Consider the following 56449-nt stretch of genomic DNA (forward strand, 5'->3'; position numbering starts at 1 on the left):
GCTAGCGGGAGTTTCCTGGATAAGTTGATCTAGGCATGGGTTTTCGCTGGTCGGCACTGGTGTTGATCTTGTGTGGGTGTATTGCCTAACTTGTCGGCGCCCACCGGGCGAGATTGAAGGTGTCGAACAGGTTTTGCTGGAGGTCGGTCTTGTCGGTGATCATGCGGCGGGCTTTGGGCCGGCCGCGTTGGCCGGGGTAGAGCAGCACGGTTTCTTCGATGCCGGCCAGGTGGGCGAGCAGTTCGCGGACGGAGAGGTCCAGGCCGGCTTGGTGGGCGGTGCGGCGCATCAGGTGGGCGATCATCAGCGCGAGCACGCTGTAGAAGGTGTGGACTCGGATGTGGTTGTTGGTCCAGTGGTGCATCGGGGAGAACGAGACGACGTGGGGGTCTTTGAGTTGGCGGAAGCCAAACTCGGCGTCGGATTGGGAGCGGTATCCGGCGATGACCTCGGCGGTGGACCAGTCGGTGTGGTCGGTGATGAGGATCCGTTTGCCGAACAGGCGGTCTTGCAGCGCGGCGCGGGCGTCGGGGTCGAGGGTGTAGTCCAGCCGCAGATCGGGTGGGACCTGGCCGGTGAGCCGCCAGGTGAGCACCTCGTTGACCCAGCGGGATTTGCAGACGGCGGTGATCGCGGCTTCCAGTTTTTCTTTGCTGCGGCGGGCTTTGCCGCGGGCCAGGGTGTCGGCGATCTCGGTGAGGGCTCGGGTGGCCTTGGCCAGGGTCTGGTCGAAGCCGCGGGACTGGGCGTCGTGCAATTCCTGGGAATGGGTCAGCACCGCCCGGTGCGACAGGCCCAGCGCGTCCAGGGTGGTCTCGTGCGCAGTGACCCGGTCGAACTCGGGGACTGGCCGGTAGTCGCTGGCGGGAATGTCCAGCAGTGCGGGATGGTCCGAGGGTGGCAGCGAGCCGACATAGTGCAGTCGGTGGCGTTCGAGCAGCGCGAAGTTGGGTTGGGAGTTCTGTCCGGCGTCGAATACCACGGTCAACTCGGGATCACCGCCGGATAGTTGGCGGTGCCGCTCGGCGAGTTCTTCGATCATCGTTGCGAACTGGGTGACGTCGGGGCGGTCGCCGGGATAGGCGTGGGACAGCAGTGGGATCCCGCCGTCGCGGGTGATGACCAGGCCGAGCCCGACCAGTCGCAGATCGGTGCGTTTCTGCTTGGCCTTACCTCGCTGGGCGATCGGCGCCCGGTCGTTGGTGGAGTCGATGAACGTGGCGAAGTTGGTCATGTCCAACGCCAGTGAGGAGGTATCCAACCCGAATACCTCAATCGCCCGGGCGGCGATCCGCCGCTCGATCTCGATCAGGTCGCCTGGGTTGAGCACATGCATGGCGTCCCAGAACCGGCGGTGATCCAGCGCCGATGACCTGATCTTGACCAGGCGGTCACCCGCGGTGCTGGCCCACCAGTCGGCGAACCGCAGCTTGGAGCACGGATCGACCACCCGATTCGCCGTCGCCAACGCGATATAGGTGCCCACCGAGGCGCCCGCATCCGCCCGGCGGCCGCCGACTACGCCATCGATGATCGCGACCACGCCCAACCGCTCGATCACCGCCCAGGCCGCGGCCAGGTCCCCGAACGCCAGGTGCCGCGTGCGGGAGGGCAGCGCGGTGGCCCCGGACATCGCCGCGTCGATGTCCTCGGCGCTGCCCAAATACTTCTGCTGCACGATGCGCGGCTTGCCGTCCACCCGCGCCGACACCGCGAGGTAGTAGTACGGCTTGCCGTTGATCACCTTGCTGATCACCGACGCCATATAATTTAGGTAATACACTTGATCAAGGAAAGTCAAGCTCCCCGACAAGCGTGTCGTCCCAGATCAACAACCATCCGACAGGCGTCGACCCGCCTCAAGATCAAACTAAGGGGGAAACTCCCGCTAGCGGATCGGGCGGGTGCGTTCGCGGTCGACGATCTGCGTGACCGGCCCTTCCTCGGCCTGCCCGTTGCGGGAGAGCCAGGTGCTCATCTCGCGCGCGACCGCGTTCAGCGTGGGGCGCCGGGCGGGGTCGGACTCCAGCGAGGCGAACAGCAGCGGGCGGTGCGCGCTCTGCCGGGGCACCCGGACCAGCGGCTCGGACTTGGCGGCCGCCATCAGCGCGGCCATCGCGTTCTCCCGCACGCCCCGCGGCGGCGCGCCGGTCAGCGCGAAGCTCACCGTGGCGGCGAGCTGCCAGGCGTCGGACGCCGGGGTGGCGGGCGCGCCGGCGGCGGTCTCCGGGGCGAGGAAGTCGGGCGTGCCGACCATCATCCCGGTCGCGGTCAGGGTCGAGTCACCCTTCGACCGGGCGATGCCGAAGTCGATCAGGTGCGGGCTGCCGTCCGGGTCGACGATCACGTTCGCCGGCTTGATGTCCCGGTGCAGCACGCCCTTGCCGTGCGCGGCGGAGAGCGCCGTGGCCATGGTCATCCACAGCCGGGCCGCGGCCACGTCGCCGATCGGGCCGCTGTCCCCCACCAGCTCGGCGAGCTGCCGCCCCTCGATGTACTCCATGACCAGGCCCAGACCGTCCACATCGGACACGATGTCGTAGACCCGCACGCAGTTGGGGTGGTGCACCGCGGCCAGCGCCCGGGCCTCGCGCAGCATCCGCTCCTCGGTCTCGGCGTCCGGCGCGTGCGCCATCTTCACCGCGACCGTGCGGTCGAGCTGGGTGTCCCGGGCGAGCCAGACGGTACCGAAGCCGCCGTGCCCGAGCGGGCGGATCTTGCGGAACCGGCCGCCGGACTGTGTCCACATCGTCGAGGTGGTGGCGTTGCGCGGGGTGAACGGCAGCGGTCCGGGGTCCGCGGCGAGCTTGGCCAGCGCCGCCCGGTCCGGCTCGGGCTCCCGGACGACCGGGCGGAGCGGCGGGAGCGGCGGGGTGCGCGGCTGGGGCTGGGGCGGCCGGTACGCCGAGGGCGGCGGTGGCTGGGGTGGGGGCTGCGGCCGCTGGTACGCGCGTTCGATCACCGACCAGCTCGGCGGGCCGACGACCAGCACCGGGAGCAGGCCCAGGATGCTCGCCGGCAGGAAGCCCAGCCACAGGTAGATGGCCACCCGCGCGGCCAGCGGCGCGGTGAGCAGGATCAGCATCAGGAACGGGATCCAGACCAGGCGCGCCGGCCACTTCGGTCCGCGCCGCAGCGCCGCCCGGGCCTGCAGCCACACGAACAGCAGGCACAGACCGGGCACGACCACCAGCGCGCCGACGTGCAGCACCAGCTTGGCCGGGCCCTCGAACGGGTGGAACAGCACCTCGTACACCGTCGGCCCGCTGCCGAGGTAGTCGCGCTGCTCGCCGACCCAGCAGTGCTGGTCGTTGAGCGTGCTCAGATCGGTCGCGGTCAGGCCGGTTGGCTGGCCGCGCCACGCCGCCCGGAACACCTCGGACGCGCCCATCATCAGCAGCCACGGCAGCAGGAACGCGAACAGCAGCCCGACCACGCCGAACAGCGTCACGGTGATGGCGTTGTAGGTGTTGCCGGTGCCCTTGCGGGCCAGCGCCACGAACAGCGAGCCGACCACCGGGAGCAGCGCGATGATGCTGCCCATCGTGGCGGTCGCCCACACCCAGTCACCGGGGCAGAACCCGGGGCCGAACACCCGGTGGGCGAGCGAGAGCAGCGAGCCGGCGATCTGCACGAGTGCGTCCACAGGCTCCCCTCCTCTTACGCCCCTTCCCAAGACTAGGCGAATGACGTCACGGCGCGGGTTAAGGTTGCGCCGGCGCGGCATGATCTCCCGTATGGGCAGCTACCCCGACACGTACGCACGGAGCCTGGCCGACCCCGAGGGGTTCTGGCTCGAGGCCGCGGCCGCGATCGACTGGGAGACCCCGCCGACCAGGGCATTGGACGATTCGGCGGCGCCGCTGTACCGGTGGTTCCCGGACGGCCGGCTGAACACCTGCCACAACGCGCTGGACCGGCACGTGGAGTCCGGCCGGGGTGAGCAGGTCGCGTTGATCTACGACTCGCCGGTGACCGGGATGAAGGTCACCTTCACCTACCACGCGCTGCGGGACGAGGTGGCGCGGTTCGCCGGGGTGCTGGCCGGGCTCGGGGTGGCCGCGGGCGACCGGGTGATCATCTACATGCCGATGGTGCCGCGGGCGGTGGTGGCGATGCTGGCCTGCGCGCGGCTGGGGGCGGTGCATTCGGTGGTGTTCGGCGGGTTCGCCCCGCGTGAGCTGGCCACCCGGATCGACGACGCGCGGCCGAAGGTGATCGTGGCGGCGTCCTGCGGGATCGAGCCGGCGCGGATCGTGGAGTATCGCCCGATCATCGCCGAGGCGCTCACCGTCACCACCCATCAGCCCGACCACGTCGTGGTGCTGCAGCGGGAACAGGCACCGGCCGACCTCGCCGAGGGTGACGTCGACTGGGACACCGCGATGAGCACCGCGACCCCGGCGGACTGCGTGCCGGTGGCGGCGACCGACCCGCTGTACATCCTCTACACCTCGGGCACCACCGGGAAGCCGAAGGGCGTGGTGCGGGACAACGGCGGGCACGCGGTCTCGTTGGCCTGGTCATTGCGCAACGTATACGATGTGCAACCCGGCGAGGTGTGGTGGACGGCGTCCGACGTCGGCTGGGTCGTCGGCCACTCGTACATCGTGTACGCCCCGCTCATCGCCGGCGCCACCAGCGTGCTGTACGAAGGAAAGCCGGTCGGCACCCCCGACGCCGGCGCGTTCTGGCGGGTCCTCGCCGAGCACCGGGCGAAGGCGCTGTTCACCGCGCCCACCGCGTTCCGCGCGATCAAGCGCGCCGACCCGGACGCGAAGCTGCTGGCCGGCCACGACCTCAGCGCGTTCCGCACGCTGTTCCTCGCCGGTGAGCGGCTCGACCCGGAGACCTACCACTGGGCCACTGAGAAGCTCGGCGTGCCGGTGGTGGACCACTGGTGGCAGACCGAGACCGGCTGGCCGATCTGCGCCTCGCCGCGCGGCCTCGACCCGATGCCACTCAAACCGGGATCGCCGAGCGTGCCGGTGCCCGGTTACGACGTCCGCGTCCTCGACGCCGCCGGCGCCGACCTGCCGCCCAACCAGGAAGGCGCCATCGCGATCAGGTTGCCGCTGCCGCCCGGCACGCTCCCCACGCTCTGGGGCGACGACGAGCGCTACGTCTCCTCGTACCTGTCCCAGTTCCCCGGCCACTACCTGACCGGCGACGGCGGCTACAAGGACGAGGACGGCTACGTCTACGTCATGGGCCGCACCGACGACGTGATCAACGTGGCCGGCCACCGGCTGTCCACCGGTTCCATGGAGGCCGTTCTCGCCGCGCATCCCGCCGTCGCCGAGTGCGCCGTCATCGGCGTTCGCGACGAGCTGAAGGGCCAACTTCCCCGCGGTTTCGTCGTCCTCAAAGCCGGTGTCACAATCGACGAAATCACCCTCCGCGACGAGCTCGTCGCCGCGGTTCGCCGCGAGATCGGCCCGGTCGCCGCATTTCGCGAGGTGTCCGTTGTCGACGGTCTCCCGAAGACCCGTTCCGGCAAGATACTGCGCAAGACCATGCGGGCCATCGCCGACGGCCGCGACGAACCTGTCCCGTCCACCATCGAGGATCCCGCGGTTCTGGACACCCTCCGTCCGATCCTGCGGGGAACATGACATTGTTAACGCCATGGGATTGGGTTTCGGCGGCGAGGTGGCCAAGTATTACGCCAAATACCGGCGTGGCTATCCGTCCGTGGTCGTCGACGCGATCGCTGACACTTTCGGGCTGACCACCGACGATGTCGTCATCGACCTCGGCTGCGGCACCGGGCAGCTCACCCTGCCGCTGGCCGAACGCGTGCGTTCGGTCGTGGGCGTCGACCCGGAACCCGACATGCTCGTGCTTGCCCGGCTCACCGCCGAGGCACGGGGCATCACCAACATTTCCTGGCTTCTCGGCGCCGACCAGAACGTGCCGAACCTGACCGCGCTCCTGGGCAGCGGAACGGTCGGCGCCGTCACCGCCGCGGTCGCCATTCACTGGATGAACCGTGATGCCTTGTTCGCCGCCACCCGTCCATTGCTGCGGCCCGGCGGCGGCATCGCCGTCGTCACCAACGGCGCACCACTCTGGCTCCAGGACACCGAGTGGTCCCGCATCGTCCGGGCGCGCCTCGAACAATGGCTCGGCCGGTCCCTCACCTCGTCCTGCCAAACCGACGACGAAGGCCGCGCCCCCAACCGCAAGGCTCTGGAGTCAGCCGGCTACCGGTTCACCGAGTCCACAGTGGACTACGATGCTGCCCTGACCATCGACGACCTCATCGGCGGCATATTCTCCGCCGTCTCCACCGACAAACTCCCACCGGTGCCGGAACGGAACCAGTTCGCCGACCAGCTCTACACCGCCCTCGCCCCGAACGACCACGTGACCGAGCACGTCCGCGTCCACCTCCAGTTCGGCCACCTCGACTAGGTGCCGGCGCCGGAGGAGTGATTGATCGACAGCGACCGCGGGAAACCCGTGTGGCCCTGGGTTCTCGCGCTCACCGCTGCCATAGCTGCCCGATACCAGGCGTCCGCGTTCGCCAAGCTCGGCGATCTCAGCGCGGCCCGGTCCGCGCTCACCGCTGCGGCTCCGGCTCTCGCGTCCCCGCGCCCGTTCGCGCATGCCCAGGTCGATCATGCCCGCGCGCTCACTGATGCCGGGCACCTCGACGAAGCCCGCACTCGGGCCGCGGAAGCGCTCCAGATTGGCCGGCGGTACGGTTCGAGCGCATCTGCAGCAGGTGCGTGCCCTCAACCTGGTGGACGTGGACAACAGTTGATGTCAGGATGCGCGGGTGCGTAGCACTCCTACCCGGTCCTGGCGGGGGGTCAGCGCGGAGGAGCGGCGGGCCGAGCGGCGCGCGGCGCTGATCGAGGCCGGGCTCGAGGTCATCGGCACGCAGGGGTGGGCGAGCACCACCGTGCGCGGCGTGTGCCGGCAGGCGGGGCTCACCGAGCGGTACTTCTACGAGAGCTTTCCCGATCACGAGGCGCTGCTGCTCGCGGTCTACGAACACGTTCTCGTGGAGGGGATCCAGGTGGTGCTGGAGGCGGCGACCAAGGCGCCGCGCCATATCCAGCGCACCGCGAGGGCGGGGATCGCGGCGGCGGTCGAGTGGCTGATCGGGGATCCGCGCAAGGGGCGGGTGCTGATCCTGGAGGCGACCGGCAACGAGACGCTGCAGCGACGGCGGCAGGAGGCGGTGCGCGCGCAGGCGGCGCTGCTGTCGCAGTTCGCCCGGGACTTCTTCGGGGACGGGCCGGCGGATCCGACCGACACCTACCTCACCGCGCTCTCGCTGGTGGGGGCGCTGGCCGAGGTGGGCGGGGCGTATCTGGACGGCCAGCTCGACGTCTCGCCGGTGCGGCTGATCGACCATCTGACCGGGCTGTTCGTCGCGGCCACGGAGGTCTCCTCGGCGCGCTGACACGCGCCGACGTACTTTTCTCCGCGGAGGCGCACAACCGATTGTCGGCGGGGCTAAATTGGTCTATACCTAATGGTTTAGACCCTGCCGTCCGGGCTCCACTCGAGGAGGACCCGTGAAGATTTCCCGTAACCGCCGGATGCTCGCCGCGCTGACCGTGGCCGCCGCCACGGCCGCCCCGCTCGCCGTCGCCTCCGGACCCGCCACAGCCACCACGGAGCAGCACATCACCCGCATCACCTCGGTCGTGCCGGCACCGGTATCAGTGCGCTCGGAATCCCGCGACAACTTCGAGATCACCCGGCAGACCGCGATCGTCGCCCGGTCCACCGAGGCCGGCGCGGTCGCGCGCTACCTGGCCGGGGTGCTCCGGCCGTCCACCGGCTTCCCGCTGCCGGTGACCGGGTCGACCGGCACATCCGGCGCGATCTCGCTGCAGCTCGGCGCGGATCAGACCGTCGGTTCCGAGGGTTACGAGCTGACCGTGCGCCGCACCGGCGTCACCCTGCGGGCGAACACCGCGGACGGGCTGTTCGCCGGTGTGCAGACGCTGCGCCAGATGCTGCCGGCCAAGGTGGAAAGCCGCACGCGGCAGGCCGGGCCCTGGACCGTCGCGGGCGGGCGGATCACCGACTTCCCGCGGTTCGCGCACCGCGGCACCATGCTCGACGTCGCCCGGCACTTCTTCACCGTGGACCAGGTGAAGAAGTACATCGACCAGGCGGCGCAGTACAAGATCAACGTCTTCCACCTGCACCTGGCCGACGACCAGGGCTGGCGCATCGAGATCAAGAGCTGGCCGCGGCTGGCGACGTTCGGCGGCAGCACCCAGGTCGGTGGCGGGCCGGGCGGCTTCTACACCCAGGACCAGTACCGCGACATCGTGGCCTACGCCGCGTCCCGGCACATGACGGTCATCCCGGAGATCGACATGCCTGGCCACACCAACGCCGCGCTGGCCTCGTATGCGGAGCTGAACTGCGACGGCGTCGCCCCGCCGCTCTACACCGGCACCGACGTCGGGTTCAGCTCGCTGTGCGTCAACAGCGAGATCACCTACCGGTTCCTCGATGACGTACTGCGCGAACTGGCAGTACTGACTCCGGGAAAGTACCTGCACATCGGCACGGACGAGGCGCACGCCACCACCCCCGAGGACTACCGCACGTTCATCGGCCGGGTGCTGCCGATCGTGGTGAAGTACGGCAAGACCGTCACCGGCTGGCACCAGTTCGTCGTGGCGGACCCGCCGACCTCCGCGGTCCCGCAGTTCTGGGGCACCGAGCCGGTCGACGACGACGTGGCCGCGGCCGCCGCGCGCGGCAACAAGATCGTCATGTCCCCGGCCAACAAGGCCTACCTGGACATGAAGTACACCGACGCCACCCCGCTCGGTCAGGACTGGGCCGGCCTGATCGAGGTCCGCGACGCCTACGACTGGGACCCCGGCAACTACCTGCGCGGCGTCGGCGAAAGCTCGGTCCGCGGCCTGGAAGCTCCACTGTGGACGGAGACGATCGTCACCAGCGACCACATCGAGTTCATGGCGTTCCCCCGGCTCGCCGCCTACGCCGAGCTCGGCTGGTCCCCGGCGGCCACGCACAATTGGCCGAGCTTCCGGGACCGCCTGGCCGCCCAGGGTCCACGATGGACGGTGCAGGGCATCGACTTCTACCGCTCACCCCAGGTCCCCTGGCTCTGATCTGTGAAGTAAGCCAATACGTGCCGGGCCTGAGTGACCACCTCAGGTCCGGCACTGTCATGCCTACAGCGACGAGCTGCGCGCAAAGAGCACGTCAGCAGATCGCAGGACGATCCAGGGCAACTGGACGATCGTATCGGGTCCGTTTTCCTTCGCGGTCGCGACAGCGCTGAGTTGCTCCCGCACATCGTCGTCGCTCATGGGGTCGCTGTCGGCCCGCAAGAATCCGCTGGAGCTATTGATCCCAATAGTAATCTTCTTCACGCTGCGACACCTCGAGTCTTCATCCCGCCGGCAGAACGGCCCGAGAGACACCTAGCGTCCTTCACTGAACGGCGCGCTCGGACGAAGGGCGATAGATACCCTCGAGACAAGTTCAGCTGGAACGTGCTCGCCAAGCGACGGACTCCGGGCCATCGTCACCTCTCCGTCAGTCCTGAGCTCCACGGCCATGGTGACCGAGCACTCGCCCAGTACGAAACCCACCTCCCCGCGCTGCTGCTCCAGTCTCTCACCGGCTATCCTGATCTCCGCGAGAACGAGAGCGACAAGCTGGTTCAGCGGGACAAACTCCTGAGCCACGATGCGCCGCCTAAACGGTCTCGAAGGTCGGAACGATCGTGCAATCGATCTCGAGGCCCCAATGGCTCTTGTAGTCGATCGTCAGCTTCTCCTTGATCGACAGAATCCAGACGTTCAGGCCGATGTCCGTCGCGCTGTTGATCGAGAAGTCGGCGCTAATGTTGACCTTGAACTTGAACTCCCGAACCGTCATTGGGTCAGTTCCGGCCGACAAGATCGCCTGTGCCACGCGAGCCGACGCGGCCATTGCCGTGATGTATCCGGACAACTCAACGGCGTTTGCGACAGCCATGGGTTTACCTCCAAATCGAGTACAGACGCGGCGATCGTAGTCCGGACTGACCCGACGTAACCAGAGTCGAACTACTCTCCGACTCAGGGCAACATATTGACAGATGGAGGACAAGAATCGCGCCGTGCCACATGCCGAGGAGTGCCCTGGTGAGGAACAGTCAAGAATAGAGAATGGATTGTGAATCGACATTCCGCCAGACGGCATGTTGGGTATTGCCCACACAACGGACCGAGCGACAGCGATTACAGGAAAACCCTCTCCACGGTGCCGCGGTGCCGGGCGCGTTCGGCGGCGAACACGGCGAGGTGGGTCTCCAGCGACTCGGCCGGGCCGGACAGGATCGTCGACGGGTCACCCGTTGCTACGGCGGTGGTGAACGCCTCCATCAGGCCGGCGTCGCCGCCGCCGTGGCCGGCCGCCGCGTCCGGGCCCGGCGTGGCCGTGGTGAGCTCCTCGCTGCTCCCGGTGGTGAAGTCGTACACGGTCAGCCGCTCGCCGTCCCCCTCGATCGAGCCGCGGGTGCCGAAGATCTGCGTGCGGCGGTCCAGGTGCGGGGTGAACGCGACCATCTGGAACGTGGCCGTGGCGCCGCCGGCGAACTCGAGCGCCACCACCTGGTGGTCGACGGCGTCGTTGTCGCACGCGTAGACGCACCGCCCGTACGGCCCGTCCCGCAACGCGGCCAGCACACCGGTTTCGGTCACCTCGTCGGTGATCACGCTGACCGGCCAGCCGGTTCGGCCCTCCCGCAGCCGGCCGAGGTAGAGCCGGGGCGCGGAGTACGGGCACTCCGGCTCGACGGCACAGTCGAGGCACCGGTCGGCCGCACCCGGCGGGCGGTTCTCCGGCCGGAAGTGGCGCAGCGAGCCGAAACTGGACACGCGCTCGATCGGCCGCCCGACGATGTGCCGCAACCAGTCGATGTCGTGGCAGGACTTGGCCATCAGCATGAACGACGCCCGGTCGGTCCGCCGCCAGTTCCCGCGCACGAACGAATGCGCGTGGTGCCACCAGCCGACCGGCTCCAGATGCTGCACGCTCAGCACGGTGCCGACCCGCCCACTGTCCACAATGTCCTTGAGCAGCCGGGTGTACGGCCGGTAGCGCAGCACGTGGCAGACCGCGAGCAGCACCCCGGCGTCCCGCACCGCGGCCACCAGCGTGCGGCATTCCTCCTCGGCCGGCGCCAGCGGCTTCTCCACCAGCAGGTGATACCCCTTGCGCGCCAGCGTGATCGCCGGTGCGACGTGCTCGGTGTCCCGGGTGGCCACGATCGCCGCGTCGGCCAGCCTGGGCGCGCCGGCCAGCTCCTGCCAGGACGCGAACGCCCGCTCCGCCGGGATCCCGTGCTCCCGCGCCAGCCGCTCCCGCTGGTAGGCGCGCGGCTCGGCCACTGCCACAACCGTTGCCCGGTCCGGGTTCCGCGCCACCCACCCCGCGTACGCGCTGCCCCGGTCGCCCGCACCGAGGACGGCGAGGGTGACTGTGCTCGATTGGCTCGCTCCGCTCGCAGGCGCGGGCCTTGACGCTGTACCTGTTCCCGCCTTCGCTCCTTCGCGCTGCTCGGTCACTCGCTGGCGCTCGCTCCCTGCGCTGCTCGCAGTGTTTATTTCTGGCTCGATGGCGTAGCGCCAGTCAGGCACCGCCGGCCCGCGCGTGACCATCAGGGCTCCCCGGTCCGCCGGCGGTAGGTGGACACCACGACCGAGGCGGTGACCGGCATCGGCTCCGCCAACTCCCGGACCCGCTCCCGCAGCACCGCCGGGTTGGTGTGCCACGCGCTCGGACCCATCGCCACCACCGCGTCGATGTCCTTGTGCGACAACGACATGGTGAACTCCCAGTCGTCCTCACTGGACAGCTGGCAGTACGGCGCGATGGCCGCCTCGATCTTGTCGCGCTTCTCCGGCTCCACCTTCAGCAGGCTCAGCTTCCAGACCAGCTCGACCAGGTGCCGCGCGGTGGGCGAGACCACGATCAGCACCCCGCCCGGACCCAGCACCCGGTGGATCTCGGCGGGGTTGCGCGGCGCGAAGATGCTCAGCGCCACCGCGACCGAGCCGCTGCGCACCGGCAGCCCGTGCCAGGTGTCGCAGCCGATCGCGCCGGCCCGCGGGTGGGCCCGGGCGGCTCGGCGCAGCGCCGCCTTGGACACGTCGAGGGCGAGCCCGACCCGGCCGGGCAGCGCGTCCAGCACCGGGGCCAGGTAGTGCCCGACGCCCGCGCCGATGTCCACCACGCAGCCCAGCGGCCGGTCCACCGTGGCGCGCTGCGCCGCGGTCACCACCGCCGCCACCACCGGCGCGAAGTGGCCGGCGGACTGGAACCGGGCCCGCGCCTCCACCATCGCCGGGGTGTCCCCGGAGATGCCGGCCGACTTCGCCGAAACCAGGTTCAGGTAGCCCTGCTTGGCGACGTCGAAGGTGTGCGCGCGCGGGCAGTGCACCGCGGCACCGGCCAGCGAGAGGTCCGACCCGCAGGTCGGGCACGTCAGGTAGGGGAGCACGTCGTCGAGCACGGAGCTCACCATCCGGTCAACCGGCACGGGCGGCCAGCCGCTCGATCCGGTGCAGCCGGTCCACATGCGACTGTGCCTCGGGCTTGATCAGGACGCTGCGCAGCACCCGGGCGGCGTCCGCGTCGGCGCGCACACCGGGATGCCGCCGGGCGAACGCCTCCGCCCCGATCCGCAGCGCGCTCACGAAAACCGGGTCGTGCCCGGCCGCCATCCCCTCGGTCATGACCCGCGCCGACGCCGCGTCGATCTCGGAAAGCGTTGCCGCGGTGGGGAAGTACGCGACGATGTCCAGCTCGGGCGGCTGGTACAGGGAAAGGTGCGGCGAGCGGGTGATCTCCTCCGCCCAGGCCAGCGCCGCCCGCCGGCTGGCCGCGAGGAACGCGCCGAGCCCGTCCGGGCGCAGCGGGAACACCTGCAGCGTCAGCCAGAACGCGGCGGCCGCGGCCCCGGCGCGGGAGCACTCCAGGCTGATCTCGCCGAGGTGGAACTCCGCGTCGGTGAAGTAGGTGTACGGCGAGTCGTGCAGGTAGAACCGGGCCACCGACGGGTCGGCGAAGAGCACCGCGCCGCAGCCGTAGGGCTGCAGGCCGTGCTTGTGCGGGTCGATCACGACCGAGTCGCAGCCGGCGATCGCCCGCCACGGTTCCGGGGCGATCGGCTCGGGTGAGCTCGGATGTGCCAGCAATACGAAGAATCCACCATATGCGGCGTCCACATGCAACCGGACGCCGTAGCGCTCCTTGAGTACCAGCGCCTCGTGGATCGGGTCGATCGCGCCGAGCCCGGTGGTGCCGGCGGTGAGCACCACGGTGCCGACGTCGCCTTTCTTGAGCACGTCCTCGAGCGCGTCGAGGTCCATCCGGCTCCGGTCGTCGACCGGAACCGAGGTGCCCTCGATGCCGAGCACGCCGCACATTCGCCCATGTGTGTAGTGGCTCTCCGCGCTGAACGCGACGCCCTTGCCGGGGTGGGACTCCCGGGCGACGTAGAGCGCCTCAAGGTTGGCGATGGTGCCGCTGCTGGTGAGGTGCCCGAGATGGGTGCCGAACCCGAACATGCGCGCCAGCTCGGCGATCGCCTCGCGCTCCATCCGCGCGGTGGCCGGGCCGCTGTCCTGGGCGTGGTTGTTCGGGTTGATCAGCATGGCGGTCAGGTAGCCGGCCACCGCCACGGGGTGCGGCGGCTTGAGCATCTGCCCGACGTAGTCCGGGTGGAAATACGGGTAGTTGTCGCCGAGCCGCTCGGTGAACTCCTTGAACGCGGCGGCGAACCGGTCGGGGTCCACCTGCTGCGCCGGATGCTCCTGGTACGCGCCGAAACCGGACCGCCAGGCGTCCACCGCGGCCACGCCCTGGGTCAGCCAGCCGTCGAGCGGATTCATGACAGGTCTTCCAGCGCGGCGACGATCCCGCGGTGGAACGTCGGGTAGGCCGTGATCATGTTGCGCAGCACGGTGGTCGGCACCTCGGCGTGCACCGCGACGGCCAACGCGCCGAGCACCTCGCCACCGGACGGCCCGACCGAGGTGGCGCCGACCAGCACCCCACGGTCGGCGTCCTCGACAACTTTGATCAACCCCTCGTTGCCCACGCCGTGGATGAAGCCGCGCGAGGTGACCGCCAGGCTGGTCGATCCGGTGCGCACCTTCAGCCCGCCGTCGCGGGCCGCGGCCTCGGTGAGCCCGACCATGCCGACCTCGGGGTCGGTGAACGTCACGCTGGGCACCGCGTGGTAGGCCGGCGGCGGGTGCTCCCGGCCAAGGATGTCCGCGACCGCGGCACTCGCCTGGTACACCGACATGTGGGTGAACGCGCCCTTGCCGGTGATGTCGCCGATCGCCCACAACCCGTCCGCGGCGCGCATCCGGTCGTCCACCGGGATGACCCGGGCGCTGTCGTCCAGGCCGTAGGCGCCGACGCCGAGCGCGGCCAGGTCCCGCGTCCGCCCGGCCGCCACCAGCAGGCACTCCGCGGTGAGCGGCTCGCCGCCGCCGGCCGTGACGGTGAACCCGGCGCCGTCGTGGCTGACCTCGGACGCCGAGGTGCCGGTGCGGACGGTGATGTTCTCCGCGGCGAACCGCTCCGCGACCAGCGCGCTGGCCTCGGGCTCGACCGGCGGCAGCAGCCGGTCCGCGGTCTGGATGAGGGTGACCTTGGCGCCGAACCGGGAGAACACCTGGGCGAGCTCGCAGCCGACCGGCCCGCCGCCGAGCACGATCATGCTGCTGGGCACCGTGGTGGTCCGGGCCGCCTCCCGGTTCGTCCACAGTGGAGTGCCGGCCAGCCCGGGGATCGGCGGCACCGCCGGATCGGTGCCCGGGTTGAGCACGATCCCCTTCGTGGCCTCGAAGGTCCTCACACCGTCCGAAGTGGACACCGTGACCTGGCCGGGAGCGGTGATCTTCCCGTGGCCGCGGACGAACCGCCCGCCGGCGCGCTCCAGCCGCTCGACCGCGACCCGGTCGTCCCAGTCGTCGGTGGCCTCGCGGCGGATCCGGGTGGCCACCGGTCCCCAGTCGGGTTGGACCTGGGCCGAGCCGGCCAGCTCGCGCACCCGGCGCGCCTCGGCCAGCGCGTCCGCCGCCCTGATCATCATCTTGGTGGGCACGCAGGCGAAGTACGGGCATTCGCCGCCGACCAGCCGGGAGTCCACCCCCACCACCGACAGGCCCGCCCCGGCCAGCTCCGCCGCCACGGCCTCGCCGCCCGGCCCCAGCCCGATCACCACCACGTCCACGGTTTCGGTGCTCACGTGGCCATCATTCCCGACCGCCGCATCCGCAACAGGACGAAAGCCGCCAGGCACAGCACAGCAAGCACGTAGGCGTTGCCCGGGAGCGCTTCCAGCACGGACCACTGCAGCTCGACGTGCGCGCCGCTGCGAACCACGAAGAACTCCCAGCCGGTGCCCACCACGGCGATCGCGGCCAGCGACACCCGGGCCCAGGCGGCGCCGCGCAGCGCCCGCGGCACCAGGAAGGCGACCAGCGGCACCATCCACACCCAGTGGTGGGTCCAGGACACCGGGCTGACCAGCAGGCCGCAGAACGCGGTGACCAGCAGCGCGCCCAGGTGCTCGCCGCGGCCGTGCAGCCGGCGGACGACAACGCCGGACACCGCCAGACACGCCGCGGCGAGCACACCGACCGCCACCAGCGTGGCCAGCCCCTCCCCGGCGAGGCGCTGCACGATCCCGTTCAGCGACTGGTTGCCGATCCAGGAGTTGGTGGTCGCGTCGTTCCCGTCGATCAATGCCGTCCCCCAGAACAGTGCTGTATCTCCGGGCAGTACTAACTCTGCGAAAGTATTGACCGCGACGAAAGTACCCATCGCGCGTAAAGCGTCGGCCCGCCGCCCGGTGAGCGCCAGGTGCAGCACGAAGATCAGCGGCGTCAGCTTGATCGCCGAGGCCAGCCCGACCAGCACCCCGGACCAGCGGGATCCCCGGAGCACCAGCACGTCGAGGACAACCAGGCCCATCAGCACCAGGTTCAGCTGGCCGAGCGCCAGGGTCCGCCAGACGGGCTCCAGCGCCAACACCGCCAGCAGCGTGACCGCCACCGTGAGCCCGCGCTGCCCGGGCATCGTCACCCGCAGCACCCCGCCCAGCGCGAGCATGGACAGCGCCGCGATCACACCCCAGCTCAGCTGGGCCGGCACGAGCACCAGTGGGAAGAACTGCAGGGCCGCCACCGGCGGATACGCGAACGGCAGCGGCGGCGCCCACGGCGGCTCGCCGGTCAGCGGCAGGTAGAGCGGATCCCCGTGCAGCACGGCCAAGGCACCGGCCCGGTACACCGCGCTGTCCACCCCGAGTCCGTGCCCGGCCAGCCAGAAGATCACCGAGATCGCCAGCAGCACACCGGCCAGCACCCATGCCACGACCGGGATCCGGGCACACCGCCGGGCCGTATGCAAGATCCCCAGCGTGCCCACCCGCGCCACCCTACCGAGAGTTGTCCGCGGCTCGGGCGAGGCCGCGCACGACCTGGCGGAGGAACCGGGTCAGGCCCAGGCGCAGCACGGCGCCGGTGCCCGGGATCCTGGGCGAGAACGAGACCCGCCAGTGGATCACGGTGCCGCCGCCGGCCGGGCTGAGCGTCACCTCGCCGCGGTAGTCCCGGACCGGCAGGCCCTCGAGGTGGGCGTAACTGAACGCGCGGTCCGGGGTGAACCCGGTGACCTCGTCGCGACCGGTGACCCGGCCGTTGCGGAAGATCCGCACGGCGCCGACGCCCTCCCGCTCGCCGTCGCCTTCCCGTTCCAGTGTGAACGAGTCGATCGGACTCCAGTCCGGCCAGGTGGAACCGTCGCGGAGCAGGGCGTACACGGTGGCCGGGTCGCCGGTGGTCCGCTCGGTCGCGTCAATCTGGTAGCGCCGCATGTACCACATGGTACATGTACCATTCGGTTCACGATGACAGATCCCAGGGAACGGCTGCTGTCCGCGGCCATCGACCACGTCGCGGCTCACGGCCTCGCCGACCTCAGCCTGCGCGGGCTCGCCGCGGCCATCGGCACCAGCCACCGCATGCTGATCTACCACTTCGGCTCGAAGGAGGGCCTGCTCGTCGCGCTGATCCGGGCGGTGGAGCAACGCCAGCGCGACGCCCTGGCCCAACTCGAACTGGCGCCGGGCGCGACGCCGGCCGACCTGGGCCGCGCGTTCTGGCGCCGCCTGACCGATCCCGCGCTCTGGCCGCACGAACGGCTGTTCTTCGAGGTCTACGGCCAGGCGCTGCAGGGCCGCCGGGGCACGACGGCGCTGCTCGACGGCATCGTCACCGACTGGCTCGTGCCGCTCGTCGAGCTCGGCGTGCGGCACGGCTTTTCGCGTGACGAAGCCGAGTCCACCGCCCGCCTCGGCCTCGCCGTCACCCGCGGCCTGCTCCTCGACCTGCTCGCCACCGGCGACCGCGCCGGCGTCGACGCGGCCATGGAGCGGTTCATCACGTTGACGTACGAGCGTTCCGGTACCTCGCCGGCGCGAACTCGTCCCGGGCGATCGCGTGCCGCCGGGCCCGCAGGTACGCCGGACCGTTGATCCGCCATGACTCCGGCAGCACCGGGGTCAGTGCCCGGGACGCCGCCGCGATCATCCGCAGCTGCCAGGCCTGCCGGCGGGTCCACCGCAGACCCAGCCGTTGCCGCAGGGCCGGCGGCAGCGTGCCGACTCCGGTCAGCATCAACACATGCGCCATCGGCACCCGGAGGATCCGCCAGACCGGCTCGCTCCACGGCGGCATCGAGTCCGGCCGCGCCGGGCGCGCCGAGGCCCGCAGCACCGTGTCCACGGTCGGGGTGTGCTCCAGCCGCGTGGCGACCACCTCGTCGACGTACGCCAACAGGCCGTCCCAAGTGGACGGCAGGTCACCGTCCCGGATCCCCAGTAACCGCCCTACCCCGAGCCATTCCTGATACAGCCGGTCCACTTCGGACCGGCTCATCCCCGAGCCGAACAATCCCTGCGAGCTCACGATCGAGTACACCAGCGTCGCGTGCACCCAGGCGTAGGCGCCCGGCTCCAGCGCGTGGTACCGGCTCCCGTCCGGGTTCGTTCCCTTGATCCGCCGGTGCATCTCCCGCAACCGCTCGCCGACCTCGACCGCGTCCGGCCCGCCGTAGACCGTCAGGTTGACCCAGTCGATCGTCCGGAACAACCGCGCCCACGGCTCGGCCTGGAAGTTCGAGTGATCACGCACGCCGGACCCCACGGTGGGGTGCGCCACCTGCAACAGCAACGCGGACAGCGCGCCGAGGAACAGCCGCAGATCGCTGGTGTAGCGCCAGGACACCGAATCCGGTCCCAATGTCAGGGCGCGGGCTTCCTCCTCAGTCAGGCGCATCTGCCCGCTCCCTTCTGACAACGTTCCTCGACGAAACGTGTCATGGACAACGCCCGATGTCAACATAGGGCTGTCCCCACCCTGAACCCGGGTGCTGCCGCCAGTGAGATCCCGAAGCCCGCGCAGCAGTCTCGGTTCATGTCCGTACGCCGCATCCCGTTCACCGCCGGCATGATCACCCTGCTGACGCTCATCGGACTGATCACCGGCGCGATGTTCACCCGGGTCGCCGACCTGCCGTGGGGCGCGGACGTGGCCTACGGCCTCCCGGCGTTCACCGACGGTCGCTTGTGGACACTCAGCACCGGCGCCTTCTTCGCCGTGACCCCACTCTGCTACGTCGCCGTGCTGGGCAGCTTCGCAGTGCTGGCCGGGTTCGCCGAGGTGCGACTCGGCACCTACCGCGCCGTGCTGGCCTGTCTTTACGGCCACCTGGCCGGCGTGCTCGGCACCGCGCTCCTGGTCGCGCTCGTCCCAGGAACCCCCTGGGCCCATGCCGTCGACGTCGGCATCTCGGCCGGCGCCATGGCCGCCGCGGCGATCGCCACGATCACGCTGCCCCGCCCGTGGCGGTTGCTCAGCCGGCTCGCCCTGCTCGTCTACTGCGTCGCCGCGCTCCTGCTGCTCGGCCAGCTCGCCGACGTCGAGCACCTGATCGCCGTGCTGGCCGGCCTGCCGCTGGGCCGCACGTTCCTTTCTGGGGGCAGGCGCCGAGACCCCCGAGGAGGCTCAGCCCCCACACCCCCCTTTCTCCGGCTCGGCGCCCGTCCGGAACCCGCGCCGGGCGCTGCCGTCGACCGTGCGCACGCACTGCTCGCCCGGCACGGCGGCGGCACGCTGTCCTGGATGACCACCTGGCCGGGCACCCGCTACCTGCTCGCGGCGGACGGCTACCTCGCCTACCGCCGCCACGCCGGCGTGGCCATCACGGTCGGCGACCCGGTCGGCTCCCCCGCCTGGCGGGCCCGCGCCATGACCGAGTTCGCCGCGTTCTGCGACCGCTCCGGCCTGATCCCGTGCGGCTTCTCGGTCGGATCATCCACTGTGGACTCCGCGGCGCCGCTGCACTGGCGGCACGTCCAGGTGGCCGAGGACACCCTGCTCGACCTCGCCGGCCTGGAGTTCCGCGGCAAGCCGTGGCAGGACGTCCGCACCGCCCGCAACCGCGCCGCCAAGGAGGGCATCGAGTTCCGCCTGATCACCCTCGCCGACGCCCCGCCCGCGGTCATCGCCCAGGTCCGCGACATCTCAGCCACCTGGCTGCGCTGCAAACGCATGCCGGAGCTGCATTTCACGCTCGGCGGCGTGGATGAGGCCATGGACCCCCGGGTCCGCGTCGGGATCGCCGTCGACGCCGCCGGCACCGTCCACGGCGTCACCTCCTGGCTCCCCATCCTGGACCGGTCCGGCCACCCTCGCGGCTGGACCCTCGATCTCATGCGCCGCCGCCCCAACGGCTTCCGCCCGGTGATCGACTTCCTGATCGCCTCCGCCTGCCTCGTGTTCCAAGCCGAAGGCGCCACCGTCGTCTCCCTGTCCGGCGCGCCCCTGGCCCGCTCAGCCGGCACCGGGCGGGTCAGCCCAACCCAACGCCTCCTCGACCTCCTCGGCGCCGCCCTCGAACCCTGCTACAACTTCCGCTCCCTGCACGCCTACAAGGCCAAGTTCCACCCCCGCCGCGAAACCCTCCACCTGCTCTACCGCCGCCCCGCCGACCTCCCCCGCATCGGCATCGCCCTCCTCCGCGCCTACCTCACCCAAGATCACCGGGCGAAGACGCGCGGTTCTGAAGCGTGCGGCCGTCATGAGTCTCGACTCCTCCGAGTCGAACAAGTCCGGAGTACGGACCCTGTGCATATCAGGTGCAATTCACAGGGTCCGCCTGCCTCTGGGTTTACCTACCTTGTTGACCGTTCTCCGGCGCTAACAGAATCTCGCCCGGGGGCGCCGGCGCGGCCATGACTGCAGCACCACCACGACCGCGGCCGCGATCGCCGCCCCGTAGATCCCGAGCAACCAGATCGCGAGGGCCAGAAGCAAGAACACCGTCACCACGAGAGCCACCGCCCTCGCCGTCCGCGCCCACGTCGCGAGGACCCAGCGCAGCAGGCAGAACAGGCAACGAAGAGCCCGGTGACGCTGGTGCTGAAGGTGCCGAGGCCAACGATGAAGGCCGCCAGGCTGTGGCAGCTCGACCGGTTGGACGACTACTTCGCCATCGGGTGAAGGATCCAATTTCACCCGATCGAGTGACGCGCCCGCCTCGTGGCTTGACCTGCAGGTTTGACAACAGGTTCCCCGGGGCTCCCCCGACCGGGGGAAGCCATGCCCTAGTGTCTCATTGTCCACTTGACATAGACTCAAGGGGTTCACTCCTTATCTGACGTGTTAAGCAACCAGTTCGGACGGAGTGAACGTGGGCGCGACCCCTTGAGCCGGGTAAGCGATGGGGGTCGCGTTCCGCGTTCAAGGCAGGACGATAAGGACACATGAACTCGCCCGTTTCGCCTTGCCGCATCTATCTATCCATGCCATTGGGCCACGGCGCCACCATCTAAAGGGTGATCTCTAACGAGTTACTCCGGCTGGGCAGGGTAGACGGCTGCCGAACCGCGACGAACGGTCAGACCGCATCAGTCGCTCTGATAAGCCTCGCCATCACAACAATGGATCCAAATCTCGACGCCTAGTTACGCCTCACCCAATCCAGTGAGGACTAAACGTAGACCTCTCGAGTGGTGGACTACCGAAACAATGAGTCCAACCATGATGCAATCAAACCGAGAGTGGGCTTCATCGTCGCCCAGGAGACGGAGGGCGGTGAGGGACCGTAACACTTCAACCCGGCCAGACGATGCCGCGAAAGCTTTCGGACACGGGTGCGACGCCGACTTCGCCTGCACGGCCGACCGCCGGCCAACCTGACTCCTCCGACCACAAACCAGACCTGACATCCACCGCCAGGGGCCGCTCCCGTGCGTGCTCTCGTTCAACGTGCGTCTGCGGCCACTCCGGTCAGCCCAACCGGCCAGTCGTTCGCCATGCGCACGGGTTCGCGGAAACCCAGTGGGGTCCGGGCGAGCAAGGAGTGCTCGAGAGTGTGTGCCCTTACTCTACCCCGGTCAGCAGCCACGCCACATCGGCCTGCGGAAGGATTTTATCGATCAATTCACACCCTATTCTTCCCCGCATGGTCTCTGATTTAGCGCCCTTTGTGCAGGCGATAGCCGAGGAAGAGTCAGCTGCCGGGCGGTTCGCCGGTGCCATACTGATCGCCCAGGGGCAGGAGCGGATCTTCACTGGGCGCGTATGGCCTGGCCGACCGTGAACGCGGGATACCCAACATGCTGTCCGCGCGATTCCGCAACGGCTCGATGACCAAGATGTTCACCGGCGTGGCGATCGGCCAGCTGATCCAAGCCGGCCAGGTGAACCCGGCCGCGCCGGTCGGCAGTTACCTGCCCGACCACCCAAACCGGGACGTGGCCACCAAGATCAGCATTCATCACCTGCTGACCCACAGCGGCGGCACCGGAGACATCCTCCCGGAATACTACGAACGCCGCGAGCAGCTCCGCACGATCGCCGACTACCTCGCACTGTTCGGCGAGCGGGAGCCACGCTTCGAACCCGGCACCCGCTACGAGTACAGCCACTACGGCTTCATCCTGCTCGGCGCCGTGATCGAAGCCGTCAGCAACCCCATCTGCGGACAAATCACGACCTTCGGCCACAACGGCGGAGGACCAGGCATGAGCGGCGATCTCTCCTTCTGGCCCAACTCCGGCCACATCGTCGCCGTCCTGGCCAACAAGGACTGGATAGCAACCGAAGTCTCCGGCTTCATCTGCTGCCACCTACCCGGCACCCCAACCTGAGGACAGCCGCAGAGCTACACCTGGCGGCCTGGGCGACGTTGAGACCCATTACAACCAGAAACCCACTCAAGGGGGTCCGGGGGGCGAAGCCCCGCCGGGTGGGGCCCTGGGGGCTTCGCCCCCAGAAAACACCAGCGAAACGCCGTGGCGAGCGCATTCCGCGAGCGCATGCCCCCGGCGTGGAGCTGAGGGGAATCGAACCCCTGACCTCCTCGATGCGAACGAGGCGCGCTACCAACTGCGCTACAGCCCCGAAGACTGGGGAAGCTTAGCAGGCTACTCGCCGGCGGCGCGGCGGTAGGGGAGGTTGGCGGGGTGGTCGAGGTCGGCGAAGGCGGGGTCTTCGTCGTCGAAGTCGAGGGGGGTGGCGTTGGGGACGGGGGGTGGGGGTGGGGCGGCGGGGCGGGGTGGGGCGGCCGGCTCAGGGGTGGGCTCGGCGACGGGGAGGGCGCGTTGGTGGGCCTGGATGCGGGCGGCGCTGCGGAGGCGGGCGAGGCGGCGTTCGCGGATCTCCTGCTCGATGCGGACCTGGCGGCGGAGGTAGGCGAGGTAGCTGATCAGGGCGATGTCGACCGCGCCGTGGGGGTACCAGAGCAGGGGGAAGACGATGGCGGCGAGGATGGCCAGGACGATGGCGGCGACGAGGAGGGCGAGGACGACGCGCTGGCGGTAGGCGTACTTGGCGCGGGCGATGATGGCGGCGGCCTCGGGGTCGAAGCCGCCGCGGCCGGGGCGGTAGGGGCGGGGTGGGGGGTCGGGCTGGTAATAGGTGCGCGGCGGCGGGTCGTAGTGGGGGACGGGGTCACCGGTTTCCGGATCGAAGCCGCCACGGTAGGTGGGCCCGGGCTCGCCGGCCTCGGGGTCCGCGTCCTCGCCGTACAGGTGCGGGTCGTGCTCGACGGGATCCACCTCGTCGCGATATGGGTGCGGCTCGGGGGCGGGGTCGTCGACCTGGTCGTCGTCGCGCATCGGTGGCTCCTCGACCTCCTCGGCGCTGCGCACCACCCGGGCGGCCAGGGCCGAGTCCGCGGTTCTGGCGATCTCCTGGCGTTTGCGCACGATCATCGGGACGAGGACGACGAGCCAGGCCACGACGAGCGCGACAATGATCAGCGAGCTCGGCATGCCTCGTCACCTCCCCCTCGGACACGATCATTTACGCGCGCCACGTTAGTCACAACAGTCACACGCGCGGTGGAGGCGCGCCGAATCGGCAACTAGTCGATATGGGCGCGGCCGGCGGTTAGCAGCCGGGATACCAGACCATTCGGAACGTCCTCTGTGGTCAAAGCGAAACAGAGATGGTCCCGCCAGGCGCCGTCGACGTCGAGATAGCGCTGGAACACGCCTTCCTGGCGGAAACCGAGCTTCTCCAGAACACGCAGGCTGGGCAGGTTCTCCGGGCGAACGGTGGCCTCCAGGCGGTGCAGGCCGCCCAGGGTGAAGCAATGGTCGACGACGAGCGCGACCGCGGCGGTGGCGACGCCGCCGGAAGTGGTTCCGCTGGCCACCCAGTAACCCACCCACGCCGAGCACAACGAACCACGCACCACATTGCCGACCGTTATCTGGCCGGCGAACCGGCCGTCCACGGTGATAACGAACGGCAGCGACATCCCGCGCCGGGCCAGCGCGCGCAACGTCGACCATTGTCCGGGCCAGGACAGCGCGCTGTTGCGCTCCTCCCACGTGCCGGGCGCGGTCGGCTCCCAGCTCTCCAGGTGCCGCCGGTCGGCCAGCCGGGTGCGGCTCCACACCGCGGCGTCGGTCAGCCGCGGCTTGCGCAGCTCCACCACCCCGGCGGCCACCCGTAACCGGCCGAGCCGCGCGGGCCAGCCGGGATGGCGACCGCCTGCGGCGACCGGAACCGGGGGGACCATGACGCGCCGCTCAGCCACGCTGGGCCAGGAAGCTCACCAGCACCTCCTCGCCCACCGCCACCTCGGTGGTCTCCTCGTCGACGAGGATCAGGCAGTTGGCCTCGGCCAGCGACGCGAGCAGGTGCGAGCCGGACGTCCCAAGAGGCTGCACCAGGTACTCCCCGTTGGTGTCGTCGCGCAGCAGCTGCGCACGCAGGAAACCCTTGCGGGACTTGGTGGACGTCACCGGCGAGAGCAGCCGCGCGGAGATCACCCGCCGGTGCGGGTTGCGCTTGCCCTGCGCGGCTCGGATCAGTGGGCGGACCATCACCTCGAACACGATCAGCGCGCTCATCGGGTTGCTCGGCAGCAGGAAAGTCGGCACGGCGTCCGGGCCGAGCCGGCCGAAGCCCTGCACCGAGCCGGGATGCATGGCCACCCGGGTGGTGTCCACGTCGCCCAGCTCGCCGAGCACGGCGGCGATCTCCGCGGACAGCTCGCCGCCGACCCCGCCGGCGATCACCACGATCTCGGAGAGCAGCAGCCGGCTCTCCACCACCTCGCGGAGCTTGCGGGCGTCCGCCGGCACGATGCCGACCCGGTTGACCTCGGCGCCGGCGTCCCGCGCGGCGGCGGACAGTGCGTAGGAGTTGACGTCGTAGACCTGGCCCTGGCCCGGCGTGCGGTCGATGTCGATCAGTTCGTCGCCGACCGAGATCACCGACACCCGGGGCCGCGGGTAGATCAGCACCTTGGACCGGCCGACCGCGGCCAGCAGCCCCACCTGGGCCGGGCCGATCGGCGAGCCGCGGCGCACGGCAACGTCCCCGGTCTGCACGTCCTCCCCGGTGCGCCGGACGAACGCGGCGGACGGCACCGGGTGCACCACGGTGACCCGCGCCTGGTGCCCGTCGGTGTAGCCGACCGGGACCACGGCGTCGGCCAGCGTCGGCAGCGGCGCGCCGGTGACCACCTTCACCGCCTGCCCGGGCTGCAGCCGGCGGGGCTGGCGGGAGCCGGCCGCGATCTCCCCGACCACCGGCAGCTTCACCGGCTCGGCGCCGGCCTGCTGCACGTCGACACTGCGCACCGCGTACCCGTCCACCGCGGCCTGGTCGAACCCCGGCAGCGCCCGCTCCGCCACCACGTCCTCGGCGCACAGCATGCCCTGCGCGTCGGCGATCGCCACGCGCACCGGGGCCGGCCGGACCGCGGCGGCCAGCGCCCGGCCGAGCTGCTCGTCGACTGACCTCATCCCCGTTACCCGTCCTGTACCCGTTCGCGCAGCCATCGGCGCAGGTCGGGCCCATACTCGGGGTGCGAGAGCGCAAAGTCCACGGCGGCACGCAGGAAACCGCCGGGATTACCCAGGTCGTGACGCTCGCCGCGGTGCACCACCACGTGCACCGGGTGCCCCTCGGAGATCAGCAGCGCGATCGCGTCGGTCAGCTGCAGCTCGCCCCCGGCGCCCTGGGTGATCCGTTTCAGCGCCCCGAACACGGCCCGGTCGAGCAGGTATCTACCGGCCGCGGCGAGCGTTGACGGCGCTTCGTCCGGCGCCGGCTTCTCCACCATCCCGTGGACCCGCTTGACGTCCGGGTCGTCGGTGTCCTCGACGTCGAACACCCCGTAGGCGGCGATCTCGGCCCGCGGCACGTCGAACGCGCAGAGCACGGTGCCGCCCCGCTCGGCCCGCACCCGTCCCATCGTCTCCAGCACCCCGGTGGGCAGCACCAGGTCGTCCGGCAGCAGTACGGCCACGGCCGTCTCGTCGCCGTTCAGATTCGGCTCCGCGCAGCCGACGGCGTGCCCGAGGCCCAGCGCCTCCTCCTGGATCGCAGTCTCCACGGCGAGCAGGGCGGGAGCGCGGCGCACGCGGTCGAGCAGCTCGGTTTTCCCGCGGCGCTCGAGCGTCTCCTCGAGCTCGGGTTGCGGGCGGAAGTATTCGGCGACCGCGTCCTTTCCGGGCGACGTGACGATGATGAGCCGGCGGGCGCCCGCGGCCGCGGCCTCCGCCGCCACCAGCTCGATTCCGGGCGTGTCCACCACCGGGAACAGCTCCTTGGGCACCGCTTTTGTGGCCGGCAGGAAACGGGTACCCAGCCCGGCGGCCGGCACGATGGCGGTGGTGAACGGAGGGGCCATGGACAGCGACTCTAACCTCATTGCGTGGCCCTGCTAGGCAGCGATGTCGATACGCCCGGCGCGTGGAGCAAAGCGCGCTGGCGCAGAGAGCTTCGGGCCGCGCGCCGCGCCGTACCGGCCAGGGTGCGGTTCACCGACGCGCTGGCGCTCGCGGCCCAGTTGACCAGCGGACGGGTGGTGCGGCCCGGGCAGACGCTGTGCGGGTACGTGCCGGTGGGCTCGGAGCCGGGCTCGGCGCAGATGCTCGACGACATCGCCGACTTCGGGGTGCGGGTGCTGCTGCCGATCGTGGCCGGGCGGGGGCCGCTGGACTGGGCCTGGTACGCCGGGCCGGACTCGTTACGGCCGGGCCCGTACGGGTTGCTGGAGCCGATCGGGGAGCGGCTGTCCACGTCGGCCTTGCGGATCGCCGACCTGGTGCTGGTGCCGGCGCTCGCGGTGGACCGGAGCGGGACTCGGCTCGGGCGGGGCGCCGGGCACTACGACCAGTCGCTGCCGCTGACCGCGCCGGGCACCCCGCTGGTGGCCGTGGTGCGTGACCAGGAGGTGTTCGACGAGCTGCCGCGCGAGCAGCACGACGTGCCGATGAGCGCGGCGATCACGCCCAATCGCGGTCTGATCCGGTTCTAGCGGCCTGAGCTATCATCAGGTTGGCACTCTGTCGAGGAGAGTGCCAGACCGTGGAGATGGAGACCGACCGTGCCGACCTACCAGTACGCCTGTACGGCCTGTGATCATCGCTTCGAAGAGGTCCAGAAGTTCACCGACCCGTCGCTGACCGAGTGCCCGGAGTGCTCCGGGCGGCTGCGCAAGCTGTACGGCTCGGTAGGCGTGGTGTTCAAGGGCAGCGGGTTCTACCGCACCGACAGCCGGGCCAAGTCGTCGGCGGCGGAGAAGGGCTCCGGGGACAATGGCTCCGGCTCCGGCGAGAAGAGCGGCACCGAGAGCAAGCCGGCGAGCTCCGAGAAGTCGAGCTCGACATCATCCACCACGAGCACGACCACCCCCACCGCCAAGGCCTCCTGAACGCGGAGTAGTCCACAAGCGGGGCGGTTGTCCACAGCTTCCCGCCGGACGCCCTTCGGCACGGCATCGCGCGGCTAGCGTCGAGCCCGTGTCCGACCTCCTCACGCCCCTCCCCCGGGACCGGTTCCGTCAACTCCTCGGCAACCGCGGCTGGCCCCGTACGGTGTCGCCGCGCCGGCTGACCGCCGCCGCGCTGGTGCTGCTGGCCGCCGCGCTTGCCTTACGCCCCAACGAGTCCCGGGCCACGCCGACCCGGCCGGTGCTGGTCGCGGCGCACGACCTGGCGCCCGGCGCCATGCTGACGCCGGCCGATGTCCGCGTCGTCGCCCTGCCGGACGAGGTCCGGCCGGCGGCCGCGCTGGCCTCGGCCGAGGAGGTGTCCGGACGGGTGCTCGCCGGCGCCGCCACCGCGGGTGAGCCGATCACCGGCGCCCGGCTGGTCGGGCCGGAGAACACCCGGCTGACCACCGGCCGGCGGGACGCCGTCGCGGTGCCGGTCCGGCTGGCCGACGCCGCCGTGGCGGATCTCTTGTCCCCCGGCACCCGGGTCGACGTGGTGGCCGCCGATCCGCACGGCACCGGCGGCGCGCTGCTGGCCGCGAACGCGATCGTGGTGACGGTTCGGGCGGCGGACCGGGCGCCCGGCGGTGCCGGCCGGCTGGTGGTCATCGCCATGTCACCCGACACGGCGACCCGGGTCGCGTCCATCTCACTTGGCCAGCCGGTCACGGTTACGCTGCGCTGAACGCGAGTCCCCACTTCCAGCAGCTGAGTTCGCAATCCAGAACTGCGAACTCGGCTGCGCGAACTGGGAACTCGTGGGCCCGAAACGGGGACTCGCGAGGTTACCGGTCGTGGTGCGGCGGGCGGTTGTGTTCGTACCAGTCGTCGGGTTCAGGCGCGGGTGGCTCGGGGTCGCGTTCGTCCTTCGTGGTGTCCGGCAGGACGTCGCCGAAGATCTCGTCGAGATCGCGGCGGCGTTCCCGGTCGCCGTTCAGTTTCCGTCCAAACCGGACAGCTCGCCGATGACGTAGGGCACCAGCGAGGAGAGTGTGGCCATGCCGTCGCGGACGGCGGCGCGGGAGCCGGCCAGGTTCACCACGAGCGTGCTGCCGGACACGCCGACCAGACCGCGGGAGATGCCGGCGTCGACCGCACCGGCGGCCAGGCCCGACGAGCGGAGGGCCTCGGCGATCCCAGGGATCGGGCGGTCCAGCACACCCTGCGTGGCGTCCGGCGTGACGTCCCGCGGCGAGACCCCGGTGCCGCCGACGGTGACCACGAGGTCCGCACCGCCGATGACGGCCGTGTTCAGAGCGTTGCGGATGTCCACCGTCTCCCCGGCGACCGGAACCACACCGTCAACGATGAAGCCGGCCTCCTCGAGCAGCTCGACGACCAGCGAGCCCACGGTGTCCTCGTGCTCCCCGTGCGCCACCTTGTCATCCACGATCACGATCAGGGCCCGGCCGAGCCGCTGCGCGCTGCGTTCCATGGTGCAACCGTAGCGGGCCTCCGAAAACACCCGATCTGACGGTTCGGTGACATCCCGACGCCGCCGCTCGGCGCGGCCGGCAGGGGTGCCCTAGCGTCGAAAGCATGCGCGTGTTGATCACCGGTGGGGCCGGGTTCATCGGCTCCCACATCGCCGACGCCCTCGCCGAGCGCGGGCACGAACCGGTCCTGCTGGACAACCTGCTCCCCCAGGCCCACGGCCCGAGCGGCACGCCGGACTGGAGCGCAAGGCACGAGCTGACGATCGGTGACGTCGGTGACGCGCGGCTGCTCGCCACGGCCCTGCGCGGGGTGGACGCGGTGTGCCACCAGGCGGCCATGGTGGGCCACGGCCTGACCCCGTCGGACGCGCCGGAATACGTGCGGCACAACGACTTCGGCACCGCGGTGCTGCTCGCGGCGATGCACGCGGCGGGTGTCGGTCGGCTGGTGCTGGCCTCGTCGATGGTGGTCTACGGCGAGGGCCGCTACGTGTGCGCGGCCGACGGTGCGGTGCGCCCCGGGCCGCGGCTGGCCGAGGACCTCGCAGCCGGGCGGTTCGAGCCGCGCTGCACCCGGTGCGGCGCCGAGCTCACGCCCGGGCTGGTGCCCGAGGACGCGCCGCTGGATCCGCGCAGCACCTACGCGGCGACCAAGGCCGCCCAGGAGTTCCTGGCCTCGGCGTGGGCGCGGCAGACCGGCGGCGAGGTGTGGGCATTGCGCTACCACAACGTCTACGGCCCACGGATGCCGCGGGACACGCCCTACGCCGGGGTGGCGTCGCTGTTCCGCTCGGCGTTGCGGCGCGGCGAGGCGCCGACGGTGCTCGAGGACGGGCGGCAGCGCCGGGACTTCGTGCACGTGTCCGACGTGGCCCGGGCCAACCTGCTCGCGCTGGAGACCGATGGGGTGGCGGGCGTGCTGCTGCCGGTGAACATCTGCTCGGGCGAGCCGCACACCGTGCACGAACTGGCCGTCGCGCTGGCCACCGCCTGCGACGGCCCGGCGCCCCGGATCGTCGGCGGCACCCGGCCGGGTGACGTGCGGCACGTGGTCGCGGACCCGTCCAACGCCCGGAGCCTGCTGGGATTCCAGGCCCGGGTGCCGTTCGCCAACGGCGTCGCGGCCTTCGCCGGCGACCCGCTACGGGAGCCCGCGGGGCTGGGCTGAGGAAAGCAACGTGACGTTGCTTTCCCGTCAGACCGTGGCGAGCGGGAGCCGGACCTCGAAGCGGCAGCCGGGGCCGTGGTTGTGCGCGTCGATGCGGCCGCGGTGTGCTTCGACGAGGCCCTTCGCGATGGCGAGGCCCAGGCCGGCGCCCGCCGGTTCGTCGCGGCCGGCGGACGGGGTGCGGGCCGAGGTGCCGCGGTAGGCGACGTCGAACACCCGGGCCAGTTCGTGCTCGGGGATGCCGCCGCAGCAGTCCTCCACGGCGAGCACGGCCTCGCCGCCGTCCACCCCGACCTGCACGGCCACGGTGCCGTCCGGCGGGGTGTGCCGGATCGCGTTGGACACCAGGTTCCGCACGATCCGGGCCAGCTCCGGGTCGCTGCCGATGACCACCGGCCAGGTCCGCGCCTCGGTCCGCACGGTGACCCGCTTGCGCCGCGCCACCGGGCCCTGGGCGAGCAGCGCGTCGGCGACGACGTCCTGCAGCGCCACCGCGGACATGGTCAGCCGCAGCGCGCCCGCGGTGATCCGGGACAGCTCGAACAGGTCGTCCACCATGCCGGCCAGCCGCCGCGTCTCGGCTCCGATCTGGTTGGCGTAGCCGGCGACGTCGCGCGGCTCCGCGACCACCCCGTCGGCGAGCGCCTCGGTCATCGCCTGGATCCCGGCCAGCGGGGTGCGCAGGTCGTGGCTGATCCAGGCGACCAGCTCGCGGCGGGACGCCTCCGCGGCGCGCTCCCGCTCCCGGGCCTCGCGCTCCCAGATGCTGCGCCGGGCGATGGACCGGCCGAGCAGCACCGCCACCGGCACGGTGACCAACGCGCTGAGGCCGCACACCAGCAGGGTCTTCGCCAGCGTGTCGGTGAACATGAACCCGCTGACCCCGAGCACGCCGGCAACGTTGGCGGCCAACGGGATGAGCACCAGCAGGGTCAGGCTGCTGGCCAAGGATCCCTTACGCAGCAGGTAAAGCAGCCCGGCGCCGAACATGGTGACCGGGACGGTGATGGCAAGGACGACCGGCAGAATGTGCCCGGCCTCGGTGAGCATGTCAGCCAGTCTGGTCATACCGGTACCCAACTCCCCACACCGTCACGATCCGGACCGGCTTGGCGGGGGTGTTCTCGATCTTTTCGCGCAACCGTCGCACATGGACGGTCACAGTGGACTGGTCGCCGAAGTCCCAGCCCCAGACCCGTTCCAGCAGTTGCTCGCGGTTGAACGCCTCGCCGGGGTGGGACATCAGGAACACCAGCAGGTCGAACTCGCGGGTGGTCAGGGCCAGCGGGAGGCCACGCCGGATCGCCTTGTGCGCGGCCAGATCCAGCGTGAGGTCGCCGTCGACCAGCTCGTGCGGCTCGGAACGCGGCGGGGCGGCCCGCGCGCGGCGCAGCACCGAGGACACCCGCAGGGCCAGCTCGCGCGGGCTGAACGGCTTGGTGACGTAGTCGTCCGCGCCGAGCTCGAGCCCGGCGATCCGGTTCTCCTCCTCACCCAGCGCGGTCAGCATGATCACCGGGACGGTGCTGCGCTCGCGGAGCCGGCGGCACACCTCGAGGCCGTCGATGCCGGGCAGCATGAGGTCCAGCACCACCAGGTCCGGGTCGTGCTCGGCGATCCAGCGCAGCGCGTCCTCACCGTTGCCGGCCAGGGCCACCTCGTGCCCGCCGCGCTCGAGGTAGCGGCGCACCACGTCACGCACGGTCAAATCGTCGTCGACCACGAGCACCCGGGTCATCGCATCACCAGTTCGTCAGCAGCAAGTGGTTCACCAGCAGGGCGACGGCCGCGCCCGCGGCGAGCCAGCCGCGCCGGGTGGACGCGGGCAGCAGCGCCGCGCCGGCCACCAGCCATACCGCGAACGGTAGCCAGATCCGCTCCACCTCGGCTTTGGACAGGCCGGACAGGGCGGCGGTGAGCACGGCCAGCGCGGCCGCGCGGACGAGCATGACCACCGGTTCGGCGGGCGGGCGGCCGGGGAGCCCGTTGTGGAAATGGGGCGCGGCGCGGCGCAAACCGGCGGCCGCGGCCGGGCCGGTTGCGAGCACGAGGCAGGCGAGGTCGGCCCAGACCCAGTACGCATACGGGCGGAACTCGGCGATGCTCTGGTGGTAGCGCTCGACGACGAGGTGGTAGCCGTCCAGCCACCAGAACCCGGCGAGGGCGAACGCGGCGACCACGGCCAGCGCGCCGAGGACCCCGAGCACCAGGGCACGCCAGTTGCGGGTGGCCCAGATGACGGCGAGCGCGATGGGGCTCATCAGCACGAGTCCGTACGACAGGAAGATCCCGAAGCCGAGCAACACACCCGCTCCCAGGCACAACGCCGCGCGCACCCCGGGGGATCCGGCGAGTCCCCGGTTCCAGCACGCGAGTCCCCGGTTCCAGCGCCTGAGTTCCCGATTCCGAACTGCGAACTCGCGGTCCTGAGCCGGGGACTCGCGAGACTGAGCCGGGGACTCGCGGGATCCCCCGAGGGCGAGGAGGGCGATGCCGGTGGCGGTGACGCCGGCGAAGAGGGCGTCGGCGGAGACGCCCATCCAGACGGCGCCGGGGAGGAGGGCGACGAACGGGAGGGCGGCGCGGGCAAGATCGCGGCGGCCGAGGGCGGAGATGGTGACCGGGACGGCTGCTGCGGTGGCGGCGGAGATGAGGACACAGAGGAGGGCGGCCGGGGTGCCGCCGCCGAGGCCGATGCGGTCCAACCAGACGAAGATCAGGGTGGCGCCGGGCGGGTGGCCGGCGACGTGGGTGATCCAGGAGTCGGGCTGGCCGTCGAGGATCCGGTCGGTGAAAGTGCGGAGCATGGTCGGGATGTCGGTGATACCGGGGACCTGGGAGACGTACTCGTCGTCGGTGGTGAGGCGGGTGGCGACGCCGTGCGACCAGCCGTCGACCAGGGCCAGGGACAGGGTCCACAGCACGGCGAGGAGGTAGCCGGCGGCGAGGGCGCGGCGCCAGGGCAGCCGCTCGGCCAGGGGCGGACCCCAGGCGACCGCGGCCACCGCGATCAGCACGGCCAGCGGCGTTCCCGGCCCAAGATGCGGCAGCCACTCGCCGAGCACCGGCCACTCGCCGAACGTGGTGGGGGCGCCGGGAAAGCGGGGGTCGCCATGCAACCGGACCTGAAAGGCGAACCCGATCGCCGTGGCCAGGCCGACCAGCCCGAGGGCCGCACCGCCGGCGACCAGGTCCGCGCGGACCCCTCGTTGACGCCGCGCGGCCGGCCGGGTGGAGAGCATCGACACCCCGGAACCCTAGCCCTGTCAGGGCTGTCACGCCGGCACGGCGGGAACTTTCGTCAGCACTCCGTAACAAGTGGGCCAGCCGTTACCTTTTAGTAAGCGTGGCAAGGGTTCTGCCGCCGTCCACCGTGGAATTAACTTGGGTGTATGGATCTCGTGGACGTGGTGCTGCCCTGTTTGGACGAGGCGGCCGCGCTGCCGGGGGTGCTCGCCGCCATTCCCACCGGGTACCGGGCGATCGTGGTCGACAACGGCTCGTCCGACGGTTCCCCGGAGGTGGCCGCCGAGCACGGCGCGACGGTCGTGCACGAGCCGCGGCGCGGCTACGGGGCCGCCGTGCACACCGGGCTCGAGCACGCTACCGCGGAGATCGTCTGCTTCCTGGACGCGGACGGCTCGCTCGACCCGGGTGAGCTGCCGACCCTGGTCCGGCTGGTCGGCGACGGCCACGCCCGGCTCGCCGTCGGCCGCCGAATCCCGGCCGGGCGAGGCGCCTGGCCCTGGCACGCGCGCGCCGGAAACCGGGTCCTGGCAACGATTCTGCGCCGCCGCGGGCTCCCGGTCACGGACATCGCACCGATCCGCGCCGCCCGCCGCACCGACCTGCTCGGCCTCGGCGTCCGCGACCGCGCCTTCGGCTACCCGCTCGAGCTGCTGATCAGGGCCGCCGACGCGCAGTGGCCGGTGGTCGAGGTCGACGTCGCCTACCGCCCGCGGGCAACCGGCACCCGCTCGAAGGTGTCCGGCTCGGTCCGCGGCACCTTCCGCGCCGTCCGCGACATGGCCGGCGTGCTCCGGTGACCTGCCTCCTGGTGGTGGCGAAGGCTCCGGTCGCCGGCTTCGCCAAGACTCGTCTGAGTCCGGAAATCGGTGCGCGCCAAGCCGCCCGGCTCGCCGCCGCCGCCCTCCTCGACACCCTGGACGCCGTGCTCACCACACCGGACACGATCCCCGTCGTGGCCGTCACCGGCGACCTCACCCGAGCCGAACGCGCTGCCGAGCTCGCCACCGCGCTCGCCCACTGCACGGTCATTCCTCAGCGTGGCCACGACTTCGCCACCCGCCTGGCCAACGCCCACGCCGACATCGCCACTCTCCACAGTGGACTTCCGGTGCTCCAGATCGGCATGGACACCCCGCAGCTGCACCCGGAACTTCTCGCCGAGTCCATCGACACCCTGCACACTCCGGGCACCGACGCCGTCCTCGGCCCGGCCACCGACGGCGGCTGGTGGGCCCTCGGCCTCCGTTCCCCGGTCCACGCCACCGTGCTGCGCGAGGTTCCCATGTCCCGTCCGGACACCGGTGCCCGCACCAACCACGCCCTGCGGCGCGCCGGACTCACGGTCAGCGAACTTCCCCAACTGTCCGATGTGGACACCGTGGCCGACGCGTTCCAGGTCGCCGCGCTGGCCCCAATGGGCCGGTTCGCCGCCGAAATGCTCGCGGAGGTACCGGGTTGAGGCACCGCGCCACCGCCTTCGAACCGGGCCTCCTGGGTCGCCGCTGCTGGCTGGAACTGGCCACCGGCGAACGGATCAGCCTCCCCATTCACCGTTGGCGATCCGACTCCGGTCCCGGCGACGAACTGCTCCTGACCCACTGCACCGGCCCGACCCTGGACGTCGGCTGCGGACCAGGCCGCCTCACCGTCGCCCTCGTCGACCGCGGGATCGTTGCGCTGGGCGTCGACATCTCCCCCGTCGCCGTCCGGCTCACCCTGGCCCGCGGCGCACCGGCACTGCGGCGGGACGTGTTCGGCCGCCTGCCGGGCGAAGGCCGCTGGCGTCACGTACTGCTGGCCGACGGAAACATCGGGATCGGCGGCGACCCGGTCCGGCTCCTGCGGCGACTGGCCGAACTCCTCCACCGCGACGGAAGTGCCTTGGTGGAGCTGGATCCGCCGGGCCGCGGCCTGCACCGCTCCCACGTCCGGGTCGCCGGCTCCGCCTGGTTCGACTGGGCCTGGCTCGGCGTGGACGCCCTGCCGGACGCGGCGGCTCAGGCCGGAATGGCCGCCCGCTGGGTGCGGGAGCAGGCCGGACGCTGGTTCGCCGAGCTGGTCAGCCGTTCCGCTCCCGTCTGAGCTGCCGGTACTCCCGCAGCACCAGAACGATGATCACGACGTCGATGGCCGCGAAGATCGGGAGCGCGAGGGAACCCGTGCGGGCAGCCCGGTAGAGCTCGTAGACGACGAAGCCGGCGAGCACGACGGCGGCGACGGGGTAGGCGGGCATGAGCCTGCGCAGCAGGGCGATCACCAGGGCGATCTTGATCAGGCCGTGCAGCAGCAGGTAGATGATCGCGAACGTGCGGGTGGAGCCGTCGGCGAAGTCGTGTGCGGCCTTGCTGAGGTGCCGGGCGAGCGTGCCCTCGTGATCGCCGAGGAGGTCGCGGGTGATCACCGCGTTGGCCAGTCCGGTGATCGCGGACGGCGGGATGACCGCCAGCACCAGCGCGCCGACCACTTGGACGGCGCCGTCGACGCCCTTCACCGTGACGGCGACGTCGAACAGCTTCTCGGTGGTGGTCCTTGCCCTCACCAGAACCAGTGTGCCGGAGAAAGCACAGAGCCACACGCGGGCGGGCGAGGGGTGAATCCGCCCGCGTGCGGCTCCGCTTCGGAGCCCCTCGATGGAGCTCTCGGCCGGCTCGGGGGCATCGAGCCGGGGTTGGTCTCGGCCGCGCCCTGCGGCCGAGCGTCTGTGTCAGCCGACGGTCTGCCCGGTGAGGGTGACGTCGACGGTGCGGGAACCGAGCACCAGCTTCACGGTGTCGCCGGGGTTGTGCGCGCGGACCGCGGCGACCAGGGCGTCGGAGGTGTCGATGCGCCGGCCGTCGAGCTGGGTGACCACGTCGCCCTGCTGCAGCCCGGCCTTGGCCGCCGGTCCGTCCGGGTTGACGCTCTGGATCTTGGCGCCGGAGCCGGCCGGGGTGTTGTCGGTGACCTGGACGCCGAGCACGGTCTGGGTGGCCTTGCCGGTCTTGGCGATCTCGTCGGCGGTGCGCCGCGCCTGGTCGATCGGGATGGCGAAGCCGATGCCCACCGAGCCGGCGTCGGAGTTGGCGCTGCGCGGGCTGTAGATGGCCGAGTTGATCCCGATCACCCGGCCCTGCAGGTCCACCAGCGGGCCGCCGGAGTTGCCGGGGTTGATCGCGGCGTCGGTCTGGATGGCGTCCATCACGGTGGTCTGGTCGCCCTGGTCGCCGCCCGCCCGGGTGGGCCGGTGCAGCGCGCTGACGATGCCGGAGGTGACCGTGCCGGTCAGCTCGAACGGCGAGCCGATCGCCACCACGCCCTGGCCCACCCGAAGATCGTCGGAGCGGCCCAGGTCGACGACCGGCAGGCCGCTGACGCCCTGCGCCTTGACCACGGCGACGTCGGAGTTGGGATCCCGGCCGACGACGCTGGCGCTGGCCGTCTTGCCGTCCTGGAACACCGCGACGATCTGACCGCCGTCGACCGCCTCGGCGATCACGTGGTTGTTCGTCACGATCAGGCCGTCGGAGCTGATGACGAAGCCGGACCCCTCCCCTGCGGCGGTCCTGCTCCGCACCTGCAACTCGACGACGCTCGGCAGCACCTTGGCCGCCGCGCCCTCGACCGTGCCGGTGGCCGCCGGCGCCGTGGTGTTCGAGGCCGGCCGCGGCTGGTCCAGCGCGTTGGTCACCGGACCGCTGGGCGCGGCCCGGTTGTCGGCGACGAGGTAGCCGCCGGCCGCACCGGCACCGCCACCGACGATCAGGGCGAGCACGACCAGCCCGGCCACCAGCCCGCGGCGTCCCTTCTCGGGGGCCGGAGGAACGTTCCGCGGTGGAATCGGCGGCAAGGTGTAGCCGGAGGTGGTCCCCGGCTGCCCCTGCCCACTGGCGAACGCCGTGCCGAACAGCACCGGCTCGGCCAGCCGCGGGTCGGGGTTGCCCCGGGGGCTCGCCGACGACCACGGATTCGGGTCCGCCGGGCGCGGTTCGGGGTTCTCCGGGGGGTTCGCCGGCGCCCACAGGTTCGGCTCGGCGGGGCGCGGTTCGGGGTTCTCCGGCGGGCTTGCGGACGACCACGGGTTCGGGTCGGCCGGGTGGCGCTCCGGGGCGCCCGGGTGGCGCGGATCGGCCGGGGTCCAGGAACTGGACTGTTCCCGGTTTTCCGGCTGCCCCTGGTTCGCCGCCGCCCAGGGGTCCGACTCGGGCGCGGGCCCGTCCGGGTTGTGCTCGGTCATAGGTCTACCTTGCGCCCTCGGAATAAGAACTGCCTGAGATCATGCTGTGGAGTCCTGAATAACCACCGGGCGCGGCGATCAAACCGCCGCCTCGTCCGGGGTGCTGGCGAGGATCAGCTCACCGACCCGGTCGGTCAGCAGCTCGTGAACGTCCTCGGCGAGGCCGTCGTCGGTGACCAGCACGTGGGCCTCGTCGAGGCTGGCGATCGTGGAGATGCCGACGATGCCCCACTTGGTGTGGTCGGCCAGCACGACGAGCCGGCGGCCGGCCTCGACCAGCGCGCGGTCGGTCTCGCTCTCGTTGAGGTTCGGGGTGGTGAAGCCGGGTCCGTCGGCCATCCCGTGCACGCCGAGGAACACCACGTCCAGGTGCAGCGAGCGGAGCGTCTGCACGGCGACCGGGCCGACCAGCGCGTCGGACGGGGTGCGCACGCCGCCGGTGAGCACCACGGTGCGGTCGGTGCGGCCGGCCCGCTGCAGCGCGTCGGCCACCCGGATCGAGTTGGTGACCACGGTCAGCTCCGGCACGTCGTCGAGGAACCGGGCGAACGTCCAGGTGGTGGTGCCGGCGGAGATGCCGATGGCGGTGCCCGGGCGGATCAGCCCGGCGGCCCGGGCGCAGATCGCCTCCTTCTGCGGCAGCGCGCGCACCGACTTCGCCTCGAAGCCAGGCTCCTCGGTGCTGCGCCCGACCACGGACGTGGCGCCGCCGTACACCTTCTCCGCCAGGCCGCGCTTGGCGAGCACGTCCAGGTCCCGCCGGATGGTCATGTCGGAGACACCCAGCCGGGTGACCAGCTCGTTCACCTGAACGGCGCCGGTGCGGCGGATCTCGTCCAGAATCAGTTCCTGACGCTGCCGTGCAAGCACAACAAAATACTACGCACTCGAACGGCGGATCTTGTGGGCTTCTCCGGAGCCGATGTCCGACTTGTCGCGGGAACTACCCGTGACAAGTCGGACCCGTCGTGGGAACTTCCCGCGACAAGTCGTTAGGCGGGCACTCCGGGGAGGCGCAACGTGAACACCGCGCCGCCCTCGGGGGCATGGCCGGCAAGGACCTCGCCGCCGTGCCGGAGCGCCGCCTGCTTGACGATGGCGAGGCCGAGGCCGGAGCCGGGCAGCGTGCGGGCCTCCGACGAGCGGTAGAACCGGTCGAACACCCGAGGCAGGTCCTCGTCCTTGATCCCCGGGCCCTGGTCGGCCACCTGGAGCACGGCGAAGCCGTCGCCGGTCGGCCCGAGCCGGACCTGGACCGTGCCGGCCGGCGGGCTGAACTTGATCGCGTTGTCCAGCAGGTTGAGTACCGCCCGCTCCAGCGACCCGGCGTCGCCGATCAGCCGCCACGGCTGCACCACCACGTCGAAGTGCAGGTCCGCGGCGCGGCGCCGGGCCCGGTCCAGCGCCTGCTCCACGACGTCGCCGAGGTCCACCGGCTCCCAGACGATCTGCGTGGCGTCCTCGCGGGACAGCTCGACCAGGTCGCCGATGAGCTGGGTCAGCTCGTCCAACTGGGCGCGCACGTCGGCGTTGATCTCCTTCTTGTCCTTTTCGGACAGTGACGGGGCGTTCGGCGCCTCGGCGGCCAGCAGCAGCTCCAGGTTGGTACGCAAGGAGGTCAGCGGCGTGCGCAGCTCGTGCCCGGCGTCGGTGACCAGGCGGCGCTGGTGCTCCTGCGCCTCGGCCACCGCGCCGAGCATCGCGTTGAAGCTCAGCGTGAGCCGGGCCAGCTCGTCGTCCCCGCTGACCGGGATCGGCCGCAGGTCACCGGTTCTGGCCACCCGCTCGGTCGCCTGGGTGAGCCGCTGCACCGGGCGCAGGCTCCCCCGGGCCACCGCGGTACCGGCGAGGGCGGCGAGCACGATGCCCGCGCCGCCGATCACGATCAGCACGATCGCCAGGTTGGCGAGCGTGTCCTTGGTGGGCTTCAACGGCTGGGCGATCACCAGCGCCGCGGTGGCGCCGGACCCCGAGGCGGTCCCGATCCGGTAGGGCACCGCGAGGACCCGGGAGTCGGTGCGCGTATCGGTGCGAATGGACTGGGTGGACCGGCGGGCCGCCACCTGGAGCTCGTCGTTGCCGATCGGCGGACGGGTCACCGGCTCGGGCAGCAGCGAGTCGCCGTCGCCGTTGATGATGTCGAACTGGATGTCGGACAGCCGGAAGAAGTACGTGGGGATCTTCTCGCCCCGGCTGCCCACCACGGTGGGGTCGTTCACCAGGCTGCTCGCCCGGCCCACCAGAGTGTCGTCGACCTGCTGGTACAGCCGCTGGTACACGGTGAGGTACGCGCCGATCGAGACGAGCGCCACCGCGGCCGCCACGCACACCGCGGCCAGCAGCGCCACCCGGGCCCGCAGCGACATCCGCTGGCGCCGGGGAACCGCCTGGTGCCGCTGAAGATCGATCACGCCATCACCTCGCAAGCCCGGTGATGGCCGAACCCGCCGCCTCGCAGGCTCGGCGGCGGGGCAGTGTCGAATGGTTCGCTCGCAAGCTCGCTCACGGAGGCGTCTCGCGGAGCACGTACCCGACCCCGCGCACGGTGTGGATCAGGCGGGGCTCGCCGGCCGCCTCGGTCTTGCGGCGCAGGTAGCCGACGTAGACCTCGAGCGCGTTGCCCGAGGTGGGGAAGTCGTAGCCCCAGACCTCTTCCAGGATCCGGCCGCGGGTGAGCACCTGCTTGGGGTGCGCGAGCAGCAGTTCGAGCAGCGCGAACTCGGTGCGGGTGAGGCTGATCGAACGGTCGCCGCGGCGCACCTCGCGGGTGCCCAGGTCCATGGTGAGGTCGGCGAAGGTCAGCGGCGGGTCGGTGCGCGTGTCGCCGTCCCGGTCGGCCACCGCCCGGCGCAGCAGCGCGCGCAGCCGGGCCAGTAGCTCTTCCAGAGCGAACGGCTTGGGCAGGTAGTCGTCGGCGCCGGCGTCCAGCCCGGCCACCCGGTCGGACACCAGATCCCGCGCGGTGAGCACGAGGATCGGCAGGTCGTCACCGGTGCCGCGGAGCCGCCGGCACACCTCGAGCCCGTCGAGGCGGGGCATCATCACGTCCAGCACCATCGCGTCCGGTCGCGCGGACTGCACCGAGTCCAGCGCCTGCTGCCCGTCGCTCGCCAGGTCCACCTGGTACCCGTTGAACTGCAGTGAGCGCCGTAGTGACTCCCGCACGGCGCGGTCGTCGTCAACTACGAGAATCCGCATGCCGTCAGTGTTCCCCGTGCTGCTGAGACGCGCCTGAGAAGGGTCGGAGTGCGATGAAGGGGGCCTTCCTCTCACCGGGCGTGAGAAAGGCCCCCTTCATCGCCCTTCAGAACGAGTTCGCCATCCGCACCGGTCGCGGCGCTCCGGTCAGCGCGTCCAGGTGCGCGGCGGCCTTGGGGTCCCCGTCGAGCAGGCCGGCGCGGCGGAGCATGGCGGTGTCGGCGGAACCGGCGTACCAGGGGCCGAGGGCGCGGGCGTGCAGGCGGACCGCGCCGGTGCCGCCGGGCTCGCAGAAAACCGTGTCGCCGTCGAACACGATGCGGTGCCGGCCGGCCTGCCACGAGGCGTGCGGGTCGGCCACCTCGACGTCCACGGCGAGCGGGCGCAGGTGCGCGGTCAGCGGCCAGCCGCGCGCGGCGACCGCGGCGGGCAGGTCCACCACGCGGAGCATCCACGGGTGGTTGCGCACGTCGTGCAGCACCGGTTGGGCGAGGAACAGGTCGCGCACGGCCGGGTCGACCACCCGCAGCGACACGTCGTGCAGCACGCCGGCCCAGCTGGCGAGCTGGCGGAGCAGCTTGCCGGCGGTGTCGGCGTCGTCGGCGATCAAGTCGTAGACGATCAAGCGCTCGCCCTCGGGCCGCTCCGCGGTGAGGTAGCCGCGCAGGCCGTCCACGCCCGGCACCACGTCCACGATGTCCAGCTCGAAGACGTCCTCCGGGTTGTCCGCCTTCGTCGCGCGGTCCAGCATTCCGTCCACAGTGGACGCGAAGGCGAGGTAGGCCTGGTGCAGCGCGGGCAGGTCCTCCCGCGTGGCCGGGCGGATCGTCCGGTGCGTGACCGGCTTGGGCAGCAGGGCGAGCAGGTCCAGCGGCAGGATCATCAGCTCGTAGACGCCGGTCTGCTCCCAGCCCCGGCCGCGGTAGAGCGGCGGAACCGACGGGAACAGCGCGGAAATGCACTGACCGGCGTCGCGCAGCCCGACCAGGGCGCGGTCCAGCAGCGCGGTGGCCACGCCGCGACCGCGGGCGTACGGGTCGACGGCGACGCTGGCCAGGCCGCCCATCGGCACCGCCTTACCGCCGAAGAACTGGCGGTAGTCCCGGGACCGCAGGAAGCCGGCGGGCCGGCCGTCGAGCTCGGCGACCAGCCCCCACCAGCCCTCATAACCGTCCGGCCAGTACGGGTTCGCGCCACGGTTGGGATCCGGCTCCCGCGGCCCGCCGAACGCGATCCGGCGGATGCGGTACAGCTCCTCGGCGTCCTCCTCGCGGCTCTCCCGAACCAGCACCTCCGTCACTCAACAACCTCCGCGGAGAACATGGCGACGAGCTCCATTCCGCCGATCTCGGTGAGGTTCGCGCCGGCGGCCTGCCATTCGGGGGAGGCGAAGCCGGCCTTCATGGCGCCCTTGGACTCGAAGTAGAGCTCGGCGATCAGGTACGGCTGGGTGTTCTCACCGAGGAAGCCGGGGACGAACGTGCGCGTCACCTTGGCGATCTCCTGGCGGACCAGGCCGGGCACCTGGTCGATGAGTGGCTTGTGCGACTCGAAGTACTTCGAGTCGAACGCGGCCGGGTCGTCCGGGGTGCGGTACAGCGCGACGTACTTGATCACGGAGTCTCCTCGGGGCGATCGGGGTTGCACCAGGCACCATAGTGCGGTGCAGATCATCCTGCTCCGGCACGCGCAGAGCCTCGGCAACGTCGACGAGCTGGCCTACACCCGCATCCCTGACCACGCCCTACCCCTTACCACCCTCGGCGAGCAGCAGGCCCGCGCGACCGGCCCGGTGGTGCGCGCGCTGCTCGACGGCGAACCGGTCGCCGCCTACGTCAGCCCGTACGTCCGTGCGGTGCGCACGCTCGAGCTGCTGGAGCTCGGCGACCTGACCGAGCGGACCGTGCCCGAGCCGCGCCTGCGCGAGCAGGACTGGGGCAACCTGCAGGACCCGGTCGAGCAGGAGATACAGAAGCAGAGACGGCACGACTTCGGCCACTTCATTTTCGCGAGCTTGCGAGCGAATCATTGAGCACTGCCCTGTCGCCGAGCCTGCGAGGCGACAGGGTTTACCGGCTGCGCACGGCGAGTCCGGCGCCGATGTCGACGACCGGGTCGCCAGCTTCCTCAGCGAGCTGGAGCAGCGGGTGGAGACGGACCCCGACCACCCGGACACCGCGCTGGTGATCTCCCACGGGTTGACCATGCGTCTGCTCTGCCGCCGGATGTTCTCCTGGAGCATCGCGCTGTTCGAGTCACTGTCCAATCCGGACCACTGTGCGCTGCGGATCCTCAGCCACGACGGCAAACGCTGGTGCCTGGACCGCCCGTTCGAACAGTGGCGCGACTCGCCGGACGGCACCGGCCAGGTCAGCCCTTGACCGCGCCCTGGGTGAAGCCGGCGACGAACTTGTCCAGGAACAGGTTGAACACGAAGGCGATCGGGACGGCGACGAGGACCGTGGCGGCCTGCAGGGACTGCCAGAAGAAGACGTCACCGCGGACGAGCTGGGTGGGGACGCCGATGCTGACGGTCATCGCGTCGGTCGGGGAGACGAACGCCAGGGCGTAGATGAACTCGCTGGCGGTGAGGGTGAAGGCGAACACCACGACGGCCACGATGCCGGGAAAGACCAGCGGGACCACGGCGCGCAGGAAGGCGCCGAGGCGGCTGTAGCCGTCGACCATGGCCTGCTCCTCGATGTCCCGCGGGATTCCTTTGAGGAAGCCCATGAGCAGCCAGATCGAGACCGGGACGGTGATCGTCGGGTAGACCAGCACCATCGACCAGGTGGAGTCCTGCAGGCCGACGGCGACCACGACTCGGGACAGGGACAGGAAAAGCAGGGTCGGCGGCACCAGGTAGACCAGGAAGATCCCGATGCCGAGCGGGCCGGACCACGGCCGGTCGAGCCGGGCCAGCGCGTACGCCGCGGGCAGCCCGAGCACCAGCGTGATCAGCACGACCAGGATGCCGACCCAGAACGTGTTCCAGGCGAACGTGAGAAAGGCCGTGTCGGTGAACAGGTACTTGACGTGGTCCGGGGTCGGCGGCCGGTTGAAGACGAACGGGTTGTTCTCCGGGTTGTAGAGGTCCCGGTTCTGTTTGAACGCGGTGATCAGGCTCCACAGGAACGGCCCGGCGCACACCAGCGCGGCGATGATCGCGGCCAGGTACACGCCGATCCGCCGGGCGATGTGCTGCCGCTCGTAGCGCCGCCGCAGTGCGTGCACCGTGCCTGTACTGTCCACAGTGGTCATTCAGCGCACCTCGATCCGGCGAACCACCCGGAGAATCGCGACCGCGGCGGCGAGCAGCAGCGGGAACAGGAACAGCGCCACCGCGGCCCCCTGGGCCACGTCACCGCCCTCGATGCCGCGATAGAACGCCCAGCTGGCAAGGACCTGGGTGGAGTCGTTGGGACCGCCGCGGGTCAGCACCCGCACCACGGCCGCGTCGGTGAACGTGAAGATCGCGCCGAACAGCGCGGCCACCGCCACCACCGGCAGCACCATCGGGATCGTGATCTCGAACATCCGCCGCCAGTAGCCGGCACCGTCCACTTTGGCCGCTTCGTCGATGTCCCGGGGGATCGCCACCAGCCCGGCGATCATGATCACTGCGGCCAGCGGGGTGAGCCGCCACACGTGCACCGCGATCACCGAACCGATCGCCAGGTTCGGTTGCCCGAGCCAGTACATGTTCTCGTTGGGCCCGAGGACGCCGACCAGCCGCAGCAGCCAGTCGATCGGCGAGTAGATCGAGTCGAGCAGCCACAGCCAGGAGATCGAGGACAGCGCGACCGGCGTGGTCCATGGCAGCAGCACCAGGAACCGGACCACCCACTTGCCCTTGAAGTCGGCGATGAGAATGTTCGCCAGCACCTTGCCCAACACCACGATCAGCACCATGGACACGCCGGTGAAGACCAGCGTGTTGCCCAGGGACCGCCAGAACACCGGATCGTCGAAGGCGCGAGAGAAGTTGCGGAACCCGACCCAGTCGAACGAGGGGTCGCCCGCGGTCACGTCGGACAGCGAGAACGCGATGGCCAGGCCGAACGGCAGCGCCACCAGCGCGATGATGTACACCACGCTGGGCAGCAGGAACACCCAAGCCAGCACGCCGTCCCGGTCGGCGAACCGGCGCCGCACCGGGTGCTCCTGACCGGGTACCGGCGTCGGTGTTTCCAGCTCGGTGGCGGTGGCCACGGCTCAGCTCCCGATCCTGACCGGCTCGCCGGCCAGCCCGCTCTCCGCGTCGAAGAACCGCAACCTGCTGCCGTGCACGGCGAACTCGTGCGTCTCGCCGGCCGTGATCGGTGTGTCCACGGTGGACGGAAGGCGGGCGACGACCCGAGTCTCTTCGCCGATCCGGGTCACCGTGCCGTACACGTGCCGGTCCCCGGACAGGTACTCGATCCGGTCCACCGCCAGCGGCATGGTGGCCCGGTCGTCGTCGCGCACGTTCTCCACCGGCAGCAGGTGCTCCGGCCGGAAGCCGACCAGATGCCCGTTGCGGGGCACCAGGTTCATCGGCGGCGAGCCGATGAACGTGGCCACGAACGTGTCCGCCGGGTTGTCGTAGATCTCCACCGGCGGGCCGACCTGGCGCACCTTTCCGCCCTCCAGCACGGCGATCCGGTCACCCAGGCCCATCGCCTCGATCTGGTCGTGGGTGACGTAGATGGTGGTGATGCCGATCTCGTCCTGGAACCGCTTCAGTTCGTCCCGCGCGCTGGCCCGCAGCTTCGCGTCCAAGTTGGACAGTGGCTCGTCCAGCAGGAACACGTGCGGCTCGCGGACCAGCGCCCGGGCCAGCGCCACCCGCTGCCGCTCCCCACCGGACAGCTGCCGCGGCTTGCGCTTGAGCAGCGGCTCGATGCCCAGCAGCCCGGCCGCCCAGCGCGCCTTGCGCTCCCGCTCCTCGGCCGGCATTCCCGCCGCCCGCAACGGAAACACGATGTTGGCCAGGACCGTCTTGTGCGGGTAGAGCGCGTAGCTCTGGAACACCATGGCGATCTTGCGGACCCGCGGCGGCAGCCCGGTGACCACCCGCCCGTCGATCAGCACCTCGCCGCTGGTCGGCTCCTCCAACCCGGCGATCGTGCGCAGCAGCGTGGTCTTGCCGCAGCCGGAGGGGCCGAGCAGGACCAGGTACTCCCGGTCCGCGGCGGTCAGGTCCACGCCGTCGATCGCGTGCACCTGACCACCGTCGAAATGCTTGCGGAGGTCCCGGACCTCAACGACGGCCATATGATGTCAGCCGCCCACGAGGCCCGCGGCCCGCCACTTGTCGAAGACCGCCTTCACCTGCTTCTCCGCGTCCGCGACCGCCTGCTGCGGGGAGGCTTCCCCGCGGGCGGCCCGGGCGAACATGTTGGGGATGACGAACGTGTTGAACACCTCGCCGATCGCCGTGCTGGCCGGCCCGGGGTGGCCGATGTTCGTGCTCCACGGCAGCGCGTCCTGCAGGAACTTCAGCTTGTCCGCGGGCTTCGAACCGAACGGATCGCTGGCCAGCCACGCGTTGCGGCTCGGGGTCAGCTTGTCCCACGCGCAGAAGTCGTACAGCTTCGAGTTGTACGTGGCGGAGGCGAAGTTCGCGGTGTAGTGCAGCAGGAACTCCTTGGCCGCGTCCACACCCTTGGCGTGGTTCGGGATGATCCAGTTGTACAGCACGTGCTGCGCGGCCAGCGCCGCCTTCGGGCCCTTGAGCGCCGGCACGAAGAACACGTCGTCGGCCACCGTCGGGTTCTGGCCCTGCGCGGTACGCCACGCCGAGATCGAGTTGACGATGTAGGAGAGCTTGCCGGCGACCAGACCCTGGTTGTTGCTCGCGGCGTTCCAGGAGAACACCTCGGGCGTCATCGAATCCTTGTACAACTTCGTCATGTACTCGACCGCAGCCACCGTCTCCGGCGAGTTCAGCACCACCTTCTCGTGCTCGTCCTGCTCCGAGGCGCCGTACGACCACATCAGCGCGCGCAGGATCATGTTCGAGTCGATCTCCTGCGACATGCCGAGGCCGAGCTGGACGTTCTTGCTCTTCTTGATCTCGGTGGCGCCCTTGAGCAGGTCGTCCCAGGTGGTCGGCCCGTTCGGGAAGCCGACCGGCTCCCACAGCGACTTGCGGTAGTTGCCCGGGTCCGGCACCCAGCCCGGCGAGTACGAGTAGAACTTGCCGGTGGCCGGGTTGAAGCTGGACTTGCGGCACAGCTCGAGCTGCTGGCCCCAGCGCTTGCTCGCCTCGTCCACCAGGTCCTTGACGTTGAGCACGCTCGGCTCGTACTGGGACAGCGTCGCGATGTACTGGATCACGTCGTGGCCCTGCCCGGCCTGGATCTCCGCGGCGATCCGGGTGGGGATCTGCGCCTGGTCCACGTGGTCGACGACCACGTTCACGCCGACCCTGGCACCCCAGTCCTTGGCGAACTTGTCGAACCACGTGTCGTGGCTGGGCACGAAATGGCTCCACAGCAGGATTTTCAGGTCACCGGATAGCTTGCTGGCCGGATCCTGGAAGGTCTCCGTCGGCGCCCCGGTGGCCGGCGGGGCCGCACCGCCCGGACCGGCGCCCCCCTCCTCGCTGGCACACGCGGCCGCCGAGGACACCGCCAGCGCCGCGAGCCCCGCGGTGCGGAAGACGTCTCGCCTGGTGAATTTGTCGCTCATCGCTCGCCCATCCCTCCGGAGAGTCACGAGGCACGTTAACCCCGGGCGACCCGAGCCACCAGACCTGTGATCGTTTCGCTACCCGGGTCAGGCGATCAGGCCGCCGCGGTAGGCGACCAGGGCCGCCTGGACGCGGTTCACCGCGCCGATCTTGCCGAGCACGGCGGAGACGTAACCCTTGACGGTGGCCTCGGACAGGTGCAGCTCGTTGCCGATCTCGGCGTTGGACAGGCCCTGGCCGATCAGCGTGACCACCTCGCGCTCCCGTTCGGAGAGCGAGGAGAGCAGCCGGCGGGCCGGCTCCGCGGCCCGCGCGCCGTCGGCCACCACGGACAGCACCCGCGCGGCCACCTTGGGGTCCAGCACCGCACCACCGCGGGCCAGGTCGCGCACCGCCTTGATCAGCTGCACCGGCTCGGTGTCCTTGAGCAGGAACCCGTTGGCCCCGACGCGCAGCGCCTCCTGAACGTACTCGTCGACATCGAACGTGGTCAGCATGGCGACGGCCGGCGGCTCCGGCAGGGCCCGCAGCCGGCGCAGCGCCGAGAGCCCGTCCGAGGTGCGCATCCTGATGTCCAGCAGCACGACGTTCGGCCGGTGCTGCCGGGCGAGCTCCGCGACGTAGACCCCGTCGTCACACTCGGCGACGACCTCGATGTCGCCGGCGCTGCACAGGATCGTCCGGAGCCCCGAGCGGACGAGCTCCTCGTCGTCCGCCAGCATTACCTTGATCACCAACGCCTCACAGGACTGACCACGGTCGGATTCTACCCATTCGCGCACCGTATTCGGTTGATTCACATGAACAGGCGTTAACCTGCTGGGTACACCGTAGTTCGCCGTCACGCCGGCCGCAGGGCATCGGCGAGCCTGACCCGCGCCCCGCTGCGGACCACCGCGTTGCGGTAGATCCGGCCGGAGAGCCACACCATCACGGGGATCGCGGCGACGACCAGCAGCACGGCCAGCGCCGCCTCCCAGGCCGGCACGCCGCCCATGGCCAGGCGCATCGGCATCAGCGTCGGGGCGAACACCGGGATCACCGAGAGCACCTCGCAGAGCCGGTTGCCGGGGTCGTTCGGCAGGATCGACACGCCCAGCACGTAGCCCAGCACCAGCACCATCAGCACCGGGCTGATCACCCCGCCGACGTCCTCCTGCCGGGAGACCAGCGCGGCGAGTGCGGCGAACACCAGCGAGTACATGACGAAGCCGAGCAGGAACCAGACGAGCAGCCAGATCACCGTGCTGAACGCGGCCGACACCGAGATCGTCAGCACGCCGATGATCAATCCGGCGATCACCCCGACCGTGCCGATCACGGTCATCTGGATCAGCCCGACCAGGCCGATGCCGGCCACCTTCCCGGCCATCAGCTGCCACGGCCGGATCGTGGCCAGCAGCAACTCGACCACGCGGCTGGACTTCTCCTCGACCACACCCTGCGCCACCGACTGCCCGTTGATCAGCAACGCCATGTAGATCAGGACGCCGGCGATGAACCCCAGCACGAGCTGCTGCGGCTGGTAGGGATAGGGCGGCTCCAGCGACGTGACGTCGACGCTTGCGCCCGCGACCGCCGCGTCGACCTGGCCGGGGTCGCCGCCGAGCCGGGTGATCTCCTGGTTCAGCGCAAGCTGGCCGGCCAGCACGTTGAGCGCGTTGCGCAGCTTGCCGTCGAGCTGCTTCTTCACCACCACCCGGATCTTCTGGCCGTCGCCGACGAGGAGCGCGTCCAGGTCGCCGTCCGCCACCTGTGTCCGGCCGGTGCTCTCGTCCGTGACGGTTTTCGTCGCCACGCTCATCCCGATCGCCTTCGCGCTCGCCTCCAGGGGCTGCTGCAGCGCGGTGCTGGCACCGGTGACACCGACCGTGGCGTCCGCTCCCCCGCCGACGAGCTTCATCACCACCGCGAACCCGATGAGCAGCAACAAGGTGACCGCAGTGGAGATGCGGAAGGCCTTCGACCGCAACCGCGTCCGCACCTCACGGGCCGCGACCAGCTGCACCGCCAGGACCGGCGGCAACCGGACCTCGTTCACGGCTGTTCCCCGTTGCTGCTCACCACGTTGCTGAACAGCTCGGTGAGCGAGGCCTGCCGGCGGGTGAACTCCCGCACCGGCCCGGTGGCCAGCGCCGTCTGCAGCACCACCTGGTCGTCCACCCCGTGCGCCAGCTCCAGCACCACCCGGTGCCCCTCCCACCCGACCAGCGACACGCCGGGGAGGGCGTCCGCCCAGTCCGGCCCGGCCTGCGGCGCATCCACCACGAGCCGGGTGGTCGCCCCCGCCCGCAATTCGTCAACCGTGCCGACCGCCACCATCTGTCCACTGCGGATGATCCCCACCCGGTGACACAGCCGCTCGACGAGGTCGAGCTGATGGCTCGAGAACACCACCGGGATACCCTCCGCCGCCTTCGCCAGCAACACGTTGCTCATCACGTCCACGGCGATCGGGTCCAACCCCGAAAACGGCTCATCAAGGACGAGGATCGCCGGATCATGCACCAGCGCCGCCGCCAGCTGCACCCGCTGCTGGTTCCCCAGGCTCAGCTTCTGCACCTCGTCGTCCCGCCGCCCCGCCACCCCCAACCGCTCCGTCCACTCCCCCATCGACCGCTCCGCGGCAGTCGGGGAAAGCCCATGCAACCGCGCCAAGTAGACAAGCTGCTCCCCCACCTTCATCTTCGGATACAGCCCCCGCTCCTCCGGCATGTACCCGATGTGCCGCCGCGTCTCCATCGTGATCGGCGCCCCGTCCCACCACACCACGCCCTCATCCGCGGCCAACACCCCCAACGCGATCCGCATCGCCGTGGTCTTGCCCGCCCCGTTACTCCCCACAAACCCGAAGAGCTCGCCGGGCCGCACGTCAAACGACGCCTCCCGCAACGCCACCACGTCCCCATACCGCTTACTCAGCCGGTCAAACACCAACCGTCGATCCGTCACGCCGGCCATCCTGCCCCACCACCCCCACCCGCCGCGCTACGAACCCCACCCCCGACCCGTTACCCTGTCCGAGCAGCCCTCGTAGCTCAGGGGATAGAGCGCCCGCCTCCTAAGCGGTAGGTCGCAGGTTCGAATCCTGCCGGGGGCACTCGGTCGCGGGGACGTATGTCCGCGACGAGAGCGAACCGGGTCGGTCGTCATCACGTTGGGGCTGAGCCCTCCACCCCTGCGGTGCTAGAGACCCTTGGTCTCTGAGTCTTTGTCAGTTGTCCTGAGTTTCAGGCGGCGGCAGGTAGCCGTGCTTGGGCGAGTCGGTGATCGATGTGACGGTCGATGGTGTGCAGCGCGGCGCGGAGTTCGGGTGGGGCTTGGGGTTGATCGCTGGCGATGAGGGGTCGCAGGACGCGGTTGTGGACTTTGCTGTAGAAGATCGCGAAGCACAGTCCGTCGTGGGTGAGGGTGTAGAGGTTGTGGCCGGCGACGCGGTGAATCAGGTCGTTGCGGTGTAGGCGGGCGAGGTCGTAGCTGGCTTGGTTCATGCCGTAGTTGGTGCCGAGCAGTCCGGTCATCAAGGCGCGCAGGCTCTTGTTGGTGATGCCGGTGACGGCGAGCAGGGTGTGGCAGAGGGCGCCGGCCAGGGCTTGGACCCGAGGGTCGCCGAACCGTAGGGCTGGGGCCCTCCTGCCATCCTCAGTGAGGGTGGGGTGCGTGATCCGCTCAAGGGCTGGACTCGCGAGGACGCAGCCCTGGCCGACTCGTTCAGTATCGAGCAGTCGGCGGTTGGCGGCACGAGCTTTGGTCTGCAGATCGTCGAGGTTGTGCAGGCGGCGTTGGCAGCTGAGGTCATACGGGTCGTTGATCACGGTCTCGATGCGCAGCGCGCGACCGTCCTTGAGGTACTGCTTGATCCGGGAGTGTTTGTAGAAGGCGTTGACGGTGACCTCGACGCCGCGGGTGACGACCTTGGTCTTGAACTGTCCGGCGGGAGTGGGGCCGCGGGTGCGCCGGTTGAAGATGAGCTCGACCTGTTCGGGGCGGCCGATGTCGAGGTTATCGGCGACCAGTGCCTCGAAGAATGCTCGGGCGTGGCGGGGTGCGGCGAACACCAGGGTGCGGGACACCTCGATCTGGCGCATGGAGATCTCCCACCAGTACCCCGCCGCCCGGTCGTGGTCGGTCAGCGGCAGCGGCAGGATCGACCACCAACGTTCGGCGAATACGGTGATCGTGCCCGGGCCGAGCCGGTCGCAGATGGCCTGCAGTCCGGTCGGGTCGTCGGTGGCGGCGAATCCGTTGGACAGCTCCCGATAGCACAGGCCGGCCATGCTGGCTTGGCGCTTGGCCCACTCGTGTCCGTTGATCCAGATCTTGGCCGGGTAGGGGAAGTAGGCGCAGATCTTGACGAATGCCGGACCGAAGTCGAGGTCCCACAGGTAGAAGTAGTAGCAGGTGACCCGCCGGTCGGCCTTGGTGAAGGCAAACCACGGGATCCCGTTGGACGCTGGGCGTTGGGTCGCGGTGAACACCGACGCGAACTCCTGCGCCACCCCGATCGCAGCCACCCCGGCCCGGCCGGTGTGGGCCTGCCGATCCAGGTAGGGCCGCATGATTTCGATCTTGCGGTCGGTCTTGCCGAACCGCACGATCGGGATGTGGTTGTCCTGGGCGAACCGGGCAACCGACTTGCGAAACGCGGTCCCGATCTTGTCGAAGATCGCCGGTGAAGGGATCGGATTGCCCAAGTGTTGGGTCAGGAACGTCACCACCTGCCCGCCAACCTGCAGATTCGGCACATAGACGTTCAGATAGACCCGGTCCAGGCATTCGATGTCCAACGCCACCCGCCCGTCGAGCATCTCCGGGACAGTGACAACCCGTTCGGCCACAACGACCACCTCGACACCCAGCGTCCGCCACCAACCGCAGTGCTGACCAGCAGGGGATGTCGCGGCGCAGCCGCGAGCCCTGAGGACAGCCTCGGACCGCTACCTGCACCCGCTGCAACCACAGCCGATCCAAACCAAACCCAGCCACCCACCTCGGCGGTCCGAGGCTGGCCTCACTGGAAGAGAGGTGCATAGCGCGCCACGACCTCGTCGATCCTGCTGCGCCATAACGACCGGTCGCGCCCTTCCAGCAGAGCGGCGTGCACCCACCCGTCCACGACATGGAAGACGACGAACGCGTACAACAACTCTTCGGACACCGGTCGCCGGTCACCATATCCCGCGAGGAGTGCCATCCGGTCGTGGTCTCCGAGGGCCGAGCTGGTGGCGACGCTCTTCGCCAGGTCGTACTCGAGCGGGCAGCGCACCGCCGACTCGAAGTCGACGAGGTGTGCGGCCGAAACATTGCTCCGCACTTGAGTGACGACATTCGCGGGGTGCAGGTCACCGTGGCATCCGATCTGCGGGTTCGGCTGCCGGCAGAGGCGGACGAGAGTGTCCAGGGCCGGCTCGACATGCGAAGCGAGGCCGTCTTGTGGATTACGGTCCAGAATGGACAGGTGCCACCGCGCGAGCCGCTCAAATTTGGTTGCCAGCGGCTCATCGTCGGCCGCGGTGATCGCGAGGTCGATATCGTGGAAGTTGGCGAGGAGGCGGCCAACAAGGCTCAGGCCGCCGTGATACGAGTACCTGCCCGCTTCTATCGCGCCCCACAGGGTGCACTCACCAAGATCTGAAGTGATCAGGACCGTTGCGTCGTAAATCTCGAGCTGGTCGTAACCGAGCACTCTGGCGGTACGAATCACACCGTTGTTCGAGAGCGAATCGATGATGTTCCGTTCCTTCGTCGCCTTCCATTTGGCGGCGCCGAAGTAGAGTTTCGCAATGACCGACCGCCCGCCGTCCAGGTGCACGCGGTAGGTCCCGGAACTGGGGGCGCGGGACAGGCAAGTAACCTGTGCCGCGGTCGTGTCCACGAAGTTCTGGCATGCCACGGCGATCGCCCGATCCAGACCCGGAGCGCTCACGCGGGTTCGCCGCCGTCGCGACTGAGGCCGATGTTTCGCCCCCCCAATCGGTGCAGCAGCCGGATCGCGTCGCGAAGGTAGGCGCTGTACAGCCTGACGCCCGCGGTCCGCGGGCACGAGTTCTGCCACGGCTTCATGGGCCCGACGAAGTGGAGGAGACCGACGTCGCTTGAGCGCGGGTCGCGCCGAACTACTCGCCGGACCCAGTCACCCTTTTCCAAAAAGCGGTCCAGCTCGAAGCGATTGAGGCGTGCGTCCACCGCCGCCGCCCGCGAGGTGGCCAGCAGCCACATGTTCAGCGCGTCCTGGTCATTGAAGTGGATATACCGGCGTCGCCGCGTGATGACCTCGGCAACTCCCGCGCGGACAACGGGCATCACATGGCTACGCAGCCACAAGGCACCAGCGTTGAAGTATGGCCGGCCGCGCAGCGTCGGCCACCGCTCGACGAGTCCGGGAAGCGCCGGGCACTCACCGACGGCGAAGTTGAACTCGTCCCGAACGGCGCCGACCCGGCCGTCGTCCAGACCTGCGAACGGCGCCGAGATGTCGCTGAGCACGAGTACGTCGGCGTCGAGGTAGAGGAGGTACGGCCGGTCGACGAAACGCGGAGTCAGTTGGAATCGCAAGTACGTCGTTGTCGTGATGTACGACGCGCCCTCAACGATGTCAACACCGTGCGGGGCCTTTCGCCACTCCACATCGAATGAGGTGAATCCCAGCCGGCGCACAAACGCTGCCATCGTGGAAACGTGCGGTCGCGACAGGTCCTGGGTCAGCAATCGAACAGCCGCGCCCCGGCGTTCGTCTGGAGGAAGGCAGTCAGCCAGCGAGGCCAGCGTCGCCATCGCCGGCACCAGATATGATTCGTCAATACACAGCGCAATCGCGAACAATGCGGTTATCCGTCCGGGCTCGATACCGTGTCAGCGCACGAGCCGTGCTGGCGGTCGCGCCTGAGATCATCCAGAATGACCGGGTTGCTCCGCTCTCGAGGCAGGCTGACGCGACGGTCGCGCCGATGTAGCCGGCTCCACCAGTGATAAGCACCTTCATTGCAGATGCGACGTGCGGGAACGGCCAACTAAGAGTTTGTCCATCGACCCCACCCCATCGGACTGTCGGGACGCTCCCGACAGCATTACCGATCGGAGCCAGTCGGCGCAACCATGTAGTCACCCCGATGCCGTTGTGACCACAGATGCTCGTGTGACACCGCCCGGTGGAGCGAAGGCCACCTTCAGGACACTCAACGCCCCAAATGTGGCCTTCAGAGCAGTTGGCTGCGGAAGGCGCGGATGCCGAGGATGTGGGTGACCGTGTTGGTGTCCCAGCCCTCGGTGAGCATGGAGACGCTGACCACGCAGCGGATCTGCTCGCCGAGCTTGCCCTTCTTGCCGACGGTGTTCATCACCTCGCGGAGCAGATCCTCGTCGGTGATCTTCTCGATGTCGGCGCCGGGGTTGCGGCGCCGGTATTCCGCCTTGAACGCGGCGATCTCCGGTCCGAGGGCCTGGCGGAAGTCGGCCTTGATGGCCTCGCCGCGCTCGAGCTGGGCCGAGTCGATGAGGATTGTTCGCGGTCGGTCCAGCGGCTTGCCGTCGACAACGTTGCTGAGCAGCTCCAGGTTGCCAGGCTTGTGCGCGACGATTTCACCGTCCCGCTCGACCTCCTCGCCGGCGATCCAGTCGTAGACGAGCTTGCTCACGACGGTGTTGGGGCAGACGACGATGAACACGGGTGGCGTCTCACCGTGCTGCTGAAGTGATGTCTCCCAGTGCTGGAACGCCCGGGTGTAGCTACGGTGCAGGCTGCGCAGCGCTCCCTCGAACTCGGGTTCGGGGATCCAGTTATCCACCTTGCCCTTCGCGGCGCGCTTGGGAAGTTTGGCGCCGACGAAGTCCCAGAGCCGGAGGTAGGTGACCAGCGGGTGGGCGGCGTCGTCGTCGACCGGCGTGCGCGGGACCTTCACGATGCCCGACTCGATCGCGTCCATGAGAGAGAAATCGCTGACCGTCCACGGGAAGATGTAGCCCTCGTTGTAGCCCGAGCCGGCGAGGTAGAACGGCGTCGCGGAGAGGTCGAATATCTGTTTGATTCCGACGTGCTTCGCGACGGCCTGGAGGCCGGTGAACCAGAGGCGGGCCTCCTCGTTGGCGTCCTTTTCCTCCGCGGTCAGCGTACTTTTCGTGTCGGCGGGGAGCGGCTTGTCCTGATAGCAGTGGTGAGCCTCGTCGCTGAACACGAGGATCTGCTGCTTGTCCGGGCCGGTCACGCCGAGGTCGCGCAGGACCCGGCTGACCATGGCCCGGGGTGTCTCCTTGAACGCGTCCTCGCGGCGGTCGCCCTTGAGCAGGAGCCGGGTGTTCTTGGCGACGCCCCTGATCTCCTTGGCGTCCTTGAGCTGGAACGCGTGGTAGTTGGTGATCACGATCCGGGCGTGGTCCAGGCCGCCCTTGAGGTCGGCGGGGATCAGGTCGCGCAGGTCGTAGTAGTTCTCGGCGTCCCCGGGCAGCAGGACGCGGAGCCGGTCCTTGATCGTGATGCCGGGGGCGACGACCAGGAACCTGTTGGTGAACCGGGCGTCCCGGGATGACTGCACCTTGTTGAGCGTCTGCCAGGCGATCAGCATCGCCATCACGACGGTCTTGCCGCTGCCGGTGGCCATCTTGAGGGCCATCCGGGGCAGGCCAGCGTTGTGTGCCGCGTTCCCGGGCTCCAGCCGGGTGCGCCAGTCGGCGTAGCCGTGGGTGCGGCCGGCGACCTCGGTCAGGAAGATCGCGGTCTCGGCGGCTTCGCGCTGGCAGAACAGCACGCGGTTGTCCCGGTCCGGGTCGGCCCAGTGCTGGAGGAGCTTGCGGGTGATCGGGTGACGCCGGCGTACTCGCCGCCGCGCCGCCATTTGGCGAGGTCCCGGCGGACGTCGTTGATCAGGGTGTTGCGCTCGCGGCGTTCCCCGGTGGCGTCGAAGTCGAGCTCGACCTGTTCGAACTCATCCTTGGCGCGCTTGCCCTTTCTGGTGATCGCGATTGGGATGAAGGACTCGCTCGGTCGCCGGCCGTCCCGGATTTGTCCAGTCGGGCCGTTCGGGCGATCTCGTAGTAGCGGTCCGGCTGCTCGTACGGCGAGTTCAGGATCGGATTGTCGATCGTTTCGGTCATATCGGCGCAGTCCACTCCCTACACATGCGGGACATGCTAACGGTGCTGCCGCCGGTCCTCCGGCAAGTCGGCTACGCGAGCGTGAGCCATGACTA

53 protein-coding genes, 2 tRNA genes and 1 pseudogene (1 of these 56 cut by a window edge) are annotated in these 56449 nt (G+C 70.2%); 17 read left to right on the forward strand and 39 right to left on the reverse strand.

Translation table 11 applies throughout. The annotated features are described in order from the left end of the window. Positions 1–85 precede the first annotated feature (85 nt). Both VGR06_RS36825 and VGR06_RS36830 read right to left on the reverse strand, forming a co-directional pair. Positions 86–1801, reverse strand: coding sequence for an IS1634 family transposase (locus tag VGR06_RS36825; RefSeq protein WP_327563842.1), 1716 nt, complete (start codon positions 1799–1801; stop codon positions 86–88). Between the two features lie 87 nt (positions 1802–1888). Continuing rightward, positions 1889–3646, reverse strand: coding sequence for a serine/threonine-protein kinase (locus VGR06_RS36830; protein ID WP_327563843.1), 1758 nt, complete (start codon positions 3644–3646; stop codon positions 1889–1891). Between the two features lie 91 nt (positions 3647–3737). Here VGR06_RS36830 and VGR06_RS36835 point away from each other — a divergent pair, with 91 nt between their 5' ends. From VGR06_RS36835 to VGR06_RS36850, 4 genes are all read left to right on the forward strand, one after another. Next, positions 3738–5615, forward strand: coding sequence for a propionyl-CoA synthetase (locus tag VGR06_RS36835; protein WP_327563844.1), 1878 nt, complete (start codon positions 3738–3740; stop codon positions 5613–5615). 13 nt (positions 5616–5628) lie between these two features. Next, entirely contained in the window at positions 5629–6417 is a 789-nt protein-coding gene (locus tag VGR06_RS36840) for a class I SAM-dependent methyltransferase (RefSeq protein ID WP_327563845.1), read from the forward strand. Between the two features lie 367 nt (positions 6418–6784). Continuing rightward, positions 6785–7417 (forward strand): TetR/AcrR family transcriptional regulator, encoded by a 633-nt coding sequence (locus VGR06_RS36845; RefSeq protein WP_327563846.1) that lies wholly within the window; start codon positions 6785–6787, stop codon positions 7415–7417. A 139-nt stretch (positions 7418–7556) separates the two neighbouring features. Then, positions 7557–9119, forward strand: coding sequence for a beta-N-acetylhexosaminidase (locus tag VGR06_RS36850; RefSeq protein WP_414637404.1), 1563 nt, complete (start codon positions 7557–7559; stop codon positions 9117–9119). A 63-nt stretch (positions 9120–9182) separates the two neighbouring features. Here VGR06_RS36850 and VGR06_RS36855 read toward each other — a convergent pair whose 3' ends face one another. From VGR06_RS36855 to VGR06_RS36895, 9 genes are all read right to left on the reverse strand, one after another. Further along, the gene (locus VGR06_RS36855) at positions 9183–9383 is read right to left on the reverse strand and encodes a hypothetical protein (protein WP_327563848.1); all 201 of its coding nucleotides are present in this window, start codon (positions 9381–9383) and stop codon (positions 9183–9185) included. A 51-nt stretch (positions 9384–9434) separates the two neighbouring features. Then, entirely contained in the window at positions 9435–9701 is a 267-nt protein-coding gene (locus VGR06_RS36860; protein ID WP_327563849.1) for a hypothetical protein, read from the reverse strand. Positions 9702–9711: 10 nt separating this feature from the next. Continuing rightward, the gene (locus VGR06_RS36865) at positions 9712–9993 is read right to left on the reverse strand and encodes a hypothetical protein (protein ID WP_327563850.1); all 282 of its coding nucleotides are present in this window, start codon (positions 9991–9993) and stop codon (positions 9712–9714) included. A 245-nt stretch (positions 9994–10238) separates the two neighbouring features. After that, complete coding sequence (locus VGR06_RS36870) at positions 10239–11660, reverse strand: Gfo/Idh/MocA family oxidoreductase (protein ID WP_327563851.1); 1422 nt, start codon at positions 11658–11660, stop codon at positions 10239–10241. Continuing rightward, the gene (locus tag VGR06_RS36875; RefSeq protein ID WP_327563852.1) at positions 11660–12526 is read right to left on the reverse strand and encodes a putative RNA methyltransferase; all 867 of its coding nucleotides are present in this window, start codon (positions 12524–12526) and stop codon (positions 11660–11662) included. Before VGR06_RS36875 ends, VGR06_RS36870 begins: the two co-directional genes overlap by 1 nt. Before the next feature lie 4 nt (positions 12527–12530). Beyond that, the gene (locus tag VGR06_RS36880; protein WP_327563853.1) at positions 12531–13895 is read right to left on the reverse strand and encodes a pyridoxal phosphate-dependent decarboxylase family protein; all 1365 of its coding nucleotides are present in this window, start codon (positions 13893–13895) and stop codon (positions 12531–12533) included. Beyond that, positions 13892–15265 (reverse strand): NAD(P)/FAD-dependent oxidoreductase, encoded by a 1374-nt coding sequence (locus VGR06_RS36885; RefSeq protein ID WP_327563854.1) that lies wholly within the window; start codon positions 15263–15265, stop codon positions 13892–13894. Before VGR06_RS36885 ends, VGR06_RS36880 begins: the two co-directional genes overlap by 4 nt. Next, positions 15262–16449 carry a glycosyltransferase 87 family protein gene (locus tag VGR06_RS36890; RefSeq protein ID WP_327563855.1) on the reverse strand — a complete coding sequence of 396 codons (1188 nt, stop codon included), beginning with the start codon at positions 16447–16449 and terminating at the stop codon, positions 15262–15264. The genes VGR06_RS36885 and VGR06_RS36890 overlap by 4 nt, the downstream gene beginning before the upstream one ends. 10 nt (positions 16450–16459) lie before the next feature. Beyond that, complete coding sequence (locus tag VGR06_RS36895) at positions 16460–16897, reverse strand: SRPBCC family protein (protein WP_327563856.1); 438 nt, start codon at positions 16895–16897, stop codon at positions 16460–16462. Between the two features lie 33 nt (positions 16898–16930). Here VGR06_RS36895 and VGR06_RS36900 point away from each other — a divergent pair, with 33 nt between their 5' ends. Then, a complete protein-coding gene (locus VGR06_RS36900) occupies positions 16931–17557 on the forward strand; it encodes a TetR/AcrR family transcriptional regulator (RefSeq protein ID WP_327563857.1) in 627 nt (208 codons plus the stop codon). Here VGR06_RS36900 and VGR06_RS36905 read toward each other — a convergent pair. Beyond that, complete coding sequence (locus tag VGR06_RS36905; RefSeq protein ID WP_327563858.1) at positions 17463–18359, reverse strand: oxygenase MpaB family protein; 897 nt, start codon at positions 18357–18359, stop codon at positions 17463–17465. The two genes, VGR06_RS36900 and VGR06_RS36905, sit on opposite strands and share 95 nt — an antisense overlap. Positions 18360–18497: 138 nt before the next feature. Between VGR06_RS36905 and VGR06_RS36910 the strand changes: the two genes are divergently transcribed. Next, positions 18498–20321 carry a DUF2156 domain-containing protein gene (locus VGR06_RS36910; RefSeq protein ID WP_327563859.1) on the forward strand — a complete coding sequence of 608 codons (1824 nt, stop codon included), beginning with the start codon at positions 18498–18500 and terminating at the stop codon, positions 20319–20321. A 1352-nt stretch (positions 20322–21673) separates the two neighbouring features. Next, the gene (locus VGR06_RS36915) at positions 21674–22237 is read left to right on the forward strand and encodes a serine hydrolase domain-containing protein (protein ID WP_327563912.1); all 564 of its coding nucleotides are present in this window, start codon (positions 21674–21676) and stop codon (positions 22235–22237) included. Positions 22238–22417: 180 nt separating this feature from the next. On the opposite strand, the gene VGR06_RS36920 is transcribed toward VGR06_RS36915, so the two are convergent. The 5 genes from VGR06_RS36920 to VGR06_RS36940 form a co-directional block, all read right to left on the reverse strand. Then, positions 22418–22490 (reverse strand) — tRNA-Ala (locus tag VGR06_RS36920). 23 nt (positions 22491–22513) lie between these two features. Further along, on the reverse strand, positions 22514–23362 hold the full coding sequence (glpR, locus tag VGR06_RS36925) for a gephyrin-like molybdotransferase receptor GlpR (RefSeq protein WP_327563860.1): 849 nt from the start codon (positions 23360–23362) through the stop codon (positions 22514–22516). A gap of 92 nt (positions 23363–23454) precedes the next feature. Beyond that, positions 23455–24117, reverse strand: coding sequence for a GNAT family protein (locus tag VGR06_RS36930; RefSeq protein ID WP_327563913.1), 663 nt, complete (start codon positions 24115–24117; stop codon positions 23455–23457). 10 nt (positions 24118–24127) lie between these two features. Further along, complete coding sequence (gene glp, locus VGR06_RS36935) at positions 24128–25351, reverse strand: gephyrin-like molybdotransferase Glp (protein WP_327563861.1); 1224 nt, start codon at positions 25349–25351, stop codon at positions 24128–24130. Between the two features lie 5 nt (positions 25352–25356). Further along, positions 25357–26241 (reverse strand): UTP--glucose-1-phosphate uridylyltransferase, encoded by an 885-nt coding sequence (locus VGR06_RS36940; protein WP_327563862.1) that lies wholly within the window; start codon positions 26239–26241, stop codon positions 25357–25359. A 24-nt stretch (positions 26242–26265) separates the two neighbouring features. Between VGR06_RS36940 and VGR06_RS36945 the strand changes: the two genes are divergently transcribed. The 3 genes from VGR06_RS36945 (at position 26266) to VGR06_RS36955 (ending at position 28012) form a co-directional block, all read left to right on the forward strand. Continuing rightward, the gene (locus VGR06_RS36945; protein ID WP_327563863.1) at positions 26266–26871 is read left to right on the forward strand and encodes a 5-formyltetrahydrofolate cyclo-ligase; all 606 of its coding nucleotides are present in this window, start codon (positions 26266–26268) and stop codon (positions 26869–26871) included. A gap of 69 nt (positions 26872–26940) precedes the next feature. Further along, complete coding sequence (locus tag VGR06_RS36950) at positions 26941–27267, forward strand: FmdB family zinc ribbon protein (protein ID WP_327563864.1); 327 nt, start codon at positions 26941–26943, stop codon at positions 27265–27267. A gap of 88 nt (positions 27268–27355) precedes the next feature. Beyond that, positions 27356–28012: an SAF domain-containing protein gene (locus tag VGR06_RS36955; protein WP_327563865.1), complete on the forward strand. Its 657-nt coding sequence runs from the start codon at positions 27356–27358 to the stop codon at positions 28010–28012. Positions 28013–28261: 249 nt separating this feature from the next. Here the strand turns inward: VGR06_RS36955 and VGR06_RS36960 are convergent, their stop codons facing one another. Beyond that, the gene (locus VGR06_RS36960) at positions 28262–28762 is read right to left on the reverse strand and encodes a MogA/MoaB family molybdenum cofactor biosynthesis protein (RefSeq protein WP_327563866.1); all 501 of its coding nucleotides are present in this window, start codon (positions 28760–28762) and stop codon (positions 28262–28264) included. Between the two features lie 104 nt (positions 28763–28866). On the opposite strand from VGR06_RS36960, the gene VGR06_RS36965 reads away from it, so the two are divergent. Beyond that, a complete protein-coding gene (locus tag VGR06_RS36965; protein ID WP_327563867.1) occupies positions 28867–29931 on the forward strand; it encodes an NAD-dependent epimerase/dehydratase family protein in 1065 nt (354 codons plus the stop codon). 27 nt (positions 29932–29958) lie between these two features. Here VGR06_RS36965 and VGR06_RS36970 read toward each other — a convergent pair whose 3' ends face one another. From VGR06_RS36970 to VGR06_RS36980, 3 genes are read right to left on the reverse strand one after another with little or no spacing between them, the layout of a single operon-like run. Beyond that, positions 29959–30999, reverse strand: coding sequence for a HAMP domain-containing sensor histidine kinase (locus tag VGR06_RS36970; protein WP_327563868.1), 1041 nt, complete (start codon positions 30997–30999; stop codon positions 29959–29961). Next, positions 30983–31669 carry a response regulator transcription factor gene (locus tag VGR06_RS36975; protein ID WP_327563869.1) on the reverse strand — a complete coding sequence of 229 codons (687 nt, stop codon included), beginning with the start codon at positions 31667–31669 and terminating at the stop codon, positions 30983–30985. Before VGR06_RS36975 ends, VGR06_RS36970 begins: the two co-directional genes overlap by 17 nt. A 4-nt stretch (positions 31670–31673) precedes the next feature. Further along, complete coding sequence (locus VGR06_RS36980) at positions 31674–33173, reverse strand: hypothetical protein (RefSeq protein ID WP_327563914.1); 1500 nt, start codon at positions 33171–33173, stop codon at positions 31674–31676. 150 nt (positions 33174–33323) lie between these two features. On the opposite strand from VGR06_RS36980, the gene VGR06_RS36985 reads away from it, so the two are divergent. Genes VGR06_RS36985 through VGR06_RS36995 form a run of 3 tightly spaced genes read left to right on the forward strand, consistent with a single transcriptional unit; the run spans position 33324 to position 35262 of the window. Further along, positions 33324–33977, forward strand: coding sequence for a glycosyltransferase family 2 protein (locus VGR06_RS36985; protein WP_327563870.1), 654 nt, complete (start codon positions 33324–33326; stop codon positions 33975–33977). After that, positions 33974–34639, forward strand: coding sequence for a TIGR04282 family arsenosugar biosynthesis glycosyltransferase (locus VGR06_RS36990; protein ID WP_327563871.1), 666 nt, complete (start codon positions 33974–33976; stop codon positions 34637–34639). Before VGR06_RS36985 ends, VGR06_RS36990 begins: the two co-directional genes overlap by 4 nt. Beyond that, the gene (locus tag VGR06_RS36995) at positions 34636–35262 is read left to right on the forward strand and encodes a class I SAM-dependent methyltransferase (protein ID WP_327563872.1); all 627 of its coding nucleotides are present in this window, start codon (positions 34636–34638) and stop codon (positions 35260–35262) included. Before VGR06_RS36990 ends, VGR06_RS36995 begins: the two co-directional genes overlap by 4 nt. Here VGR06_RS36995 and VGR06_RS37000 read toward each other — a convergent pair. The 7 genes from VGR06_RS37000 to VGR06_RS37030 all read right to left on the reverse strand — a co-directional run bounded on the left by VGR06_RS37000 (position 35240) and on the right by VGR06_RS37030 (position 42208). Continuing rightward, on the reverse strand, positions 35240–35722 hold the full coding sequence (locus VGR06_RS37000) for a DUF2127 domain-containing protein (RefSeq protein WP_327563915.1): 483 nt from the start codon (positions 35720–35722) through the stop codon (positions 35240–35242). The two genes, VGR06_RS36995 and VGR06_RS37000, sit on opposite strands and share 23 nt — an antisense overlap. A gap of 162 nt (positions 35723–35884) precedes the next feature. Then, entirely contained in the window at positions 35885–37393 is a 1509-nt protein-coding gene (locus tag VGR06_RS37005; RefSeq protein WP_327563873.1) for a S1C family serine protease, read from the reverse strand. Between the two features lie 78 nt (positions 37394–37471). Further along, entirely contained in the window at positions 37472–38263 is a 792-nt protein-coding gene (locus tag VGR06_RS37010) for a DeoR/GlpR family DNA-binding transcription regulator (RefSeq protein ID WP_327563874.1), read from the reverse strand. Positions 38264–38385: 122 nt separating this feature from the next. Further along, complete coding sequence (locus VGR06_RS37015; protein ID WP_327563916.1) at positions 38386–39759, reverse strand: HAMP domain-containing sensor histidine kinase; 1374 nt, start codon at positions 39757–39759, stop codon at positions 38386–38388. Between the two features lie 136 nt (positions 39760–39895). Then, positions 39896–40591 (reverse strand): response regulator transcription factor, encoded by a 696-nt coding sequence (locus VGR06_RS37020; RefSeq protein ID WP_327563875.1) that lies wholly within the window; start codon positions 40589–40591, stop codon positions 39896–39898. A gap of 106 nt (positions 40592–40697) precedes the next feature. Then, entirely contained in the window at positions 40698–41891 is a 1194-nt protein-coding gene (locus VGR06_RS37025) for a GNAT family N-acetyltransferase (RefSeq protein WP_327563876.1), read from the reverse strand. Continuing rightward, positions 41888–42208 carry an EthD family reductase gene (locus VGR06_RS37030; RefSeq protein ID WP_327563877.1) on the reverse strand — a complete coding sequence of 107 codons (321 nt, stop codon included), beginning with the start codon at positions 42206–42208 and terminating at the stop codon, positions 41888–41890. The genes VGR06_RS37025 and VGR06_RS37030 overlap by 4 nt, the downstream gene beginning before the upstream one ends. A gap of 46 nt (positions 42209–42254) precedes the next feature. Between VGR06_RS37030 and VGR06_RS37035 the strand changes: the two are divergent. Continuing rightward, positions 42255–42972: pseudogene (locus VGR06_RS37035) on the forward strand (histidine phosphatase family protein). On the opposite strand, the gene VGR06_RS37040 reads toward VGR06_RS37035, so the two are convergent. From VGR06_RS37040 to VGR06_RS37070, 7 genes are all read right to left on the reverse strand, one after another. After that, positions 42962–43852, reverse strand: coding sequence for a carbohydrate ABC transporter permease (locus tag VGR06_RS37040; RefSeq protein WP_327563878.1), 891 nt, complete (start codon positions 43850–43852; stop codon positions 42962–42964). The pseudogene VGR06_RS37035 and the gene VGR06_RS37040 sit on opposite strands and share 11 nt — an antisense overlap. Continuing rightward, the gene (locus VGR06_RS37045; RefSeq protein WP_327563879.1) at positions 43853–44803 is read right to left on the reverse strand and encodes a sugar ABC transporter permease; all 951 of its coding nucleotides are present in this window, start codon (positions 44801–44803) and stop codon (positions 43853–43855) included. It lies immediately after the preceding gene. 3 nt (positions 44804–44806) lie between these two features. After that, complete coding sequence (locus tag VGR06_RS37050) at positions 44807–45847, reverse strand: ABC transporter ATP-binding protein (RefSeq protein ID WP_327563880.1); 1041 nt, start codon at positions 45845–45847, stop codon at positions 44807–44809. Between the two features lie 6 nt (positions 45848–45853). Further along, positions 45854–47266 (reverse strand): extracellular solute-binding protein, encoded by a 1413-nt coding sequence (locus VGR06_RS37055; protein ID WP_327563881.1) that lies wholly within the window; start codon positions 47264–47266, stop codon positions 45854–45856. Positions 47267–47353: 87 nt separating this feature from the next. Then, complete coding sequence (locus VGR06_RS37060; protein WP_327563882.1) at positions 47354–48001, reverse strand: response regulator transcription factor; 648 nt, start codon at positions 47999–48001, stop codon at positions 47354–47356. 107 nt (positions 48002–48108) lie between these two features. Beyond that, positions 48109–49308 (reverse strand): ABC transporter permease, encoded by a 1200-nt coding sequence (locus VGR06_RS37065; protein ID WP_327563883.1) that lies wholly within the window; start codon positions 49306–49308, stop codon positions 48109–48111. Beyond that, on the reverse strand, positions 49305–50219 hold the full coding sequence (locus VGR06_RS37070) for an ATP-binding cassette domain-containing protein (RefSeq protein WP_327563884.1): 915 nt from the start codon (positions 50217–50219) through the stop codon (positions 49305–49307). Before VGR06_RS37070 ends, VGR06_RS37065 begins: the two co-directional genes overlap by 4 nt. A 75-nt stretch (positions 50220–50294) precedes the next feature. On the opposite strand from VGR06_RS37070, the gene VGR06_RS37075 reads away from it, so the two are divergent. Next, positions 50295–50367 (forward strand) — tRNA-Arg (locus VGR06_RS37075). Positions 50368–50497: 130 nt separating this feature from the next. On the opposite strand, the gene VGR06_RS37080 is transcribed toward VGR06_RS37075, so the two are convergent. From VGR06_RS37080 to VGR06_RS37095, 4 genes are all read right to left on the reverse strand, one after another. Then, positions 50498–52105, reverse strand: coding sequence for a hypothetical protein (locus VGR06_RS37080; protein WP_327563885.1), 1608 nt, complete (start codon positions 52103–52105; stop codon positions 50498–50500). Positions 52106–52278: 173 nt separating this feature from the next. After that, positions 52279–53142 carry an aminoglycoside phosphotransferase family protein gene (locus VGR06_RS37085; RefSeq protein ID WP_327563886.1) on the reverse strand — a complete coding sequence of 288 codons (864 nt, stop codon included), beginning with the start codon at positions 53140–53142 and terminating at the stop codon, positions 52279–52281. A gap of 47 nt (positions 53143–53189) precedes the next feature. Further along, the gene (locus VGR06_RS37090; RefSeq protein ID WP_327563887.1) at positions 53190–54089 is read right to left on the reverse strand and encodes a glycosyltransferase family 8 protein; all 900 of its coding nucleotides are present in this window, start codon (positions 54087–54089) and stop codon (positions 53190–53192) included. A 374-nt stretch (positions 54090–54463) separates the two neighbouring features. Next, positions 54464–56095: a DEAD/DEAH box helicase family protein gene (locus VGR06_RS37095; protein WP_327563888.1), complete on the reverse strand. Its 1632-nt coding sequence runs from the start codon at positions 56093–56095 to the stop codon at positions 54464–54466. 283 nt (positions 56096–56378) lie between these two features. Between VGR06_RS37095 and VGR06_RS37100 the strand changes: the two genes are divergently transcribed. Further along, on the forward strand, positions 56379–56449 hold the beginning of the coding sequence (locus VGR06_RS37100) for a hypothetical protein (RefSeq protein WP_327563889.1). Its footprint extends 100 nt past the window's final position; 71 of the gene's 171 nt are visible here — the first part of the coding sequence; its start codon is at positions 56379–56381; its stop codon lies beyond the right edge, outside the window.

This window comes from Actinophytocola sp. (assembly GCF_036002505.1).
Taxonomy (GTDB): domain Bacteria; phylum Actinomycetota; class Actinomycetes; order Mycobacteriales; family Pseudonocardiaceae; genus DASYTH01.

What these genes read in the sequence shown, in the direction of transcription:
- VGR06_RS36835 (WP_327563844.1), top strand. Translation starts at nt 3,738, where the DNA reads ATGGGCAGCTACCCCGACACGTACGCACGGAGCCTGGCCGACCCCGAG.
- VGR06_RS36840 (WP_327563845.1), top strand. Translation starts at nt 5,629, where the DNA reads ATGGGATTGGGTTTCGGCGGCGAGGTGGCCAAGTATTACGCCAAATAC.
- VGR06_RS36850 (WP_414637404.1), top strand. Translation starts at nt 7,557, where the DNA reads ATGCTCGCCGCGCTGACCGTGGCCGCCGCCACGGCCGCCCCGCTCGCC.
- VGR06_RS36865 (WP_327563850.1), bottom strand. Translation starts at nt 9,993, where the DNA reads ATGGCTGTCGCAAACGCCGTTGAGTTGTCCGGATACATCACGGCAATG.
- VGR06_RS36870 (WP_327563851.1), bottom strand. Translation starts at nt 11,660, where the DNA reads ATGGTCACGCGCGGGCCGGCGGTGCCTGACTGGCGCTACGCCATCGAG.
- VGR06_RS36875 (WP_327563852.1), bottom strand. Translation starts at nt 12,526, where the DNA reads ATGGTGAGCTCCGTGCTCGACGACGTGCTCCCCTACCTGACGTGCCCG.
- VGR06_RS36880 (WP_327563853.1), bottom strand. Translation starts at nt 13,895, where the DNA reads ATGAATCCGCTCGACGGCTGGCTGACCCAGGGCGTGGCCGCGGTGGAC.
- VGR06_RS36895 (WP_327563856.1), bottom strand. Translation starts at nt 16,897, where the DNA reads ATGCGGCGCTACCAGATTGACGCGACCGAGCGGACCACCGGCGACCCG.
- VGR06_RS36900 (WP_327563857.1), top strand. Translation starts at nt 16,931, where the DNA reads ATGACAGATCCCAGGGAACGGCTGCTGTCCGCGGCCATCGACCACGTC.
- VGR06_RS36905 (WP_327563858.1), bottom strand. Translation starts at nt 18,359, where the DNA reads ATGCGCCTGACTGAGGAGGAAGCCCGCGCCCTGACATTGGGACCGGAT.
- VGR06_RS36910 (WP_327563859.1), top strand. Translation starts at nt 18,498, where the DNA reads ATGTCCGTACGCCGCATCCCGTTCACCGCCGGCATGATCACCCTGCTG.
- glpR (WP_327563860.1), bottom strand. Translation starts at nt 23,362, where the DNA reads ATGCCGAGCTCGCTGATCATTGTCGCGCTCGTCGTGGCCTGGCTCGTC.
- VGR06_RS36930 (WP_327563913.1), bottom strand. Translation starts at nt 24,117, where the DNA reads ATGGTCCCCCCGGTTCCGGTCGCCGCAGGCGGTCGCCATCCCGGCTGG.
- glp (WP_327563861.1), bottom strand. Translation starts at nt 25,351, where the DNA reads ATGAGGTCAGTCGACGAGCAGCTCGGCCGGGCGCTGGCCGCCGCGGTC.
- VGR06_RS36940 (WP_327563862.1), bottom strand. Translation starts at nt 26,241, where the DNA reads ATGGCCCCTCCGTTCACCACCGCCATCGTGCCGGCCGCCGGGCTGGGT.
- VGR06_RS36960 (WP_327563866.1), bottom strand. Translation starts at nt 28,762, where the DNA reads ATGGAACGCAGCGCGCAGCGGCTCGGCCGGGCCCTGATCGTGATCGTG.
- VGR06_RS36965 (WP_327563867.1), top strand. Translation starts at nt 28,867, where the DNA reads ATGCGCGTGTTGATCACCGGTGGGGCCGGGTTCATCGGCTCCCACATC.
- VGR06_RS36970 (WP_327563868.1), bottom strand. Translation starts at nt 30,999, where the DNA reads ATGACCAGACTGGCTGACATGCTCACCGAGGCCGGGCACATTCTGCCG.
- VGR06_RS36975 (WP_327563869.1), bottom strand. Translation starts at nt 31,669, where the DNA reads ATGACCCGGGTGCTCGTGGTCGACGACGATTTGACCGTGCGTGACGTG.
- VGR06_RS36980 (WP_327563914.1), bottom strand. Translation starts at nt 33,173, where the DNA reads ATGCTCTCCACCCGGCCGGCCGCGCGGCGTCAACGAGGGGTCCGCGCG.
- VGR06_RS36985 (WP_327563870.1), top strand. Translation starts at nt 33,324, where the DNA reads ATGGATCTCGTGGACGTGGTGCTGCCCTGTTTGGACGAGGCGGCCGCG.
- VGR06_RS37005 (WP_327563873.1), bottom strand. Translation starts at nt 37,393, where the DNA reads ATGACCGAGCACAACCCGGACGGGCCCGCGCCCGAGTCGGACCCCTGG.
- VGR06_RS37015 (WP_327563916.1), bottom strand. Translation starts at nt 39,759, where the DNA reads ATGTCGCTGCGGGCCCGGGTGGCGCTGCTGGCCGCGGTGTGCGTGGCG.
- VGR06_RS37020 (WP_327563875.1), bottom strand. Translation starts at nt 40,591, where the DNA reads ATGCGGATTCTCGTAGTTGACGACGACCGCGCCGTGCGGGAGTCACTA.
- VGR06_RS37040 (WP_327563878.1), bottom strand. Translation starts at nt 43,852, where the DNA reads ATGACCACTGTGGACAGTACAGGCACGGTGCACGCACTGCGGCGGCGC.
- VGR06_RS37050 (WP_327563880.1), bottom strand. Translation starts at nt 45,847, where the DNA reads ATGGCCGTCGTTGAGGTCCGGGACCTCCGCAAGCATTTCGACGGTGGT.
- VGR06_RS37055 (WP_327563881.1), bottom strand. Translation starts at nt 47,266, where the DNA reads ATGAGCGACAAATTCACCAGGCGAGACGTCTTCCGCACCGCGGGGCTC.
- VGR06_RS37095 (WP_327563888.1), bottom strand. Translation starts at nt 56,095, where the DNA reads ATGGCGGCGCGGCGGCGAGTACGCCGGCGTCACCCGATCACCCGCAAG.